The organism is Janthinobacterium sp. 1L-D-8-B-C4 (assembly GCF_057291295.1).
Map to the genome: position 1 here is coordinate 113283 of NZ_JBXAVX010000007.1, position 55709 is coordinate 168991.

The window sequence follows — 55709 nt, forward strand, 5'->3', positions numbered from 1 at the left end:
CTGAACCGGAAAACTCAATGCGATACCGAAGATGGCGCTTGCGGCAAGGTTAAGCAGTTTCATTCGTGTACTCCTTTGTGTGAGGTTGTACCGGCGGGCGCAGTGAGTCCTGCCAGAACAGTATAGCGAGGTTCTGAATTTCCAAATCATCAAGTTCTGGTGATCGATGCGCCGCCATCGACCAGCATGGCGGTACCCGTCGTGAAGGACGAGTCATCCGAGGCCAGGTACAGTACCGAGCGGGCCAATTCGTCCGGCAGCGCCGCGCGTTTCAGGGCATGCAAAGCACGGATGAAGCTTTGCGACTCTTCCGAGTTGTTCATTTCACGGTACATCTCGGTATCGACAGCGCCAGGCAGGATCGAATTGACGCGGATACCGGCGGGGCCGTATTCAGCGGCGAGGGCTTGTGTCAGGCCAATGAGTCCCGATTTGCTTGCCGCATACGCTGCCACTCCCGGGAATGAGAAGCTGTGGCCGACGAATGTCGATGTGAAAATGATAGAGCCGCCACCGGACTTGAGCATTGCCGGAATCTGATGTTTGGCGCCAAGGAAGGCGCTGGTCAGGTTGGTCGCCAGGGTATCGGTCCAGCCAGCTTCGCTGACCGACGTGGTATCGCCCATTTCACCAAGCGTGCCTGCATTATTGAAGGCAATATCGAGACGGCCGAAATTTGTCAGCGCCGCATTCACTACAGACTCGGCGAATGCTTCGTCGCGCACGTCGCCGGCGATGGCGTAGGCAATCCCGCCCTGCTCGGCGATTTCCTTTACCAGTGAATCGAGTTCTTGTTGCCGGCGAGCCGCAACTATTACCTTTGCGCCTTCGTAAGCAAACAGTTTGGCAGTAGCGCGGCCAATTCCGGAGCTGGCGCCGGTGACGATGGCAACTTTCGAGGTGAGACGATTCATGGTATTTCTCCTTTGGGTGGCGACCTGGTCCGTGATTGGCTGGTCGATGGCTTACTTTAAGGTTTATAAAGATAAACATCAAAGCCCGGGATATGCATAGTCCATTCATAAAAACTGAATTATGCGAAAATGATCGGCACGCACATTCAACCTCGCGAAAGGCAATATGGACAGGCTCCGGGCAATGGAAGTATTTGTCGAAGTGGTGCGGAGAAATGGTTTTGCGCGCGCCGCCGATGCGCTCGATACGTCGCCGGCGAACGTGACGCGTATCATTGCCGACCTCGAGACGCACCTAGGAACGCGCTTGCTTAACCGTAGTTCGCGCAAAATGTCGCTAACCGAAAGCGGCGAGACCCTGTACGAGCGCGCCAGGACGATTGTTGCCGACATGGCAGAAGTTGAGGCGATCGCGTCGACGGCGCGAATGAAACCGCGAGGGGTGCTGCGCCTGAATGCGCCTGTAAGTTTCGGCGTACTGCACCTTGCGCCGCTATGGCCAAAGTTTATGGAGCTCTATCCCGAGGTTGAACTTGAGGTAACGCTGATAGACCGGGTCGTCGATATAGTGGACGAGGGCTACGACATGGCAGTACGGATTTCCCGTAGCGGGTCCACTACCCACGCGGCGCGCAAGCTGGCCACCTCGCACAACATCTGCTGCGCAGCGCCCGCTTACCTGGAACGGCATGGCATTCCTGCGTCGCTTGCCGAACTGCAGGACCTTCCTTGCATTATCTACACCGGCGCGGCGATGAGCGAAGAGTGGCTCTTTACGGACGAGAACGGCATCGGCCATGTCGTGAAGGTCGGCCGGCGGATGCGCACCAATAATGGCGATACTGCAAAGGCGGCGACGCTGGCAGGGCTGGGGGTAAGCTGGCAGCCAACGTTCCTGATCAGCGAGGACCTGCGCGCAGGTCGGTTGGTCCGGCTTTTGCCCGCCTATAGTTTGCCGGACATTGATGTGCTTGCCGTCTATCCAAGCCGGCGCCAGCTCAGCGTCAAGGTAAGGGTGATGATCGACTTCCTGGCCGCGCAGTTCAGCGATACGCCATGGGATGCCAGTTGAGATGAACCGTGTTCATGCAACAGGCTCAATCCCGCTTTGGAAGAGTTCCCTGATGCGTAGCCAGCATCAAATTTCATACAATATTATTGTAAGTATTTGATTAAAAGGGAATTTTCATCACATCAAAATAACGTCGTACTGTTCCTGATGATAAGCATTCTCCACCTGCAATGAAATCTTCTTGCCGATAAAGTCACCCAGCATTGCCAGGTGCTGCGATTCTTCTTCCAGGAACAAATCCACCACTTCCTGCGACGCCAGGATGCGGAATTCGCGCGGGTTGAATTGCTTGGCTTCGCGCAGCAGTTCGCGCAGGATTTCGTAGCAGATGGTGCGCGAGGTTTTTACCTGGCCCTTGCCGGCGCAGGCCGGGCAGGGTTCGCACAGGATATGGGCCAGCGATTCGCGGGTGCGCTTGCGGGTCATTTCGACCAGGCCCAGCGGCGAGAAATTGCTGACCGAGACTTTGGTGCGGTCGCGCGACAGGGTGCGTTTGAGTTCGGCCAGCACGGCGTTGCGGTGCTCGGCGTTGTCCATGTCGATGAAGTCGAGGATGATGATGCCGCCCAGGTTGCGCAAGCGCAGTTGGCGCGCGATGGCGTGGGCCGCTTCCAGGTTGGTCTTGAAGATGGTGTCGGCAAAGTTCCTGCCGCCGACAAAGCCGCCCGTATTGACGTCGATGGTGGTCATCGCTTCGGTCTGGTCGACGATCAGGTAGCCGCCCGATTTCAGGTCGACCCGGCGGCCCAGCGCGCGCAGGATTTCTTCTTCCACGCCGTACAGGTCGAACAGCGGGCGCTCGCCCGTGTAGTGCTGCAAGCGCGTCAGCTCACTCGGGGTATAGACTTCGGCAAATTCGCGCAGCTTCACATAGTTCTCGCGCGAATCGACCTGGATGGTGGCCGTTTCGTCGCCGACGAAGTCGCGCAGCACGCGCTGGGCCAAATTCAAATCCTGGTGCAGCAGGCTGGTGGCGGGACGCGTGCGGGCGCCGTGGACGATGGTGCTCCAGGTTTTGCGCAAATAATCGACGTCCGCTTTCAAATCGGCGTCGGAGGCGTCTTCGGCCATGGTGCGCACGATGTAGCCGCCTTTTTCGTCGGGCGGCAGCAGACTTTGCAGGCGCGTGCGCAGCAGTTCGCGCTCGGATTCCTTTTCGATTTTTTGCGAGATGCCGATATGCTTGTCTTGCGGCAGGTAGACCAGCATGCGCCCGGCAATCGAGATCTGCGTTGACAGGCGTGCGCCCTTGGTGCCGATCGGGTCCTTGATCACTTGCACCGTCAGCACCTGGCCGTCGAACAGGATTTTTTCAATCGGGGCAGGGGTGGTGTTCTGGCCGTCGTGGCCGCGCGCTTCCCAGATATCGGCCACGTGCAGGAATGCTGCGCGTTCCAGGCCAATGTCGATAAAGGCAGACTGCATGCCCGGCAATACCCTGACCACTTTGCCGGAATACACATTGCCGGCCAGACCGCGCGTGAGCGTGCGCTCGATGTGCAGTTCCTGCACCGCGCCCTGGAGAATGAGGGCGACGCGGGTTTCTTGCGGCGTGATATTGATCAGGATGTCTTCGTTCATGGAGGCGCAAAGGTAGAGGCAACGAATGACATCATACCCCCTATCAGGGCAGGGGCAAACCCGCTTGCCGCAGCAATTGCGCCGTCTCGTACAGGGGCAGGCCCATGATGCCGGAATGGCTGCCTTCGATATGCTCGACGAACAGCGCGGCGCTGCCCTGGATGCCGTAGCCGCCGGCTTTGTCGTAGGGCTCGGGCGTCGCGCAATAGGCGGCGATCGAGGCGGCGGACAATACGCCAAAGCGCACTTGCGAGATCTGCGTGCGCTGCTCGGCGATGCCGTTGCCATGCACCGCAATCGAGGTCAGTACCTGGTGCGTGCGGCCCGACAATTGCTCCAGCATCGCGACGGCTTCCGCGCGGTCCGCCGGTTTGCCGAGGATGGCGCCGTCGATGGTGACGGTGGTGTCGGCCGCCAGCACCGGGCGCGGCGTCAGGTGGCGGCGGCGCACCATGTTCCAGGCAAAGGCCGCCTTTTCATTGGCCACGCGCGCCACGTAGTCGAGCGCCGATTCGCCGGGCAGCACTTCTTCGGTCACGTCGGCGCCGCGCGGGCCGTCGCTGCGCAGCAGCAGCAGTTCGAATTCGATGCCGATCTGGCGCAGCAGTTCGCGCCTGCGCGGGCTTTTGGACGCCAGGTAGATCTTGTTGTCAGCCGGTTTCATGGGGAAGAGAAAAATCAGACGCGGTGATAGGGATGGTTTTGCGTGATCGACCAGGCGCGGTACAACTGCTCGGCCAGGATCACGCGCACCACGCCGTGCGGCAGGGTCATGCTGGAGATGCGCAGCATGCCTTCGGCCCGCGCTTTCAGCGCAGGGTCGAGGCCATCGGCGCCACCGATCAGGAAAGCCGTGTCGCGGCCATCCTGCTGCCACGCCATCAACTGCTGCGACAGGCCGACACTGGTCAGGTCCTTGCCGCGTTCGTCGAGGGCAATGATGCGCACGCCCTTGGGCAGGGCGGCTTCGATGCGTTCGCGTTCCAGCGCCATCGCGGTGGCGGCGGTCTTGCTGCCGGAACGCTCGACGGGCTTGATTTCCTTGAGCACGATGCGCAATTCCGGCGGCATGCGCTTCGCGTATTCGGCGAAGCCCGTCTCGATCCAGGCCGGCATTTTATGGCCGACCGCAGCGATGATAAGCTGCATCGACGCTTACTCTTCGACTTTTTTGATACGCTTGATGACGGTTTTCGCCGGTGCCGCATCGGCCGCAGGCTTGGCCGCGCGTGGTGCACGGACTCTTTTCTCCGGCAGCGCTTTCAGGGCTTTGACGGCGGCCGTCTCGGTCTTGGTTGGCGCGATTTTCACGGTCTTGCCCACGGCTTTGGAAGCGACGGCTTTTTTGGCCGGGGCTTTCTTGGCTGCGGTAGTGGCGGCTTTTTTCGCCGGCGTTTTCTTTTCGATCACTGGCGACGCTTCCACGTTGGCCTTGCTCGCTGCCAGGTGGCCGCTGACTTTCTTTGGCTCGTCGTCACCGGCTTTTTTCGGTGCGCGTTTGGCGGCGCCCAGCTTGACCGGCTTGTCGCCCCAGATTTCTTCCAGGCGGTAGTAGGCGCGGATCGGCGCTTGCATGATGTGGACGATCATGTCGCCCAAGTCGACCAGTACCCATTCGCCGGTGTCTTCACCTTCCATGCCGATGATCTCGCCGCCGGCTTCCTTGACCTTGTCGCGCACCGAGGCGGCCAGCGCCTTGGTCTGGCGGTTCGAGGTACCGGAGACGATCGCGATGCGGTCGAACAGGCTGGTCAGGTGGACCGTGTCGAATACGGCGATGTCTTGGCCTTTGACGTCTTCAAGGGCGTCAACGACGAGGGTTTGCAGTTTTTTGATGTCCATTTAGCTTTTGTATAAATTATGTTGTTCAATATAGTCTAGCACTAGCGGGGAAACAAGCTCGTTTGCCGGAAACCCCCGTTGTAATGCCGCACGTATTTCGGTGGCGGAGATATCCACCGCGAAGTCCTGTGCCAGATAAGTCAGACCGTGCGGCGTGTTGCGGATGCTGTCAAGCGTACCCAGGCGGCGCGTGAATTCCTGCGCCACTGCCTGCGGCATCGCCGTGCCATTCAGCGCGAAGCCGGGGCGGGCCGCGACGCAGATATGGGCGTATTCAAATAATTGCTGCCATGCGCGCCAGGTGTCGAGCCGCTGCAGTTGGTCGGCGCCCATCAGGAACACGATGGAGGCCTGCGGGCCCAGTTCGGCGCGCACCTGGCGCAGGGTATCGATGGTGTAGCTGGGCTGGCCCTGCTCGCTGCGTTCGATTTCCTGCAGGTCGATCATCACCGGCAGCGGCAGGCTTGAGAATGCCAGCCGGGTCATCTCGGCGCGCTGTTCGCAGCTGGCGCCCAGGCGGCCTTTTTGCCACGGTGCGCCGGCCGGTATCACGCGCAGCGCATCGGCTTGCAGCAAACGGGAAAAGTACGATCCCAGTGCGACATGGCCGGTATGCACCGGATCGTAGCTGCCGCCCAGCAGAGCCACGCATGCAGTACCGGTTCCCGTCACGCTTGCAGCCAGTCGCGATGCACGAGGAAGTCAAGGTACAGCGCCGCTTCAGCGCTGTTTTCTTCCGGATGCCAGTCGTAGCGCCATTTGACGATCGGCGGCATCGACATCAGGATCGCCTCGGTGCGGCCACCCGACTGCAGGCCGAAGTGCGTGCCGCGGTCGAACACCAGGTTGAACTCGACATAGCGGCCGCGCCGGTAGGCCTGGAAATCGCGTTCGCGCTCGCCGTACGGCGTATCCTTGCGGCGTGCGAGGATCGGCACATAGGCGTCGATAAAAGCGTCGCCCACGCTGCGCATCATGGCGAAGCTGTCGTCAAAGTCCAGCGCGTTGAAGTCATCGAAAAAGATGCCGCCCACGCCGCGCGGCTCCTTGCGGTGCTTCAGGTAAAAATACTCGTCGCACCATGCCTTGAACTTCGGATGCAGCTCGCTGCCAAAGGGTGCGAGCGCATCGTGGCACACCTGGTGGAAGTGTTTGACGTCTTCCACGTTGCCGTAATACGGCGTCAGGTCCATGCCGCCGCCAAACCACCATACCGGCTCATTGTCGGCGTTCACCGTGCTGAAAAAACGCACGTTCATGTGCACCGTCGGCGCGTAGGGATTGCGCGGATGGAGCACCAGCGACACGCCCATCGCTTCCCACGGCTTGCCGCCCAGTTCAGGGCGCGCGGCAGCCGCTGACGGTGGCAGTTGTGCGCCGGTGACGTGCGAAAAATTCACGCCGCCGCGCTCGAACACATGGCCTTCCTCGATCAGGCGCGAAATGCCGCCGCCGCCTTCCGGGCGCTGCCAGCTGTCGGTCAGGAAGGGCTTGCCATCCTGCGCTTCGAGCGCCTGCACGATACGGCTTTGCAAATCGAGCAAATAGGCTTTGACAGCCGAAGGGGATGGAGTGGACGACATCGCGTGGGCCGACGAGGCCGAAATAAAGTGAGGACGGATTGTACCCTGTAACGGATTTTTGTGATAGCAAAACCGGCAATGCTGTTGCCGGCCATGCTTTAGCGGGGCGGCTCGTCCTTGACTTTTTCCTGCACCGCCTGGACCTCATATTGCACGCCGTCGGCACCGGGTTGGCGCGCGCTGTCCACCGCTGACTGGGCGCGCTGCCGCAGGTCGCTGCGTTCGAACGTTTTCACCGGCGGCGCTGGCACAGGTGCCGGTTTGCTCAACCATCCAGGCGCCTCAAGGGCCAGGAATACCAGCACTATCACCACGATCATCCAGGTGGACGGGCGCCAGCCGCGCCAGCCATGCTGCGGCTGCGGCTTGCCGGCGGCGTCGACGATGATGCGCGCCAGGTCCGAGCCCTGCGTACGCGTGCGTGTTTTCAATGCCTGGTAATCCTGCGCAGACATGCTGCCCTGTGCCAGCATCAGGCGCATGGCGGCCACCGGAGACGCGATCAAATGATCGGGCGGCAGGCGCTCGATGGCGGCGTCGCGCTGGAACTGGTTGATCAGATTTTCGCCATGCAGCGTCTCGACCGCCTGGCAATTGACCTGCCGCAGCGCGGCGCTGGCCAGTGGATGTCGTTCGTCCTGCGCCCGCAGCATGGCGAGGAAGCGGTCCGGGTCCACCAGTTCTTCGCTGAGCAGCCAGGCCAGCGCCTGCAGCGGATCGGCATCCATCGCCAGTTCAGGCACATCGATGCCTTCGGCGGCATTGTGGGCGCGCTGCAGTTCGACGATTTCCAGTTCGCCCAATGCATCGTCGTGTTCGTCAAGTGTGATCAGGCCGAGGCGCAGCAGCTCGGCCAGCGGCAGCAGGCGCGGATCGGTGTTCATGCGCCCTTGAAGCCCGTCACGGCCCCGTAAAGTACGGACATTGCCAGGATCATGCCCAGCACGATCAAGGCGCCTTTCCAGGCCGGTGGCCGCTTGTATGGGATGCGGTCATGGCCATGGCGCAGCCTGGCTGCGGCCATGATCTCGCGCGCCAGTTCGCTGCCGTGTGCGCGCACGCGTTCTTCCAGCGCCTCGAATTGCGCCGTCGGTAATACGCCACTCACCACCAGCCAGCGCATGGCGATCCAGGGTGAATACAGGATGCGGTCGCCCGGTACCGCCGCGTGTGCGGCGTCACGCTGGAACTGGTTGAGCAAATCGAGCTGGTACAAATCGTCGACTTCGCGGCGGTTGTAGTGCCGCACGCCGTCGGCGAGCAGCACCTGCTGCCCGGGCGGCAGGCTGGCCATGCGCTTGTCCAGGTCATTTTTCGGCAGCAGATCGGTCAGCAGCAGCCAGCCCAGGGTACTTGCCAGGTCGGCGTCCTGCGCCAGTTCCGGCATGTCGACCGGGTCCTCGGGCGGGTGCAGGCGCTCGTACCCGGCGACGTCGCGTTCCGCGTTGGCGTCTTCCAGTTCCTGCGCGGTGATCAGGCCAAGCTGGTGCAGCCGGTTCAGCGATGCGTGCGGCGGTTCGGTATGCATGGCTTTACTCTTTCATTTTTGCCTGGCGCAGCTCGACGGCAAATTGTGGCGTCACCGACCAGCCATTGCCTGCAGCGTCGCGCTGGAACGTGAAATCGCCTTCCTGCATTACCGCCGAGCCGCCGTTGAGCATGCCCAGCAGGGCGTCATTGCGTTCGATCAGCAGGCGGCAGGAATAAACCCCGGGCGATATTTCCTTGCACGGCGCCAGCGGTTCGATTTCAGCGATTTCACGCGTACGTTCCATCGATTGCGTCAGCGAAAACGCCTGCCTTGGCTGCGGCAGGATGCGCGCACCATCCATGCCGGCGCGAAATGCTGTTTCCAGCGCCTCGCGCCCCAGCGGTTTGGCCTGCTGGGCAAACTCGCCATCCGTGATGCTGCCGAAGCGCGTTTTCACCAGCAGCGGCTGCGCACCCACATAGCTGATGCGGCGCTTGCTGCCGCTGTCGTCGCGGGCGACCGTATAGGCATAGTCGATCTTTTCGCCATCGAGTGTGATCGTGGCCAGGCAGCCACGGATGTTGTGCGACGAGGCGTAGCCCGCTTCTTTCACGTCGTGCAGGCTGGCTTTGCCCACGCCTTCCGGCGCCGCCTTGTTGAGCATGCGGGTCACGGTATCGACAGTATTGGTGGCGTCGCACCCGGGCACCGAATTGCCGCTCATCAGATACCAGACCATGCCGGCCAGCGCCAGCGGCGCGACGATCAGCCAGGTCAGGCGCGAACCGGGAAACAGGCCATCGAGGATTACGCCGCGCACCGCTTGTTTATGCTCATCCTGGCGCGCTTGCGCATGTTTGACAACGCGTTTTGCATCCTCGCTGCCGCCGGCCTCGATGCGCTGCGCCATGGATTTGAAATCTGCGCGCGGCAGCAAGCCCACATGCAGCATCCAGTTCAGCGTCTCGCCCGGCGTGGGCAGCAGCACGTCGCCTGGCAGGTGCTGCAGAGCCTGCTGGTACAGCGCCGGCTCGATCAGCGTTTCGTCATGCAGAGTATCGAGCGATTCGCGATTGAGCACTGCCACCAGCTGCTGCAATATCGACAAGCGCAGTGCCAGCTCGTCGCCGCTGAAGTTGCGCGCCACGCTCAGCGACAGGCTCGCCACATCCTCGGATGTGACGATCTGGCGCCGGTACAGCCACAGCAAGGTATCGGGCAGCGGTGTGCCAATGGCCAGTTGTGGCAAGTCGGGATGGGCAAGCGCCTGCTCGCGCTGGCGGCGCGTGAGCAGCGTGAGCACATGCAGCGCCTCGATGGAAGTATGCGTGGAGCCGAGTGGTTCGTTAGTCATCTGGATTAGTTTTAGCAGGATGGCAAACTTTACAATACAAGCTCGTTTCCTCAGCGCACTATTGAAGCTGCGCCAGATCCAGTTCTTCCTTGAAACGCGGCGTGACCGACCAGTTCTTGCCATCCTTGCCGCGCTGGAAGGTAAAGTCGCCTTGCTGCAGCACCGACCTGGCCAGCACCGTCGTGCCGGCAGGGGACGCCAGGTCATTACGGGTGAGCAGCAGGCGGCAGGAAGCCACGCCAGGCGCGACCTCCTTGCACGGTGCCAGCGGTTCGATATCGCCAATTTCACGGTAGTGTTGCGGCGACAGTAGCGCATCGAGTCCGATGTGGTAGATCGGCTTGCCACGTAGTACATCCATGCCGGCCAGCATTGCGGTCAGCAAGGCCTCGCGCCCGACGGGCTGGCCCTGCGGCGCAAAGCCGCCATGCCAGGCGATATGGCCAAAACGCGCTTGCACGATGCCAGCGTGCGCATGGTCGTATTCCAGGCGGCTTTTGCGCCTGCCTTCCACGCGCGAGATGGTCCAGGCATATTGCAGCGGTTTGCCCTCCACGCTGGCAGTGGCCAGGCAGCCACGGGTTTTTTGCGACCAGGAATAGCCGGCCTGCTTGATGTTGTCCAGGCTGAATTTGCCGTCGGTGACCGAGGCCACGGTTTCCCTGGCGTCACAGCGCGGCACGGCATAGCTGCTGAACCAGTACCAGGCCAGGCCGGCAAGCAGCACGGCGGCCAGGGTCAGCCAGCTCCAGGGACTGATCGGAGCATCGTTGTCGGGCGTGGCAAGGCCGGTGGGAATGGTCATGGCGGAAGGGGAGCGTGACAGTCAAAATGAAAACGGGCCGGGGCGGATGAATCCGCGCCGGCCCGCCGTATGATCGTTAATCGACGATCAATGCTTCAAGCCGCGCCAGCCGATATCGCGGCGGTATTGCGCGCCGTCGAAATGGATTTTTTCCACGGTTTCATAGGCCTGCTTCTGCGCCATTTTGACGCTGTCGCCCAGGCCGACCACGCACAGCACGCGGCCACCGTTGGTCACCAGGCGCTCGCCTTCGATGCGGGTGCCCGCATGGAAGGTCACCGACTCAATCGTCTCAAGCGGGATATCGCCAATCGGCGTGCCCTTGACCGGGTCGTCCGGGTAGCCGGCGGCGGCCATCACCACGCCAACGGCGGTGCGGCGGTCCCATTCCAGCTCCACCGTGTCGAGCGTGCCGTTGACGGCGTGTTCCATCACGGTGACCAGATCCGTCTTCAGGCGCGCCATGATGGGCTGGGTTTCCGGGTCGCCCATGCGGCAGTTGAATTCCAGTGTTTTTGGCGTGCCCTTGTCGTCGATCATCAGGCCGGCGTACAAAAAGCCCGTGAACGTGATGCCATCTTTTGCCATGCCTTGAATTGTTGGCACAATGATTTCGCGCATCACGCGCGCATGCATGGCCGGCGTGACGATCGGCGCTGGCGAATAGGCGCCCATGCCGCCCGTGTTCGGACCCTGGTCGTGGTCTTTCAAACGCTTGTGATCCTGGCTGGTGGCCAGCGGCAGGATGTTCTTGCCGTCGCACATGACGATAAAGCTTGCCTCTTCGCCGGCCAGGAATTCTTCGATGACGATGCGCGCGCCAGCGTCGCCGAACTGGTTATCAGCCAGCATATTGTCGACCGCCTGGTGCGCTTCTTCCAGGCTCATTGCCACTACCACGCCCTTGCCGGCGGCCAGGCCGTCGGCCTTGATGACGATCGGCGCGCCCATGCTGTCGATATAGGCGTGCGCCGGTGCTACCTCGGAAAACGTCTGGTAGGCGGCCGTCGGAATGCCGTGGCGCTGCATGAAGGCCTTGGCGAAGTCTTTCGATGACTCCAGCTGCGCCGCTTCCTTGGTCGGGCCGAAGATCTTCAGGCCGCGCGAACGGAACAGGTTGACGATGCCGGCCGCCAGTGGCACTTCCGGGCCAACCACGGTCAGGCTGATGTGTTCCTGCTGAACGAAATCGGCCAGCAATTGCGGGTCGCTGATGTCGAGGTTGACCAGGCGCGCATCGCGCGCGGTGCCGCCGTTGCCCGGAGCGACATACACCATCTGTATGCGTTCGGACTGGGCCAGTTTCCAGGCCAGGGCGTGTTCGCGGCCGCCAGAGCCGACTACCAGAATTTTCATAGGGACCGTTCGTTCAGTGTGGGGTTGCAGGGCGGGGATGCCGCCCTTGAGTGCGTGTGTTTAATTCTCGATCAAGGCGTTGGTGAAGACTTCCTGCACGTCGTCCAGCAGTTCCAGCGCATCGATCAGCTTTTGCATCTTGATCGCATCGTCGCCGGAATAGACCGTTTCGGTCGCCGGTTTCATGATCACTTCGGCCACTTCGGCCTTGAAGCCGGCCGCTTCCAGCGCTTCCTTGACGGTGGCGAAATCGTGCACCGGCGTGACCACTTCGAAGCCGCCTTCTTCGTCGGCGATGACGTCGTCGGCGCCCGCTTCGAGCGCCGCTTCCATCAGCTTGTCTTCGTCGGTGCCGGGCGCAAACAGCAGCTGGCCGCAGTGCTGGAACATGAAGGCGACCGAGCCTTCGTTGCCCATGTTGCCGCCGTTCTTGTTGAAGGCGTTGCGTACTTCGGCTACCGTGCGTACTTTATTGTCGGTCATGCATTCGACGATGACGGCCGCGCCGCCCACGCCGTAGCCTTCGTAGCGCACTTCTTCGTAGTTGGCGCCGTCGACGCCGCCACTGCCGCGGTTGATCGCGCGCTGCACGTTGTCTTTCGGCATATTGGCGTCGGCCGCCTTGTCGACCGCCAGGCGCAGGCGCGGATTGGTGATGGCGTCGGCGCCACCCATGCGGGCCGCTACCGTGATCTCCTTGATCAGGCGCGTCCAGATTTTGCCGCGCTTGGCATCCGTGGCAGCCTTTTTATGCTTGATGTTGGCCCATTTGCTATGTCCTGCCATGTCGAATCTTCCTTAGACGGGGGTTCAATTGTGGCCGACATTTTAGCATAGTGGCACCCCCGGCGACCGGCTGCCCCGGTCATGAAGCCGACATATTCTGTTGCTAAAGTGACGCGCTTTCGGGTTACTTTGGGGTAAGAAAATCATGGCAAGTCAGATCAACAGGCGTCAATTCCTGAAATTGGGCGGCTTTATCACCGTTTCGGTGGCCACCGCCGGCCTCGCCGCTTGCGGCGGCAGCAGCGATGGCAACGGCGGCGACGCCGGCGTGCCGCTGGCCTCGGGCAGCGACTGGAAGTTCCCGCAAAGCGTGGCCTCCGGCGATCCGCGCCCGGACAGCGCCATGCTCTGGACCCGCGTGGTGCCCGCCAGCCTGGACGCCGTGGCGCCGGCGCCAGCTTCGGCCACCGAAGTGGCGGTGCGCCTGATCGTCAGCGCCAGCGACAATTCCGCTTCCCTGGGCAGCAACAAGGCCTTGACGGGCACCAATATCGTCGACGCCAAACTGCCATTGAAATCCGATTTCGACAACACCCTGCGCCACAAGGTCACCGGCCTGCAGCCGGGCCAGGTGTATTTTTACCAGTTCATCGCCGGCGACGTGCGCTCGAACGTGGGCCGCTTCAAGACGGCGCCGGCCGCCACCGCCGATGTGGCGCAATTGCAGTTTGCCTACCTGACGTGCCAGGACTGGAGCATCAACCACTGGGGCGCGCTGGGCCATATCGCCGCCAATGAAAGCCTGGACTTTATCGTCCATCTGGGCGACTACATCTACGAAACAGTCGGCGAAGCATTCCAGAGCGGCGCCGTGGAAAGCCATCACGACCAGTTGAAGCTTCCAGACGGCACCTTCAAGAGTGGCAGCAGCGGCGCCAAATACGCCACCACCACCGCCGACTACCGCTACCTGTACAAGAAATACCGCACCGATACGCGCCTGCAGGCGGTGCACGAGCGCTTTGCCTTTATCGCCGTGTGGGACGACCACGAATTCACCGACGACGCCTGGCAGGACGCGTCCACCTACGAAGGCATCGTGGCGCAAGACGGCAGCGACTTGCACCAGCCGACGCGCCGGCGCAGCGCCAACCAGGCGTGGTTCGAATATATGCCGGCCGACGTCACGTTCGATGCAGCGGCGACCACGTTCCAGAATATCCAGATCTACCGCGACTTCCAGTTCGGCAAACTGATGCAACTGGTCATGACCGACGAGCGCCTGTACCGCGCCGACCATGCGATCCCCGAAGCGTCGCTCAACCCCGCCACCGGCAAGGCGCTGGGCAGCATCGGCAGCCGCTACCTGGTGCCGCAGCAGCTGTTCGACAGCGTGGAAGCGCAAAAGATGGCGGCCGCCACCAAGGCCGGCGCAGACCCGCTGGCCGCAGTCGGCATGCTGGGCGCCACCCAGCGCGAATGGTGGAAGAGCAAGATGAAGGCCGCCACCTCGACCTGGAAGCTGTGGGGCAATGAAGTGTCATTGCTGCGCATGGGCCTGAACGGCGTCGACGCGATCGCCACGCTGATCGCGCTGAGTGCCATGAGCAATGTGGGCGCGGCGATTGCGTCCACATTGCCGCTGGTCGGCGGCAGCGTGCCGCTGGCAAACGCCATCGTGGCGGCGTCGACTGCCGGTGCCACCACGCAAGTCGCGCAGGCGGCGGCGATGGCAATTGCCGGCGCTGGCGCCAACACCACGGCGCAGGGCGCGGCGGCAGTCGGCGCGGGCCTGTCCGCCGCGCAGGCCGGCATCACGGTGGCGGCGTTCAACAGCAGCACGCCCGCCGCTGGCGCGCAAGTGATCGCCTTTGGCTGGATCAAGCCCGACGTGCAGGCGAAACAGGCTACGTCAACCTTTGTCACCGGTTCCGGCAAGGCGGCCTCGCTGGCGCCGTTCTTTACCCGCTTCCTGCTCAATTGCGACCAGTGGGACGGCTATAACAGCGAGCGCAAGGCGCTGATGGCGCATCTGAAAACCAACGCCATCGGCAACGTGGTGGCGCTGACGGGCGACATCCATTCCTTCTTTGCCGGCACCGTCAACGACGATTTCGACGCGACGGGTGGTGGCACGCCGGTGATGGTCGACCTGGTATCGGCCGGCGTCAGTTCGGACTCTTTCTTCAGCTATCTGAAGTCCGCTGCGGCGGCGCTCGGCGATATTGGTACTTTGGTCAGCTACCCGCTGGCGATCCCCGTGCCAGGTGTCGGCACCGTCAACCTCGACATCAACCTGCTCGACTACACCATGGGCAAGGCTGCGCCAACCATCGACAGCCTGCTGGAACAATTGCGCGTGCAGCTGCGCGGCGCGCTGGCCGCCAAGGGCCTGCCCGAAGCGCAGCTGGACGCCACCGTCACGGCGGTACAGGCAGGTTTGAAAGCCAGCGCCGACTTCAGTACCACCTTGCTGGGACTGGCGCAGCAATTGTCGGGCCTGGGCAACAACCCGTGGATCAAGCATCTGAATACCGATGCACAGGGTTATACCGTGGTGACCCTGACGCCGGGCAAGCTGGTGGCGCAGTTCAAGCAGGTCAACAAACTGGTTGGCACGGCGGCGCCGGCGACTGTGATTGCGCGGGTGACGACGGCGACCGTGACGGCGGGAACGGCAGCGGTGGTGGTGGCGTAGGTCGGGTAGGTCGGGTTAGGCCGTCGGCCGTAACCCGACACCACCACCGGCCTCGGCCAACAATGTTGTCGGGTTACGCGCGTAGCGCTAACCCGACCTACGGATAAGGTTTTGCCATTACAATCTGGTCATGAGCACCAGCCCCGCACCGTCTACCATTCCCCGCTCCGTCTACCTCGGTGGCCTGGCCATCGCCGTTGGCGGGGCGGTGCTGTTTTCCACCAAGGCGATCGTTGCCAAGCTGCTGTACCGCTATCAGATCGATGCGGTCACGGTGATCGCCTTCCGCATGATCTTCTCGCTCCCCGTGTTTGCCGTCATCGCCTGGTGGCAGATGCGCACCGAGCCGCCGCTGGCGTGGCGCGACCGCTGGCAGCTGGTGGGGCTGGGCCTGGTCGGCTACTACCTGTCCAGCTATTTCGACTTTCTTGGCCTGCAATATATTTCCGTTGGCCTCGAGCGGCTGATTCTGTTCCTGACGCCCACCTTTGTGCTGCTGATCAGCACCGTGTATTTCAAGCATGCCATCAGCCGCCTGCAGTGGCTGGCGCTGCTGACCTCCTATTGCGGCATCGTGCTGGTGTTCGTGCACGACCTGCAATCGGGCGCCAGCAATATCGTGCTCGGTTCGACCCTGGTGCTCGGTTCGGCCTGCTCGTACGCCGTGTATCTGCTCGGTTCCGGCGAACTGGTGAAACGCATCGGCGCCATGCGATTGGTCAGCTATGCGATGTGCGTGGCCAGCTTTGCCTGCATCGCCCAGTTCTTCATCCTGCGCCCGGTCGGCATGCTGATACAGCCCACGCCGGTGTATGGCTGGTCGCTGGTCAATGGCATTTTTTGCACCGTGCTGCCGGTGTTCATGACCATGATCGCCGTCGAGCGCATCGGCGCGCCCGTCGCTTCGCAGGCCGGCATGATCGGCCCCGTCTCGACCTTGTTTTTGGGCGCCATGATCCTCGACGAACCGATCACCGGCTGGCAGCTGGCCGGTACCGGCCTGGTATTGGCCGGCATCTACCTGCTTTCCAAGAAAAAATAATCCTTTCAACCCAAGAGACTGCACCACCATGAAAACACGCATCGCCCTGATTGCCCACGACAAGAAAAAAGATGACATGATCACCCTGGCGGGCGAATACCGGGACTTTCTTGCCACCTGCGAGCTGACGGCCACCGGCACCACGGGCGGGCGATTGATCAACGAACTGGGCCTTGTCGTCGAGCGCAAGCATTCGGGCCCGTTCGGCGGCGACTTGCAGATCGGCGCGCTGCTGGTCGAAGGCCTGATCGACTGCGTGATCTTCCTGCGCGACCCGATGACGCCGCAGCCGCACGAACCGGACATCAACGCCCTGGTGCGCGCCTGTGACGTGCACAATGTGGCGTGCGCCACCAATCTGTCGACGGCCCATCTGGTGCTGTCGCAACTGCAAGCTCTCGCCAACGCGGCTTGATTCATCATCTCAGGAGACGACAATGAGCGAAACAATGACAGGAACAATTACCACCAAAGCGATCCGCATGCAGCGCACGGGCGGCCCGGAAGTGATGGAGTATGTCGACGTTGAACTGGCGCCGCCCGGCCCCGGCGAAGCGCGCGTCCGGCACGAGGCGATCGGCCTCAATTTCATCGATGTGTATTTCCGCACCGGCCTGTATCCGCAACTGCTGCCGGCCGGCCTGGGCGTGGAGGGCGCCGGCATCGTCGAGGCGGTGGGCGAGGGCGTGACCGATGTGAAGGTGGGCGACCGGGTGGCGTATGCGGCGCGCATCAACGGCGCCTATGCCGAGCAGCGCAATATCCCGGCGGCCCTGCTGCTGGCGCTGCCCGACCGTATCGGCTTCGACACGGCCGCCGCCATGATGCTGCAAGGCCTGACGGTGCAATACCTGTTCCACCGCACGGTGGCGCTGAAAGCGGGCGACACCATCCTGTTTCACGCGGCCGCCGGCGGCGTAGGCCTGATCGCCTGCCAGTGGGCGAAAGTGCTGGGCGTGAACCTGATCGGCACGGTTGGCTCGGACGACAAGGCCCAGCTGGCGCTGGCCCATGGCGCGGCCCACGTGATCAACTACAACACCGAAAACTTCGTCGAGCGCGTGCGCGAGATCACCGGCGGCAAGGGCGTCTCGGTGGTGTATGACTCGATCGGCAAGGATACCTTTATCGGCTCGCTCGACTGCCTGGCGCCGCTGGGCATGATGGTCAGCTTCGGTAATGCCTCCGGCCCGGTGCCGCCATTTACCCTGTCGGAACTGGCCTCGCGCGGCTCGCTGTTCATCACGCGCCCGGCGCTGTTCAGCTATGCCTCTGACCGGGCCAAGCTCGAAGAAATGTCGGCTTCGCTGTTCGGCGTCGTCGGCAGCGGCGAAGTACAGATCGAAGTGCGCCAGCGCTACAAGCTGGCCGATATCGCCCAGGCCCACCGCGACCTGGAAGGACGTAAAACGTCCGGCTCCACCATTATCGTGCCATGAGCGGCAGCGGCGACGGCAGTCCGAAATTCGGCCGGCTATTGATCGTGCTGGTGCTGGCGGTGGCGCTGATCGGCGTGATCACGTTTGCGGCCGAAGCGTACTACACATGAAAAAACCGGCTGGCCGCTTGCGCGCACCAGCCGGTTTTTTTGATGGGCCGATCAGTTTATTCGACCTTGACTTCCACCTTGCGCGGCACGCCGCTGCGGCCCGGGAAATCGGCAAACGCACTGGCGACCATGGCCGGCATCACCTGCGGCGTGGCGCGCTTGCCGCTGGTCGAATGCACGCTCACGTCGTACAGTTTCTTGCCGGTGTTTTCATTGATCGTCACGCGCAGTTCGCGTTCGAATTTGTGGCGCACGGTTTCTTCCAATTCCATCGGGCCGCCCCAGAATGGGCTGTAGCCAAAGCGGCCATAGCCGGGCCAGGCGCCGTAGCGGTAGCCGTAACGGCCAGGCCAGTAGCCGGGGCCATACCAGAACGGGTCGGTGGCCTGCAGCACGCGTTCAGGCACATCCATGGTGCCAAAGCGCATGGAGACGCGCAGCTTGGCGCTATCCGGCCCCGACGCTTCGCCAAAGCCGTGCTTGGCCAGTTCGGCGCGCACCAGGTTCTGGTAGCTGCGGTATTCCAGGGTGTCTTCCTCGGCCGGCGGCGCCACGAAAACATACGATTTGTCATTCTGCTGGGCCGGCCAGTCGTGGAAAGCCGTGACATCGCTGCGGATGGTGGTGGCGCAGCCGGTCAGCAGCACCGTCAGCGCAGTCATTAATATGGCCAGGTATTTCATTGCCGAATCTCCTCAGAGCGATCAGATATTTCGCAAGCGTAATTTATCGCCTTATAGTGTAAGACTACGTTATTCCACTGCTGATTATTATTACAGATTGTTACCCTGTGTGTTCGCTGCCTCGCAATTGACGATATTCATTTGCGCAAACGGCGCAAATCGGCTTCAAATCAGGCCAGGCCGCTGCCGGTATTGGTAAAATAGGCTTTTGCCTCCGCTCCCAATCCATCCCTATGCGCACAGACAGCCCTCAGACGATTTACCGCCAGGACTACACGCCGCCCAGCTTTCTGGTCGACACCGTGGAACTGGGTTTCGATCTCGATCCCGCCCGCACCATAGTGGCGAGCCGGATCCGCATGCATCACAATCCCGACAGCACCAGCCGCAGCATCGAATTGCACGGTGAACATATCGAGCTGGTGCAGGTACGCCTGAACGGCAAGGTGCTGAAACCGTCGCAATACAAGCTGACGGCCAGCATGCTGACGATACCGAAAGCGCCCGACGACGTCGAGCTCGATATCGAAACCACCCTGGCGCCACAGGACAATACGTCGCTGTCCGGCCTGTATGTATCGAACCATAACTTCTTCACCCAGTGCGAAGCCGAGGGTTTTCGCCGCATTACCTTCTTCCCGGACCGCCCGGACGTAATGGCCAAATACACCGTCATGCTGCGTGCCGACAAGGAGCAATACCCGGTGCTGCTGTCGAATGGCAACCTGATCGAAGAGGGCGACCTGGGCGACGGCCGCCATTACGCCAAGTGGGAAGACCCGTTCAAGAAGCCTTCCTACCTGTTCGCGCTGGTTGCCGCGCGCCTGGTCTGCCAGGAAGAGCGCTACACCCTGCAATCGGGCCGCGAAGTGCTGCTGCAGGTGTGGGTCGAAGACGGCAATCTCGATAAAACCGACTACGCCATGCAGTCACTGAAAAACTCGATCCGCTGGGACGAAGAGCGCTTCGGCCTGGAGCTGGACCTGGACCGCTTCATGATCGTCGCCGTCGGCGACTTCAATATGGGCGCGATGGAAAACAAGGGCCTGAACATCTTCAACACCAAATACGTGCTGGCCAATGCGCGCGTTGCCACCGATGTCGACTACGCCGGCATCGAAGCGGTAGTGGGCCATGAATATTTCCACAACTGGACCGGCAACCGCGTGACCTGTCGCGACTGGTTCCAGCTGTCGCTGAAAGAAGGCCTGACGGTATTCCGCGACCAGGAATTTTCGGCCGACATGATCGGCACCGACACCGGCCGCGCCGTGACCCGTATCGACCAGGTGCGCACCTTGCGCCAGGCGCAGTTCCCCGAGGACGCCGGCCCGATGGCGCACCCGGTGCGCCCCGACTCCTTTGTCGAGATCAACAACTTCTACACCGTCACCATCTACGAAAAAGGCGCCGAAGTGGTGCGCATGTACCAGACCCTGGTGGGGCGCGAGGGTTTTCGCAAGGGCATGGACCTGTATTTCGAACGCCACGACGGCCAGGCCGTGCAGTGCGACGACTTCCGCGCCGCCATGGCCGACGCCAACGGTCGCGATTTCACGCAGTTCGAACGCTGGTACAGCCAGGCCGGCACGCCCATCGTGCATGTCGAAACCCGTTACGACGCCGCCAGCAAAACATTTGAGCTGACCCTGCGCCAAAGCTGCCCGGCCACGCCCGGCCAGTCGCACAAGCTGCCGTTCCATATTCCGGTCACCGTGGGTCTGTTGGGCGCCGATGGCCGCGACCTGCCGTTGCAGCTCGAAGGTGGCGACGTGATTGCCGCCACCAGCGCCGTGCTGGAACTGACCGAAGGCTGGCAGACTTTCCGCTTCATCAATGTGGCAGAGGCGCCCGTGCCGTCGCTGCTGCGCGACTTTTCCGCGCCGGTGGTGCTGGAATATGCGTACACCGACGCCGAACTGCTGCACCTGTTCCGCCACGACAGCGACCCGGTCAACCGCTGGGAAGCGGGCCAGCGCCTGGCCATGGCGCGCCTGTTGACACTGACGGCCGCCGTCGCCGCAGGCGAAGCGCTGGCGCTGGACGACACCTTTATCGAAGCGCAGCGCGTCTTGCTGGCCGATGAAACACTGGACCCGGCCTTCCGCGAGCTGGCCCTGATTTTGCCATCGGAGACCATCATCGCCGAGCGCATGGCGCAGGTCGACCCGCAGGCGATCCACACGGCGCGCCAGTTCATGCGCCGCACGATCGCCGCCGCCCTGAAACCGGAACTGCTGGCGCAATACCACGCCAACGTGACGCCAGGCGACTACAGCCCCGACGCCCTGTCGGCCGGCAAGCGCGCGCTGAAAAACCTGGCACTCGCTTACCTCCTGATCGCACCGGAAGCGGACGACCTGGCGCTGGCGCAGCAGCAGTTCGACAGCGCCGGCAACATGACCGACCGCGCGGCAGCACTGGGCGCCCTGATCCACTCGGGTGCACAGCAAGCATCGCAAGCGGCGCTGGCCAGTTTCTACAGCGACTTCCAGGGCGAAGCGCTGGTGGTCGACAAATGGTTCGCCATGCAGGCGGCCGCCCCCACCACCGACCTGGCCGCCGTGCGCGCGCTGATGACGCATCCGGCGTTTACCCTGAAAAACCCGAACCGCGCGCGCAGCCTGATTTTCAATTTCACCAACGGCAACCCGTCGCAGTTCCACGCGCCGGACGGCAGCGGCTACGCCTTCTGGGCCGAGCAGGTAATCGCGCTCGACGCCCTGAACCCGCAAGTGGCGGCCCGCCTGGCGCGCTCGATGGACCGCTGGCGCCGCTACCTGCCGGCCCTGCAAACGCCGATGCGCGCCGCGCTGGAACAAGTCGCCGGCCAGGCCAGCCTGTCGAACGATGTGATGGAAGTGGTCAGCAAGGCTTTGGCCAATTGACGGTGTGTCGGATTACGCCCTGCGGGCTAATCCGACCTACGCGCCTGCATGATTCGTAGGTCGGCTTAGCGCCAAAGGCGCGTAAGCCGACAACACACGAGACATATTTAAAATAACGAGATAACCATCCAAAGGGAAGTCATGAAACGCATCAGTCTTACGCAATACCTGGTTGAAGAACAGCGCTCGAACAACAGCATCCCGGCCGAACTGCGCCTCTTGATCGAAGTCGTCGCGCGCGCCTGCAAGACCATCAGCCACGCCGTGGGCAAGGGCGCGCTGGGCGAAGTGCTGGGCACGGCCGACACGGAAAACGTGCAGGGCGAAGTACAGAAAAAACTCGACATCATCTCCAACGAGATCCTGCTCGAAGCAAACGAATGGGGCGGCCACCTGGCGGCGATGGCGTCGGAAGAAATGGAATCGATCCACCCGATCCCGAACCGCTATCCGAAGGGCGAATACATGCTGTTGTTCGACCCGTTGGACGGCTCGTCGAACATCGACGTCAACGTCTCGATCGGCACCATCTTCTCGGTACTGAAAGCGCCGGAAGGCATGGCCCAGCCAACCGAGCAGGACTTCATGCAGGCCGGCACCAAACAGGTCGCCGCCGGCTACGCCGTGTACGGCCCGCAAACCATGCTGGTGCTGACGTTCGGCAATGGCGTGAACTGCTTCACGCTGGACCGCGAAATGGGTTCGTGGGTCCTTACGCAAAGCAATATCCAGATTCCGGCCACCACAAAAGAATTCGCCATCAACATGTCGAACGCGCGCCACTGGCACCCGCCGGTGCAGCGCTACGTGAACGAGCTGCTGGCCGGCGAAACCGGCCCGCGCGGCACCAACTTCAACATGCGCTGGATCGCCTCGATGGTCGCCGACGTGCACCGCATCCTGAACCGCGGCGGCATCTTCATGTACCCGGCCGACCTGCGCGACACCTCGATGCCCGGCAAGCTGCGCCTGATGTACGAAGCGAACCCGATGGCCTTTATCGTCGAACAGGCCGGCGGCGCCGCCACCGACGGCCAGCAGCGCATCATGGACATCGCCCCGCACAAGCTGCACCAGCGCGTGCCGGTCTACCTGGGCTCGAAAGACGAAGTGGCCCGCGTGACCGCCTACCATCAGGAGTAAGCAGGGCGCATTCCCCCACACTGTGCAAAAAAGTTCGTGTTGACACTAGCAAAATTTGTGCTTTGTTTGTAGAATGTGGGTCTTCGCCGCTTTAGCTCAGTTGGTAGAGCAGTTCATTCGTAATGAAAAGGTCGCCAGTTCGATTCCGGCAAGCGGCACCAGAGATTCATCAGAAAAGCCCGTTTATCTGCAAAGGTAAGCGGGTTTTTTGTTGTCTGTTCAAATACGGCAGCCCGGCCTGATGGTGGCGCGGGCTGCTTTCAAGGAGCGTGAGATGGGTAGAATTGCTGTCCTGGCAGGCGTTGCCCACGATATCGCGCACCACGCCGCCAGCGGCCTCGCTTATCTGTCGCCGCATCTCGCCCTGGCACTGCGCGCGGCAAACCAGCCAACAACGCAGATGGATCTGCTCGATGCCACGCCCTATCCCGAGTCTGTCGCCGAACTGGCGCCCTTGCGCCTGGCACTGGCGGCATTGCATGTCACGGCGCTACGCATACTGGAAACGCACGACCTGCAGGCAGCCGATCTGTCGTCCATGGTATTTCATGCCACGCCGGCACCGTGGGATCAGCAAGGGTATGGCTTGCATACGCGCATGGTTATCGTTGCGTGTAATAACAAGGTGTTTGATTCGGGTTGGTTGTCGTAGGGGATGCTGTCTGTCGAAGATCTCGATGAAAAATCCGGTTCAAACAGTTAAGTGGAGGGTTTGGTAACTTGGTGGCATTTGGAATGTAAGTGATGGTTTAAAAAGTTCTCGGCTAAGCATGCTTCTAAGGTACCTAATGCATCAGTTCGTGTCTAAATGGCGGACCTGCCCTCGCGCCGGTGGAGGTCGTGCGGCGGCTGCAGGGGCAGCAAGGTTTCGCTGTTCAGCCAAGGCGCTCGGTGGTCGAGCGAACGTTTGCATGGCTGATATGTTACCGGCGCTCGGAGCGAGACTATGAACAGCGCCTTGACATGTGGGAAAACATGATTTACCTGGCCAGGGAGCGCCGCTGCTGCATCGTCTAAATTTCCGCTAATTTATTAAGCCGTCTCTGAGTATCTGTAGTGCAACTAAATGCACATCTACAGTCCACATAAATGTGAAAAGTTACTGATTTGCTTGTACAATGTTTTCGGAATTTAAACATCTTCCGGAAAGAATTTATATGGCAATGCAAATCTTTCAACTTAAAAAACATATCCAATCATTTTTTGATAGCTATGAGAAATTCCAGCCTTTTATAATATCGGTTGCAGATTTTTCGCGCTCGGCATCTGAAATGGAAGTAGTTCTTCAAGGGATAGCAAATCTATCGACTTTGCGTGATGCCGCAAACCAAGCGCACGCTCATCTCAATGCTGTACCCGGTACGCTAAGGACTATTACTCAGCGGCAGTTCTTCAAAGCATTGGAGGATTTCAAACGAGCCCTTCATGATCTTCAACCTTACCTCACGGCCAGAGAAACTTTCATAGCTAAAATAGACTCGGAGGTCGAAGATTTTTCTGCACTCTATGACACCTTTATCTCGAACCATAGTGTAGAAAGCGCGCTACCCCTGCTGATAGCGGCAAAGGCGCTCGACATCAGGCTGGCAACATTTCTAGGCATCCTTCAATACGTTGAACAATTAATCGACGAAAATGATGTCGCAAGCAGCGCTGAAGCCCCTCTTTCTCTATACATGCCCGCACCTTTAAGTCTGTCAGAGTTCGCTCATAAATTATTAGCGATTCAAGAACTGTATTCAGAGCTATGCATGCTCTTGTCGGTGTCCGAGGCTACCTACCCGCTCCGCGTTTCTAAAATTGAGTCTGGAAGCATGTGGGTAAAATTATTTGGTGATATGAGAGTGGTTGGGATGTTGGCATCATTCATAGAAAACACCGCGTCTTGGCTCTTTAGAAGCTATACCACTGAAGGAAAACTAGCTGCCATCCCTCGAAAAGTTGAAGCGATTGATGCAATTCTCGGTCTGAGCAAACGGCTGACCGAAGCCGGTCTGGATGCCACGGCAATGAAGGATCACATCGAGAAATCAGCGATTATGATTTCACAGTCCTTAACCCAACTTCTTGATGGGGAGTCTAGCATTACAATCAATGACCACATAGTATCAGTGAATCAAGAAAGACGAAGCGAGCTACTTCCGGGTTCAGCGAACTTGCAGCTAACTGGAACAACCGACAAGTCTGTTACGAGCAAAATTGATCCACCATTGTTGAACTAAGGGCGTACACAGAATTCGGGGAAAATCGTACGCTAAGGGGCATTTGCTTAACTGTCAAGACCCGCCTGGTTATAAACACGTTTAACGAATAATTCTGGCTTTTTTGCCTGCCATTTCTTCATTGCCTGAATCGGCGTTTCGTTGTTGAGAGCACGCTGTGGGATATTGTGGTTATAGATTTTCAGGTAATTGCGCAGTGTTGATTCGAGCTCGGCCCTGGACGCGAAGCGAGTCTGGTTGACGACCTCGCTGATGCGGCCGTTGAAGCGTTCAACCATGCCGTTGGTCTGCGGATGACGTGGCGGGATCAGGCGATGTTTGATCGCCAGTTGCTTGCATTGCACGTCAAACGCGTGCTTACCGCTGGGAATCCGCTCGCCCGTTTCCGGGTCTTTTTTCCTGCTGCTAAAGCGGTCGGTTAACTTGCTGCTAAAGCGGTCGGTTAACTTGCTGCCATTGTCGGTGAGCAGCTTGACGATGGCGATCCGACAGGCTTTGTTGAGCTTGATCAGGAGGTCGGTGCTACTACTGTCGGACTGGTCGGCATAGATCTCCATGAAGACCCAGCGCGTGACGCGGTCGATGGCGACGAATAGGTAACGGCGTTCGGTTTCGTCAGGCATCTGCGGCAAATACTTGATATCCATATGTAAAAAGCCGGGCTCGTAATCCTTGAACGACTTTTTGGTGATGGGCTTGTCGGTTTCCCGTAAAGCCAGTTCAAGCAGGCTGGAGACACCATGGCGACGCAGGCAACGCCCCAGGGCGGCGCGCGAAAGCGCTGGATTGACGAACTCGCGGGCCACTGTCAGCAGATCGTCGGTGGGCAGCAGCAGCGTGGTGCCCACCGACGATCAATTCCTGCGCAGGCGTGAGCGTGGTGTGCATGATAAGTGGCCGGTGCGAAAGATCCTCGGCGCTGTCGCGGTTCTGCCACTTGCGGATCGTCAGACGACTGACATTGTAGCGCTCAGCCAGTTCTCGTTTGAGAGAGCGTCGATTTACGGATTTCGTCACGGATCAGATGAGTGGTGCGGGCTTGGCTGTGAAGGGCTTGACTCATGGCGCTGGTAGTTGGGTGACAGGATTCAACAGTGTACTCAAAAGCGCCCTGGCCCTGAAAAATGGCAGGCTGCGAGTTGGAATATGATCAGCCATATCTAAACAGTTATCCTATCTCCTGATACATGACTAGCAAACGCTCTCGAAAAAGGTCAGCGTCAAAGTCGCCAGTTTCTTCTCTTTACCTATCAAGAGTATCGAGTCTTGATAAATGCGCTGCGACACGTAAATAATTGCACCCTCGACCCACAGCGAGGCGAGCAGCGAAAAATCGGTCCTGACACTGAAATGACCTACATCGAAGCAAGCTAGTGTATTAAGAGGTTCGAAGTGAGATCTGAGTAAAATGGATTTTTGGAGCCGGAATGGATGCTGCGTAATTATGCGCGAAGTATTTCGGACCGGCCGCAAGCAATGCTGTAGCTATGTAATCTACGGGTGTGTAGTCATTTAGCTCTACATTGGGCTTGAAAGAAATAAAAAATATGAATTTGTTTGAATACTATGTAGCGCTACGTTGTGACATCCTACGAATTGTCACGGGTGTCGAGAATTCTGTTCATAGCCTTTTCTGGGATAACACAACTCCAAATAGCATCACGAAAGATCGTTTGGAGAAATTGCATGAAAAATACTTAGTTGCAGCGAGAGAGTTTGGTCTGCTCATGGTTACAAGGCATAGTGATTGCCCTAATTCGAATCATGCTGCCTATCCAACAAGCAATATATACGGAGTCGATATTAGTTATCGAAGCAGCGGCTACATTTGGGGCGGGGGACAGTTCTTTCAGGGGGCGAGGTCGTGCATCTGCCCATGCTCAAATAAAAATAAAGTAACAGAGCATCACGTTATCGATGACATCATCTACGATGAAAACGCTGATGTGGGTGTGTGCAAAGGGCTGGAAAAAATTCTTGGAGACATTTTTTATTCAATTGAATGTGCAGGGGATAAAAAGCCCCGTGCCGCTATTCGTGAGTATTTGCTAAGAGCGGTTTTGCGAATAAATGATGAGCTGCTTCCTGAGCCGATGGACGCATACATTGAGACTCATCGCCCTTAGTGAGACGGTTTGGTAATCTGGTGACATTTGGGATGTACGTGATGGTTTAAGTTCAGCAGCCTCAATGGCGTCGGCACGTGCATATCTCGGCGGTGCGAAGCGGGCGCCGTGTTGGTGGAGCATCATTACGAAGTTGCCCGCATCGACAGGATCCTCACCGTTTGCCTAGTTGCGCAGCATGACCGTCAAATCATCGATGCTGCACTGCTCAGGATTGTCCCAATCACTGCTGTCTTTTAATCGAGAAAGGGCCAATTTTACCTTCATTGCGGCAGCGAATCGATCGACAGCGTCATTATCGGGGTGCTGGTCGACCGCCAATGGGATCGGCGCCGCGGCCAGCGTGGCCCAATATGCCGGCTTATCGTGACCAACATGCCTGAGACCGCGTCGACCGTCGTGCCCGGCATTAAATTCCATCTGCATCAGTACGATCGGTGCCGCGAGACGTGCCAGCGCGATGTTGGCAGGGCTAATGGTCGGCTAGGTCGCCAAAGCGGCGTTGGCGCTAGTTTCATGTGTTGGCTCAACCTGCATGAGTTTATAGTCCTCGGGCACGGTCAACTAAGCATCAGCCATAAAGAAGCGTTGGCTTAGATATGTTTTGGGGAATTCGCGCCTAGCGTGCGCAGGTCGCGCAGGCGGAAAAATTCGCGGTATGTCGTCATATCGTTTTCTTCCAATTGATGTTAAATTAACGGTTGGTTTTTTAATGTTGAATGTAAGAATTAAAATTGAAAGATTTTTCATTTTTTCGAAGCCCTTCGAATTTTATAGTTGTGGTAGTTTTTTCAAATTTTTACTTGAAATTAATATTTTTATTCCGGTAATTAATAATTTTTATAACTGAAAATGGAGCGTGATCGATGCTTTGGGTAATGAGATGTGCGAGGCTTTTAGCCGTTGTAGTTGTTTTTTTAGTTGCACGTTATTTCTTACTTGAATTTTTAGCGCCCTTTCCTCTTGATCTCAATATTCAGCCAATGCTGCTTTGGATGGAGGCTCATCCCGACCTATCAGGTTGGGCGCAATTTGTCGGTGCCATGGCGGCCATATTTCTTGCAATCGCAATACCTGCATGGCAACGTCATGGACAGAATTTGGACCGGCGTCGCAGTACTGAAGACTTGAATGCGGCCTTGGCACTACATTCGTACTTTCTGCTAAATGAAGTGCATAATTATTTAAATGGTTACCTAAGTACCAGCAATATGCCTAGACAACTTGCACGGAAAGACTTGGAAACTAATGACCTCCTTCAGAGGATTCATGCACTTGAAATTCGGGAAAATGATGCTGGCCGTATAACCCGATTATTTCATGCAAGGAGCTTTATCCACTTGACGACAATGGCAATGACTTCTCCATTCTTGCAAAAGGCACTATTGTCTGTTGATGAAAAAGAAATGATTCGTAACCGCTTAGATGCTTTAGATAAAAATATTAAAGAGGCCGAAGCAGCAAACAACAAAGCAGCAGATGCCCGGGCTCAGGCTAATCTCTGGCTGTTAGCTCGCTTGTTTTACTCGATCATCAGGTTTATTCATCGAGGGAAATTGTTGCCGAGCTAAGTTAATCGTCGCTCGTGCCATCACCCGCACGCGCACTTCTTCCGCCTGGTTCGCTTCCGATACCGGCGACGGCTCCTTCACCAGCAGCGGCCGCATGCTGCCGGTGCGCAGGTTGACAAAGGCTCTGTGCCAGGTCAGACGTCCGTGCCGGAAAAACTCCTACAGGATCGACAGCGCCGGCGCGACGATGGCCTGGTTGACGAATAATTCCTGGCGCTCGAGCGGCTGCGCCAGGCTGCAGCTGGGCGCATCGTCCTCGATTGCCGTGGTGTCGACTAGCTCGGGCAGTACGCGATATGGATCTGGCAAACCCGCGCTGCCGGACGGCACCACCATGTACGTGTTGTAGCCGTCGGGCTCGCCGAACAGCACTTGGCCGTCGGCCGCCGGTTACCCATGTCCATGATGTAGGCGGCGCAGGTTTCACCGTAGCAAGCACCTCGCAACGCTTGTAGCACCATGCCAAATGACCCTATAATAATGAGAATTATTCTCAACTATGGTGACCACGCATGGCGGCATCTACTTCCGGGCAGCCACACTTGCACACGCTGTACGCCGAGCACCATGACTGGTTGCAGGCTTGGCTGCGCAACAAGCTCGGATGCCTGTTCACCGCGCAGGATCTGGCGCAGGATACGTTCTTGCGCCTGGTGGTGCGTCCGCGCGAGCTCGATGCCGGGCAAAATCCGCGCGCCTATCTGACCACCATCGCCAAGGGGCTGGTGGTGGATCACTGGCGCCGGGCGGAGATCGAACGGGTGTGGGTGGCCGCCATGCTGGAGCGCCCGGAGGCGACCCAGCCGTCGGCCGAGCACCAGGCCATCGTGCTTGAAACGCTGGTCGAGGTCGATCGCATTCTGGCCACCTTGGCCGATAAGCCGCGCCAGGCCTTTTTGCTGGCGCAGCTGCACGAGCTGACCTATGCCGAGATCGGAATGCGGCTGGGCGTGTCCGAGCGGATGGTCAAGAAATATATGGCGCAGGCCATGTTGCACTGCTTGGCGGCCGGCGCCGACTTTCGTGCCGCGCTGGCCTGATGTCGATGCAGCGCCGCCAAGAACAGGAGATACCCTACGCCACTTTGGTACAGGCCGCCGAATGGTTTGCCGTCTTCCGCTCGGGCCGGGTCGAGGACGAGGAACGGCGCCGCTGGCAGGACTGGCTGGCGGCCGACGCCGGCCATCGCCAGGCCTGGGCCAGGGTGGAGGCGATCAGCGACGGCGTGGCCATCGCGCGCGAGGCGCCGCAGGCCGCCAGCGCGGCCCTGCACGCGGCCAGCCAACTCAGTTACGTAGCCCAGCGGCGCAAGCTGCTCAAGGCGATGGCGCTGGCGGCGGTCACCGTGGGCGCGGGCTGGCAGCTGGCGCGCCAGGACAGCGTGCAGGCGCTGGTGGCGGGGCTGGGCGCTTCGCACCGCACCGGCGTGGGCGAGAGCCGTCAGGCGCTGCTGGCCGACGGCACCCGGCTCTGGCTCGATACCGATACCGTGCTCGATGCCCGCTACGACGACAGGCAGCGGCTGCTGGTGCTGCACCAGGGCGTAATTCTGGTGGAAACGCATGCCGATACTGTCTACCCGCCGCGCCCCTTGATCGTGCGCAGCCGCCAGGGCGCCATGCGTGCGCTCGGCACGCGCTTCGCAGTGCGCCAGTTCGACGGCCATACCCGGCTGGACGTGAGCGAGGGCAGGGTGGAAATCACGCCACTTGAAGCGCCGGCGCCGGCGCGGGTAGTGGCCGCCGGCGAACAGACCAGTTTTACCCGCCACGCCATCGCCGCCAGCGGCGCGCTGGACCCGGCGCGCCAGGCCTGGACCCAGGGCATGCTGATCGCCCAAGACATGCCGCTGGCGCAGTTCCTGGCGGAGTTGTCGCGTTACCGGCCGGGCTACCTCGGTTGCGATCCGGCGATTGCCGGCCTGCGCGTGGTGGGCGCCTTCCCCCTGCGCGATACCGGCCAGGCGCTGGCCATGCTGGCGGCGGCGCTGCCGGTGCGGGTGAGATTCACCCTGCCATGGTGGGTGTCGGTGGCGCCGAAATAAATATTTATAAAAAACGGTTCCCTTTTTGCCGCCTGCTTCGGAAAGCTCTGTGAAGACCGACTTCCTCCTTTTCCGAAAGCCCGTTTGAATCCTATGAATCATTTCGCTTCCCGCACCCTGATCGGCCTGCTGGCCGCCACCGCCAGCCTGGCCTGCGCCGCCGACGCCGTGCCGCGCACCTATGACATTCCCGCCGGCCCGCTGAACGCGGTGATCGCCCGCTTCTCGGTGGAGTCCGGCGTGTACGTGGCCGCCGACGGCGCCCTCACCGGCAACAAGAGCAGCACCGGCGTGCAGGCGACCCTGTCGCCGCAGGACGCCCTGGCGCGCCTCTTGGCCGGCAGCGGACTGGAAGCGGTGCCGCAGGGCGCCGGGCGCTTCATCCTGCGCCAGGGCGCGGCGCCACAGGCGGCAGTGCGTCCCGGTGCGGCAGTGGCGGCCGCCGCGTTGCCCACCTTGCCGGCGGTGAGCATAAGCGGCATGCGCGAAACCGCGCTTGGCCATGTGGACGGCTATGTGGCCCGCCGCAGCGCCACCGCCACCAAGACCGACAGCCGCCTGATCGACAATCCGCAATCGGTTTCGGTGGTGACATCCGACGAACTGGCCGACCGCAAGGTGGAAACCCTGGACGAGGCGCTGCGCTACACGGCCGGCGTCACGCCCAACATGAAACCGTGGGCGGTCGATGAATTTTCGATGCTGCGTGGCTTCGAACTAGGCACGGCCGGCATCTTTCGCGACGGCCTGCTGACCTCGGGCCGGGCCTATGCCTCGCCGATCGAACCGTATGGCCTGGAGCGGCTGGAAGTGCTGCGTGGTCCGGCCTCGGTGTTGTACGGTCAGTCGCCGCCGGGCGGCATGATCAACGCGGTGTCGAAGCGGCCATCGGCCAGCGCGATGCGCGAGATGGGCGTCGAGTACGGCACCTACGACCGCAAGCAGATCAAGGCCGACCTGGGCGGCGTCATGGACGATCAGGGCGTCTGGACCTGGCGCGTAACGATGCTGGCGCGCGAATCGGGCACCCGGCTCGATCTCGACCGCGACGACCGCGTGTTCTTCGCCCCGGCCCTGACCTGGCAACCTGACGACAATACCCGCCTGACTCTGCTGGCCCACTACCAGCAGGACAACCAGGCCTACGCCTGGCCGAACCAGCTGCAAAACCCGGGCCTGCGCGGCCAGCCTGCGCCCAGTCTGAACATGGGCGGGCGCGACAACCGCTGGAAGCGCGAGAACTACGCCATCGGCTACGAGTTCGAGCACCGCTTCAACGACACCTGGAGCGTGCAGCAGAACGTGCGTTATACCAAACTCGATCGCGACGAGACCAACGTGTTCCCGCGCGTGCTGCAGCCCGATGGCACCATCACGCGCCTGTTCTACCCGCGCAGCTCGCACTGGCGCGGGCTGCAGGCCGACACCCGCGTGCAGGCGGCGTTTCGCACCGGCGCGCTGGCGCACAATGTGCTCGCCGGCGTGGACTACGCCGACAACAAGACCACCGACCGCTTCCCGTACGCGATCTCGCCCATGCCCAACCTGGACGTGTACCACCCGGTCTATGGCGAGCGCCAGGCGCCGGTAGCGTCGACCAATCCGCGCAACGAGCGCTACCCGCTCAAGCAGCTTGGCCTGTACCTGCAGGACCAGGTCAAGTGGGACCAGTTCGTGGTGACGGCAGGCCTGCGCCGCGACCGCGCCGAAAACTCGAACACCCAGGAGCTGCCGCTGGCCGGCACCTCGAAACAGACCTACGACCAGAGCGCCAGCAAGACCACCGGCCGCGTCGGCGCGGTGTACCTGATGCCCTCGGGCTGGGCGCCGTACGTAAGCTGGTCGACCTCGTTCTCGCCGGAGATCGGCCGCGACATCAACAACAATATGCTCAAGCCGTCGAGCGGCCGCCAGCTCGAAGCGGGCCTGCGCTACCAGCCCGACCAGGGCAATGTCAGCTACACGGCGTCGGTGTTCAACCTGCTGCGCAAGAACGTCACCACCGCCGCTTCGCAAGACCCGGACTCTCTGGTGCAGAGCGGCGAAGTGCGCTCGCGCGGACTGGAACTGGAGGCGCGCGCCGAGCTGGCGCGCAACCTGAGCGTGGTGGCGCAGTACACCTACCTCGATACCGAGATCACCGAGAGCAACAACGGCGACCGCGGCCTGCCGCAGCAGAGCGCGGTCAAGCACAGCGCCTCGGTCTGGACCCGGTACCAGCACAAACTGAACGAGCGCTGGCTGGCCAACGCCGGCCTGGGCCTGCGCTATTACGGCAAGGCGCGCTCGTCGCTCGACTACGGCAACGTCAATCTCTCGAATCCCTCGTTCGGCATGATGGACCTGGCGTTCGGGCTGGAACAAGCCTCGTGGCGCTATTCGCTCAACTTCAACAATGTGCTCGACAAGCAGGTGCTGCTCGATTGTGACGGCAAGTTTTGCTACCGTAACGCCGAGCGCACCGTCAACGTGAGCGCCAGCTACCGCTTCTGATGGAGAGCAAGGCGCCCGGCCTGCGCCAGCGCATGGCCGGCCTGCACGTGTGGGCCGGCGTGCTGGCCGGCTGGCTGCTGTACGCGATCTTCATCACCGGCGGCATCAGCTACTTTCGCGAAGAGCTGACCCAGTGGCTGCGCCCGGAACTGCCGGCGCGCCCGGCCGTGCTCGACCAGGCGGCGGCAGCGCAGCAGGCGCTGGCCACCCTGGCGCGCGAGGCGGCCGGCGCCGACCGCTGGCAGTTCGACCTGCCGGGGCCGCGCAACAACGTGATCGAGGCGTCGTGGGAGCACGGTGCTGACGGCGACCGCGAACGGGTCTTGCTGTCGCCCGTTGACGGCGCCGTGCTGCACCCGCGCGCCACCCATGGCGGCGAATTCTTCTATTACTTTCATTTTTCACTGCACTACCTGCCCGGCACGCTGGGGCGCTGGATCGTCGGGCTGTGCGCGATGATGGCGCTGGTGGTGCTGGTCAGCGGCGTGATCGTCCACCGGCGCATTTTCAGCGACTTTTTCACCTTCCGGCCCGGCAAAGGGCAGCGTTCGTGGCTCGACGCCCATAACGTCAGCTCGGTGCTGGGACTGCCGTTCTACCTGATGATTGTGTACACCGGGCTGGTCACGCTGATGCTGACCTACCTGCCGTGGGGCGCGCTGGCCGTCTTCGGCCAGCAGCAGGCCAGGCCCGCGATGGCGCAGGCGATGCAGGCGCGCTTCGACACGCCGGCGCGCAGCGGCGTGGCGGCGCCGCCGGCTGCCCTGGTGCCCTTGATGGCGCAGGCCGGCGCGCGCTGGGGCACGGGCAATATCGGCCGCGTGATCGTCACCCATCCTGGCGACGCGGCGTCGCGCGTGGCGATCGTGCGGGGCGATGGCGGACGCATCTCGGTCGCGCCGGCCTACCTGCTGTTCGATGGCGCGAACGGCTCGCTGCTGGCCGAGCGCGCGCACAGCAGCCCGGCCCTGACCACCTGGGGCACGGCTTACGGCCTGCACCTCGGGCGCTATGCCGATCCGGCCTTGCGCTGGCTGTATTTCTTCAGCAGCATGCTGGGCGCGGCCATGGTGGCCACCGGGCTGGTGCTGTGGACGGTCAAGCGCCGCACCCGGCCCGACGCGTCGCTGGCCTGGCTGCGTTTCACGCAGGCCGGCAATGCGGCCTGCGTGGCGGGACTCATCACGGCGGTGGCCGGCTTCCTGCTGGCCAACCGGCTGCTGCCGCCGGGGCTGGCCGAACGGGCGCAGTGGGAGGTGCACGGTTTCTTCCTGTGCTGGGCCGCCACCGCCGTGTACGCGGCCTGGCGCGGCGGCGCGGCGGCCTGGCGCGCGCTGTGGTGGCTGGCGGCGGCGCTGTGGTGCGCGCTGCCGGTGCTTGACGCCTGCCTGGCCGGCCTGCCGCAGCGCGCGCTGTTTATCGGTTTCGACAGCGCGTTCGCCGCCACCGGCCTGCTGTGCCTTTACCTGGGCTGTCGCATGCCGGTGGCCACACGCCAGTAGCGACTTGTCGCGTGCGTACGCTAGCGCCCACAGCCCGCAGCGCTTTTCACGTTACGATACGTGCACGCACCACCCCGGTGACGATGATCAAGCGACCCTGCCATGCCAACGACCACTGTTGCACCCGACGCTCCGTTTTTCATCGCCCTCAATGCCGGCTCCGGCCATGACGAGACCGAGGAGCGGCGTTCGACCATCGAGTCGGTGCTGGGCGCTGCCGGCCGGCAGTTTCACCTGACGATGATCGACCAGCCCGACACCATCGACGAAGTCGCCGCCACGCTCGCGCGTCAGGCACTGGACGCGGGCGGGGTGCTGGTGGCGGCCGGTGGCGATGGCACCATCAATGCCGTGGCGCGCCAGGCGATCAATCATGGCTGTGCCTTCGGCGTGCTGCCGCAGGGCACCTTCAATTATTTTGGCCGCACCCATGGCATCCCCGAAGACCTGAACGAGGCGGTGCACGCGCTGCTTGTGGCGCGTTTGCATCCGGTGCAGGTCGGCATAGTCAACGAGCGCGTGTTCCTGGTCAATGCCAGCATCGGCCTGTACCCGAAGATGCTGGAAGAGCGCGAAGTGGACAAGAAACAGTTTGGCCGCAGCCGTTTTGTCGCGGCGCTGTCGGCCCTGAAAACCATCCTCAGCCCGCATCGCCGCCTGCGCCTGGTATTGAATCTGGACGGCAAATTGCAGCGCATGCGTACCGCCACTTTTTTTGTCGGCAACAACCGCCTGCAGATGGAGCAGGTCGGTATTCCACCGCTCAGCGCCGCGCTGGAAGATGGTCACCTGGCCGCCGTGGCGCCGCGCACCAAAGGCAAGCTGGGCATGCTGTGGCTGATGCTGCATGGCGCGCTGGGCCAGTTGGGGCGGCTGGATCATGTCGACCAGCTGGCCACTTTCAGCTTCAAGCAGATGGAGGTGAAGGTGCGGACCCTGTCGCGGCGGCGCAAGATCAAGGTGGCGACCGATGGCGAGGTGAGCTACATGAGCAATCCGCTGGCGTTTCGCGTGATGGAAGAGCCGTTGCTGTTGTTGAAGCCCGATCCGGCGCCGGTGCCAGCGCCAGAGTCTGGTCCGCTGCCTGCCTACGGACCGGGGCTGGTCGATATTCGCTAGCGGCTCAAACACACTTCAATAATGGTGCCCATGTGCAATGCTGCTTGTACCATTCACCATAAAAGATCATCGCATACTGTTTCTCAGGCAATGGCGGCAAGTTCGCTATCCGAGCGTCCAGCAGCTTTCCCGTTTCAAGCTCGATCATTGCCATATCGAAAGCTGGCAAGCCGGGATCATGCGGAACTATTCTGTCGCGTTGCCAGTAGATGGCAAGATGGCGGCCATCGGGACTTTGCCCCATGACCGAGTAGTTGATGCCGCGAATTTCGGGCAGCATGAAAACATCGGCTGTTTTCGTATCGACTACGACATCCGCGTCGTAATACAGCCGGTCATCCGACAGACGCCGTTGGGCACCACGAACCTCGCCCACAAAACGCGATATCCACGCCGAACTGTCGCCACTGACGATAAACCAGCCGACATGGTTGTCCTTGAGGTCCGCCGTGACCAGCCACCCGGCGTTTTTGCCGAGCAAATCGAGCGCCTGGAATTCGTCGATATAGCCGGGCGTTTCCTGATTCCGATATTTCTTCTCGTACCGCAAGGCCACCGGCTTGTTCTGGTGTTTCAGGGTCTGGTAGGTCATCTTGTCCGTGCCGCCATCTTCCAAGCGATAGCGGCTGTATGTCGTGGTGCTGCGCCGGATGCCGCTCGCCATGCCTGCCCGCAAGGGAGGCAAGGCGACCGCCTGTGCGCAGGAGAGCTTGCTGCGGTCCTGTCGGGCGCGGGCCAGCTCTTCGCTGTCCGTGCCTGGTCGTATATCGCCGATCAGGCTGGCGCAGATAAAGTGGTCAGGGCGAAAATAGATTTCAACAATTTTACCGTCGGCCTGTTCCACTTTCACCGGCAAGGTCACGCGGTACCATGTGGCGCGGCCTTCGCCCGCGATCCATTCGAGCGTGATGGAACGTTCTTTTTTGAATGAACCCACGCTGCCAAAGACCCCTATTTTCTGATCCGCGATGCGATCCCTGGATACGGCATGATTGCCGCTGTTGCCCAGCGCGGTAGCCGAGATGACCGGCTTGCCTGAATAGTTGTAGATGGCGTAGGAGCCCTTTTCGTCCGGTGTGCAGGCGCTCAAACAGGCCACGGCGCACAGCAGCAGGCCTGCGGATCGCCGGCGAACCAGGTGCTTCTTGCCTGTGACAAGGCGGCGTAAAATCAGGTTCACTACACGGCCCTTTCAGATGGTCGGCTCAGGTGTTGGCAAGCGCATCGTGGCCTGTGTGCGAAAGTCCAGGGCCAACCCTAACACAACTTTTTACCATGCTGATTTTCAAATCCACTGGTCGTTTTCCACCGTGCGCTCATCCGCCGCGCCATCGCCCGTATTGACCACGCCGCGCGGCTCGATCAGCAGCATCCTGGTTTCGGCAACGGCGCCGGGCTTGTGTTCGACGCCTTTGGGCACCACCGCCATCTGGCCGGCTCCGAGCACAATGGCGTGATTGTCGGCGTAGCCGGGGCCGCGCAGGGCGATGCGCAGTTCTCCGTCGAGCACGATAAAGGTTTCATCGGTATCGGCATGGCGGTGCCACTGGAATTCGCCTTGCACTTTCACGACCTTGAACTGGTAGTCATTCATTTCGGCGACCACGCGCGGCTGCCAGTGGCCGTCGATCAGGTCGATCCTGGATGACAGATCGATGGACTGGCCCTGGCCGCGCGTGGTGGTGGTGATGGACATGCTGTGCTCCTTTCAGGTGGTGAAGCGCTCAGAGTACGCATGCGCCGGTTCGCCGTATTGAACGATCGTGGGCGTATTTACAGCTTTCTCGCGAAGCGCAGCCAACGCCCTGGCGTCAGCCCATACGCTTTCAGGAAGTGCCGGTTCATGTGGCTCTGGTCGGCAAAGCCGGCGGCTGTGGCGGCGTGGGCCAGCGTGCTGCCGGCCAGCAGCAGGCGGCGCACGGTATCGAGGCGGCGCATGGTCAGGTAGCGATAGGGACTGGTGCCATAAAACACGCGAAAGTCATGCGACAGGCTCCAGCGATCGCGCCCGGTGGCCGCTTCCAGTTCGGCCAAGGTGACGGCGCGCGTGCAGTGCGCCTGCAGATAGTCGCGTGTGCGCCGCGCCGCCAGGTAGTCGCCTTTCAGGCGCTGTGCTGGCGTGCCGGAAACTAGTGCCAGCGCATGCGCCAGTTCGGCCAGCGCTTCGCTCTGTTCCAGCGGGTCGAGCAACACGCCTTCCTGCGGCAGCAACGCGGCGGTCGCCGTTGCCAGGCGCGGATCGGTCGAGATGCCGCCTTCAAGAAAGGGCAGGGAGCGGCCGCCGAGCACGTCCTGGAACAGCGCCGGCTCGATATACACCATGCGGTAGCGAAAGCCTTCGCCGGTGCCAGCCTGGCCATCGTGCGCCTCGTCCGGGTGCAGCACCATGGTGTTGCCCGGCAGGCTGTTGCGCAAGCTGCGGCGGTAGCTGAAGCGCTGCACGCCAGCCATCGTGCGGCCGATGGCGTAGGTGTCGTGGCGGTGCATGGCGTATGCCGTGCCGCTGAACCACGCTTCGATGCGTGTCATGCCTTCGATTGGTTCGGTGCACCTGACCCAGTCGTTTGGCATTTGCGGTGATGCTTGTTTCATGTGGATTGTCCAGGGTTGTCGTACAGGGCGGTCAATGCCATTTTTCGTTGACTGCACGGGCATAGGGGAGGTGCCTTGATCCGAGACGAAGACTGTACTCCTGGCGTGCGGGACTGTCCATGAAAGGCAGGCGTCTTGTAGCGGTGGGCAGGATGTCTGATGCGGACTTTTTTATGGGAACTTGCCGCGCCAGTTGCGCACAGGTCAGCAATATTACTTCAGGCAAGTCTTAGTTGCGCCCAAGTCGGTCGTGGTAACGGCGCGAAGGGCGCAAGGTATTGATAACGATAGGAGTCGACTCATTGCAGCTTTGAAAAGCGCGGCAGGTACTCTGGAGGAGATGCATTACATGTTATTTATTTGATGGAAATAACAAGTAAATAGCTGATTTTAAGATGCGGTTTTTGGGTCGGGAAAAGTCAAAAAAAATCGGTGGAAAAATAGAGTGCCAATAATTCGTTTATTTTCAATGGGTTATAATTGGTGTGTTCCCCGCGGATGCGGGGATGAACCGCGCACCAGCTGGAAATGGTCAAGCAACCTCAGGTGTTCCCCGCGGATGCGGGGATGAACCGCGGAAATGCGACGAGGGCGTACCGTTCGCAATGTGTTCCCCGCGGATGCGGGGATGAACCGGAATTCGAGCTGCGAGAAATGACCACGGCCGAGTGTTCCCCGCGGATGCGGGGATGAACCGCCTCGACACACGGCATGGAAACCAAGGGCTACGTGTTCCCCGCGGATGCGGGGATGAACCGCGCAAAGCGGCGTTCCGCATGGTGACGCCCTAGTGTTCCCCGCGGATGCGGGGATGAACCGACCTCCGGGTATCGCATATATGTGAAGGATGCGTGTTCCCCGCGAATGCGGGGATGAACCGACCAGATCAACCTCGCCGGGCGTCATGCCTCGGTGTTCCCCGCGGATGCGGGGATGAACCGCGGGTATTTTTTTGCCTGCGCTGAATGCTGCCGTGTTCCCCGCGTATGCGGGGATGAACCGCATCTTGACCCTATCCAGCTGTTCGAAGTAACGGTTACCCCGCGCATTTGGGGGCGAACCGATCCAGCGCCAGCGTGACGGCGTGTTTCATCGTATTCCCCGCGCATGCGGGGAGGAGCCGGTCTAATTCGAGCCACATTTATACTGGTCTTGGCTCCCTGCACACGCATGGAGAATATGCCTAACCGGCCGTCACGCCTGTCTATCTTCACTCCACATGCTTCAAAGTCGAATACGAGACTTTGAAACCGCAGCGACAAACCAGGCTAAGCATCTCCTGGGTGCGTGCGCCCACATACGCATGCCTCATCGCGGGTTAAGGTAAGCCCTCACGGCATGCCACTTCGCGCATGCCCCACCAGCAAAGGAGCTCACCATGGCAGCAAACCTACCAGACACCCCCCTCGACGCCAAACGCATCGCGGTATTGATGACGGACGGTTTTGAGCAGGTCGAATTCACGGGGCCGCGCGATTTCCTGCAGGAGCATGGCGCGGTGATCACGATTGTTTCACCGAAGGCCAAGGGCAAGCAGGTCGTCGGCATGCATCACAAGGATGAGGGCGATTCGTTTGATATCGATCTCACCGTAGCCGAAGCGCAGGCGCGCGATTATGATGCGCTGCTGCTGCCGGGCGGCGTGGCCAATCCGGATGAACTGCGGATCGACCCGGCGTCGGTGGCGTTCGTCAAGGAATTTGCCGATGCGGGCAAGCCGATTGCGGCGATCTGCCATGGTCCCTGGACGCTGATTGACGCGCAAGCCGTCAGCGGCAAGCAGATGACCAGCTGGCCAAGCTTGCAGGCGGATCTGCGCAACGCGGGTGCCGTGTGGCGCGACGAGGAAGTCGTGGTTGATGGTAATCTGGTCACCAGCCGCAAGCCGGACGATATCCCGGCTTTCAATGAGGCCTTCCTGACCGTGCTGACGCAAGCCAGGGCGTCATGACCAACTAGTTTCCGACTTTATCCAGGCAAGCGATTCCATGAGCATTTCTCCCGACATTGAGCGCCCGCGCATCGCAGCATCCCGCAGACTGTGGCCGGTGCTGGCCATTGCGGCGGGCGCCGTGCTGGCGTGTGCCATGGGCGCGCGGGCCTGGAGCCATTGGCTGGCACAGCCGCTGATGGTAAAAGCCTGCAGCACCGCGCGCGGCGAGCAGTCCGAGGTGCAGCTGGACGATGGCAGCCGGCTGTGGCTCGATGGCGCCACCCGGCTCGAAGTGCGCTATTACCCGACTCGCCGTGAAGTCACGCTGTTCGATGGGCAGGTCCTGTTTGCTGTTCAGGAGGACGACGATCGTCCTTTCCAGGTGCGGGCCGGGCCACTGCGCGCCACCGTGACTGGCGCGCGCTTTGCCGTGCGCCATGCGCCGGATGACGCGCGCCATGAACAGGTGCATGTCGCCGTCGAGCAGGGCAGGGTGCGGGTGGACAATGTGACGGCCAAGTCCGCCGACCATGCGGTGCAGCTGACGGCCGGCCAGCAGGTGTGGGGCACGGTGCACGGTGTGTCGGCCGTATCGCAGCTGGCTGGCGCTGACGTGGCGCCGTGGCGCTGGTGATACCCAATTGATGGCGCACTGCCTGGCCATGCGCCATCAGTTCCGGGGAGCCTGCCATGTCGATCCCTTGGGCTTGGCTGGCTCATACACAGTCCTCTACTGCGTAATGGTGCACGGCTTTTTCAGGGCCACCGTGGTACACCGGATCGCCCTGTTCGTCGCCTTGCAGGCCATTCGCCGACAGCCATACAGGTCCACTTTGTGCCGTCTTGACGATGCCGCTTGGCACGGGCGGATAACCGTCGCGCGCCAGCGGTAGCGCGTGGCCGGTGAATACTTTGCCGATCACGTTCATGGTGCCAGATCCTTGAGCCAGTCGCGCAGCATGGCCTGTCCCGCTTGCACCAGCTTCGGCCCATGCTGGCGCGTATCGGCGCGCAGCTGCGTCAGGTTCACGCCGGCCTGCCGCAGTTCCACCGTGTGGCCGACCAGCCATTCTTCCAGCATGGCCGGATCGAATTCCGCATGAAATTGCAGGGCCAGCGCATGACAGTCGATGCGAAACGCCTGGCAGGGCGTGTCCGGCGTCGACGCTTCGGCCACCAAGGCGGTGGCGGGCACGATATTGTCGCCATGCCAGTGCAGCACCGGCACGCCGTGCAGGTGTACCAAAGGCCCGGCATCGTGGGCGATGGACAATTGTGACCAGCCGATTTCCATGCCGCCGCCGGCCACCACCTGGCCGCCAGCGGCGACGGCCATCAGTTGCGCACCCAGGCAGATGCCCAGGGTAGGGCGTTTAGCCGCCAGGCGTAGCGCGATGCCGTCGATTTCGGCGGCCAGCCACGGATAGCTGGCCATGTCACCCACGCCGATCGGGCCGCCGACGATCACGATCAGGTCCGTGTCGCGCCATTCCTCGATGGTCAAGGGTATGGCGCCCGCATGGCGGTACGTGATGTCATAGCCGGCGCTGGCCAGCGGCTGGGCAAAGGCGCCCAGGTCTTCGAAGCGCACGTGGTACAGGGCGATGCATTTCATGCCGATTCCTTTGTAATAAGGCAGGCGCCATCGTCGCAGCCTGGCGTGATTGAACTTACCGGTGTTTCGGCCGCCAGCCGGGCGACCAGGGCGCCGGCCTGCATGTCGTCGACCATGCCGAACAGGCTGTGGCGCAGCACGCCGCTGCGGTCGAACAGCAGCAACGTTGGCGTGCCGCGCAACTGGTAGTTTGCCATGGTCAGCGGCACCGGTCCGGTTGGCGAGGGCTGGTCCACGCCGACCGGAAAATCGATCCGGTATTCATGCAGGAAGACCTGCAGCGCCGCCGGCGTCATCACCGCATGGTGCTCGAATACCGAGTGCAGGCCCAGTACTTCCACTTCGTCATGGCCAAAGGTCTGGCGCAAGCGCTTGGCCTGCGGCAGGCCGTGCGATACGCAGCCGGGGCACAGCATCTGGAAGGCGTACACCGCCACCACCTTGCCGCGCAGGGCGGCAAGGCTGACGGGACCCTTGGCGTTGAGCCAGGCCGCGACCTCGAATTCGGGCGCGGCGCTCATGTTGCTCAAGGTCCCGGCGCTCATTTGGCGCGCAGCTTGACTTGCGGGAAATCGAGCGGCACGTCGAACGCCACGTTCACATAATTGGTGAACAGGTTCAGCGCCACATGGGCCATGATTTCCATGATCTCGCCATCGCCAAAGCCGGCTTCGCGCAGCGCGTCGACATCGGCCGCCGTGATTTTGGCGCGCTGGCGCACCACCGTGACGGCAAAGTGCAATGCCGCCGCCGTCTTCGGATCATGCGACTGGCCGGACTGGGCGGCGCTCATCTCTTCGCTGGAAGCGCCGGCCTTGCGGCCCAGCGCCGTATGGGCCGCAAGGCAGTAGTGGCAGTCGTTCTGGTCGGCGATGGCCACGGCTATCTGTTCGCCCAGCTTGGCGCCCAAGGTGCCAGCGCCCAGGGCGCCGAACGCGCCCCACATGCTGGCCAGCGCGGCCGGCGAATTGGCGACGGCGCGGAACATGTTCGGCGTGGCGCCAAAGGCGGCGTGCACTTGCGCCAGCAAAGGTTGTGCGACAGCGGTGGCACTGTCTTGCGTGACGAGGTCGATACGGGACATGGTATTTCCTTTCAATGGGCCGTGAGAAAAATGAAAAGACTGGCCACTGGCCTTTTCAATAGGAGTCCTAAATATTATGCTTAAAAAAATTCAGGCGAATACTTCCCAGTTGCGTTGTTCGGTGGCCGCATCGGCCGGCTGGTGTTCGGCGCAATCGATGCGTAAAAAAGTGATCGGCAGCGGCGCCTTGACCAGTGCACAGTGATGCGGCGTGGTCTGGCCGGGAAACTTGTTCGCTTCAAAATAACGGCACGACAAACAGGCGCGCAGGGCGGGGAAACGCTCGCTCTTTTGCAATTGCGCGATCAGCTTGAACAGGCCCACCAGCAACTGGCCCTGCACCTGGGTTTCCAGCGCTGCGGCGGCGTCATCGGCAAAGCCCAGTGCCGACGCCATGCGCGTCACCAGCGCCTTGCCGTCGTCGGTCAGCCACAGGGCGCTGGCGCGGCCATCATCCGGCGCGCGCGCCTTGCGCACCAGGCCTTTATTGACCAGCGCGGTGACCGAATCGCTGGCGCTGGCGGCCGACACGGAAAGCTGCGCCGCCAGCCACGACAGGCGCACGCCTTCGGTACGGTCGCTGAGCAACTGCAATATCTCGGCCTGGGTGGGATTGAGATGCTCGGCCGTGGCAAACTCCCACATGCCGGCCCGCAACACGCTCGAGACGCGGCTGATCGCGGCGATAATGCGTGCCGAAATATCCGGGGTGCTGTCCCAAGGGGTTTCAGGTGTGATGTCCATGGACGAATAATAGCATGGTTTGAAAATAAGTAAAGAGTCCTAACTAAATTATGGTGTGCGGGCACAAAACGCCTGCGCGCTACAATATTGCCTTGTCATTCACCCTGACCGGAGCCGCACCCATGCCCGAAAAACTGCATCAGTACCTGACCTCGCTGCCTGACGACGATGGCGATACGCCGCCGGTGGTCGATCTCGATCTCTACTTTACCGGCAATGCCGACGAAGAATCGATCGCGCCCAACCAGTGGGGCTATGGCCGCCCGCCGATCGCCCAGCTGTATGCGATGTTTCGCGAGATCGCCGCCAGGCCGGAGGTGGAAAAAGTGCTGGTCGGCCTGCACCAGGACTGCTGCGACTACGACGCGGCGGAGGTGGCAGCAAAACGCTTTCCGCCGGCGGAAAATGTGCACATCTTTACTTCCGCCAGCCAAGAGGAAGTGGAAGGCTGGATAGCCGGCATGGAAGCCGATGGCGTGATTCCCGGCTGGCCGTATGGCAAACCGGGCAATGCACCGGAGCCATCAAATGGCTACACGGTGCTGTCCGTCTGCTGGGATTGAAGCCGGTTCAGAAGTTGTGCCGCATCCCCAACACCACGCCCGACAGGGTGGCCCCTGGCGTATCGGCTTCGCGCCCCAGGCTGTTGATGGCAAAGTCGGCCACGCCGTTGCGGCCGTTGTCCAGCCGCGTGTAGTACGCAAACAGGCTACTGCGTTTCGACAGCAGGTAGTCGTAGCCGACGGTGGCGTGGGTGGCGCCCGTGCCCGGCCCCGCACGCACGGTGCCAATGGTTTCCACCGCGCTGCCGCTGGCGCTTTGCGCGCGCGCCAGGCCGAAGCGCAGGCCGTGGCGGCCGAACTGGCGCGTGGCCGAGACATACACCGTGCGCCGGCGCAGGTCGCCCGTCGCCGTTTCATAGCGCAGGCTTTCCACCACCGCCGCCAGCTGGGTGGCGCTGTCGACGCGCCAGGCCAGGGCCAGCTTGCTGCCACGGTCGCTCAGGCCGCGCCCTTGGTAGTCGTGATGCTCTTCATGCGCCAGGGTGGCATAGACCGCGCCCAGGTCGTAGATCAGCGCGGCGGACGTCAGGGCCGGGCGCGCGCCGCTGGCAAGGCGTTCTTCGCCCATGCCGCGTGCCACGCGCAGCGACCAGCCATTCCAGTTCGGCGTCCAGTAATGCACGCTGTTCTGCTGGCGCCGGTCGAACGAATACGTGTTGCTGGTATTGCTTTCGGTCGGCGCCGAGCCGTTGCCCATCAGGCTCATGTAGCCGGCCGTGGTGGGATAGAACGGATCGAGCGCGGAGGTGGCGCTGTTGTACGGCAGGGTCCAGTTGCCGCCAAACAGGGTGCCCCAGGGCCCCTGGATGCCGACGCGGGTGTCGCGCGCGGCGATTGAGCCGGCGCCGGTGTCGGGCGACAGCGTGCCTTCGACCTGGAACAGCGCCTGCCAGCCGCCGCCCAGGTCTTCGGTGCCGCGAAAGCCCAGCACCGAGCGGTTGTTGGACAGCCGCTGCAGATTGTCGCCGGTGCCGGACGAGTGCAGCGCCTCGATGCCGAGGTTCAGGCGTCCATATAGCTGTACATTCGACTGCACGTTCTGCTGGGCGGCAACCGGGAAAGCCGCCGCCATCGCGCCGGCAGCAAACAAGGACATGCGCATCATGCGGCCGGCCTCAGAACGCAAAGCAGCTGCACCCCAGGGCGCCCCAGAAGCCGGAATGGCTGGACACCGGCACCGAACTCTTGCGTGCCACGTCGTGCGCATGCGCGTGCACGCCGCAGGCGCCCTGGCACTGGTGCTGCTGCAGCACGCTGGTCTTTTGCGGCGGCGCGTTGCGGTAGTGGCCGGCCACGTTTTTCACGGGCGACCAGTCCGGCAGCACGGGAATCGCGGGCGGCGCCAGGGTAGTGAATTCGGACTGGCCGTAGACGATCTTGCCGCCGACGATGGTCAGCACCGATTCGATCGACTTGATCGCTTCTTCGTCGATGCTGAAAAAATCCGCGCTCAACACGGCCAGGTCGGCCAGCATGCCTTCCTGGATGCGGCCTTTTTTGTCTTTTTCGTTCGAGAACCAGGCGCTGCCGGTGGTCCACAGTTCCAGCGCGGTGTCGCGCGACAAACGCGACCCCGCATCGTACAGGCGCAAGCCGCCGACGGTACGGCCCGACACCAGCCAGTACAGCGCCGTCCACGGGTTGTAGCTGGCCACGCGGGTGGCGTCGGTGCCGGCGCCGACCGGCACGCCCGACTGCAACATGCGTTGAATCGGTGGCGTCAGCTTGGCCGCTTCCGCGCCGTAGCGGTCGACGAAATATTCGCCCTGGAAGGCCATGCGGTGCTGGATGGCGATGCCGCCGCCCAGCGCCTTGACCCGGTCGATATTGCGCGGCGTGATAGTTTCGCAGTGGTCGAACATCCAGGTCAGGCCGTCGAACGGTATGTCGCGGTTGACCTTTTCAAACACCGTCAGCATGCGGTCGATCGACTCGTCGTAGGTGGCGTGCAGGCGGAACGGCCAGCGTTTGCTGACCAGGTGGCGCACGACTTTTTCCAGCTCGTCGTCCATGCCGGGCGCGAGGTCCGGGCGCGGCTCCAGGAAGTCTTCGAAGTCGGCCGCCGAAAACACCAGCATTTCGCCGGCGCCGTTGTGGCGGTAATAATCATCGCCCTGGCCCGGCGTGACCATCTCGGTCCACTTCTGGAAGTCTTCCAGTTCGCGGCCCTTGTTCTGCGTAAACAGGTTGTAGGCGATGCGGATGGTCAGCTGGTTATCCTTTGCCAGCTGGTCGACCACCGCGTAATCTTCGGGGTAGTTCTGGAAGCCGCCGCCGGCGTCGATCGCGCTGGTCAGGCCCAGGCGGTTCAGTTCGCGCATGAACTGGCGCGTGGAGTTCACCTGCAGTTCGCGCGGCAGGGTCGGGCCCTTGGCCAGGGTGGCGTACAGAATCATCGCGTTCGGGCGGGCGATCAGCATGCCGGTCGGGTTGCCGGAAGCGTCGCGTACAATCTCGCCGCCTGGCGGATTCGGCGTGTTCTTGTCGTAGCCGACCACGCGCAAGGCGGCGCGGTTGAGCAGGGCGCGGTCGTACAGGTGCAAAATAAAGACCGGGGTGTCGGGCGCGGCGGCGTTGATTTCTTCCAGGGTCGGCATGCGTTTTTCGGCGAACTGGAATTCGTTCCAGCCGCCCACCACGCGCACCCATTGCGGGTTCGGCGTGCGCAGTGCCTGTTCTTTCAGCATGCGCAGCGCATCGGCCAGCGACGGCACGCCTTCCCAGCGCAGTTCCAGGTTGTAGTTCAAGCCGCCGCGGATCAGGTGCAGGTGCGAGTCGTTCAGGCCGGGAATCACGGTGCGCCCGTTCAGGTCGATCACCCGGCTGTCAGCGGTGCGATGGCGCATGACTTCATCGACGTCGCCAACGGCCAGGAACTTGCCGTCGGCAATCGCCACGGCACTCGCTTGCGGGCAGCTCTTGTCGACCGTGTGGAAGCAGCCGTTGAACAGGATCAGCGGTGCTTCTTTCGATGGCGCGCTGGATGAAGAAGGGGTGTTTTGTGCGGTCATGGTGCAGCTCCATGGTGTGTAGGGTGAAGAAGGCCGGTGCGGCGCGAGGCTGGTGCGATGTTCTGGTTATTCAGTGTAGCCGCGCAGGGCCGGTTCGGCACGGGCCAAAAGATCAGTTGGGCCAAACTGGACTAATGGGTGGTGCGGCGGCGCGCGTCTGGTCTTACCATGCGAACATGCGGCGCCAGTGCAGGTTTGCGTGAGTTGATTGATGCTGGCGCGTTTTCAAGGTATGTCAGTCTGGAGTAAATCATATGGAACAAGCACCACACAGCCGCCTGTACGGCATCAACCTGGGTTTTTTGGCCGGGTATGTCGATACGCTGGGCTTTATCGCCCTGTTCGGCCTGTTTACGGCCCACGTCACGGGCAACTTCGTGATGATCGGCGTGGCGCTGGCCGATCCTGCGCACGTTTCCGTGCTGCTCAAATTTCTCGCCTTTCCCGCCTTTATCGCCGGCGTGGCCGTCACGCGCCTGATGGTGCTGTCGAGTGAACGCCGTGGCGGACCGTCGCTGACGCTGGCCTTCGTGCTGCAATGGGTGCTGCTGGCCGGCTTCATGCTGTTCGGCTGCCTGGCCGAGCCGGTTGGCAAGACCGCCAGCGACATGGCCATGACGGCCGGTTTGCTGGGCACGGCCGCGATGGGTGTGCACAGCGCCACCAGCCGTTTGCTGCTGGCGCACCTGGCGCCGACCTCGATGATGACCGGTAACGTCACGCAGATCGTGCTCGACACGGTTGACGTGCTGCGCGGCGCGGCCGACGGCGCCACCAGCGCGCGCTGCAAGAAAACCTTCCTGCCGCTGCTGGCGTTTGCGCTGGGCGCCATCGCGGCCGCCTTTGCCTACCTGGCGTATGGCTTTGCCGCGCTGGCCTTGCCGCTGGTGTTGCTGGGCTGGCTGATCGTGGTGCAGCACCGTAGCGGCGTCAAGGCCGTCGCCGCCTGAACTGCGCATGCGCCTGCGTCCGCTGATACTGTGGCTGATATTGATGCTGGCCAGTCCGTTCGGGCTGGCGATCGACGCCGCGCGCGGCATCCATCAATTGCAGCACAGCAGCTGGACCGCCAGGGACGGCGCACCGGACGATATTGCCGTCATGACGCAGGGCCATGACGGATTTTTATGGCTGGGCACGCATGGCGGCCTGATACGCTTCGATGGCCTGCGTTTTGAGCCGCTGCTGGCGCGCCAGGGCCGCTATCCCGATACCGTGGCGCTGGCACTCCAACGCGCGCGCGATGGCGGCATGTGGGTCGGCTGGCAGGTGGGCGGCATCAGCCATGTGAAACACGGCGTGGTGCGCAATTTCGGCGAAACGCAGGGGGTGCGCATCGGCACCGTCTGGGGCTTTGCCATCGATGGCGCAGGGGCGGTCTGGGCCGCCGGCGCGGGTGGCGTGGCGCGTTACGACGGCGTGCAGTGGCAGACGATGGGGCCGGCGCAAGGTTTTACGGCCAGCAAGGGCTCGGCCGTGTTTGCCGACCGCGAAGGCCGGCTGGGCGTGTTCAGCGAACAGGGCCTGTTCCTGTGGCAGCCTGAACAAAACCGCTTTGCGCCGCCGATCGGCAAGCTCGATCTGCGCGCGCCGCCGCAGCAGGCGCCGGACGGCCGCCTGTATTTGCTGGAGTTGCGCGGCATCCGCATCATCGACTCGCTGGCGCAATATGAACAATTGAGTCATCCGTGGATCTACCGCGACACCAGCGGCACCAGCGGCAGCATGCTGGTCGACGCCCAGGGCACCCTGTGGTTCGACAGCCAGCATGGCTTGCACCGCACGCGCAGCAGCGGCGCGCTGGCGCCGGGGGCACTGGGCATCAGTAGCGACACCGAATCGTTCCTGCCGAAAGATGGCCTCGGCAACGCGCTGATCGGCGCCCTGTGCGACGACAATGAAGGCAATCTGTGGGTCGCCACCGATGCGGGCCTGGAGCGCTTTCGCCAGGCCGCGCCGGTGGTACTGCGCGGGCAGATCGGGCCGGACCAGCCCGAGGCCTTCCGTGCGCAGCAATTGCTGCCCGGCGCCGGCGGCACCATGTGGGTGGGCAAGGAGAAAATGGGTACATCGCTGATGTTGCTGCAGCCCGATGGCGAGGTGCTGCATTCGTTCACGCTGCCGCACCTGTCGGCGATGATGGCCACGCCGCACGCCATGTGGATAGCCATGTCGACCGGCTTGCAGCAGATCGATCCCGACAACGGGCATGTGCTGCGCAGCATTGCGTATCCCCCCGAAGCGCAAGCCATCGGCCGCACGCGCCAGCTCGCCAGCGCGCCGGACGGCGGCATCTGGGGCAATTTCAGCGGCGGCGGCCTGTTTCATTACCGCGATGGCGCATGGCGGCGGGAACCAGCGTTGCTTGAAGGCAAACTGAACTGGCCGCTGGCGCTGCTGGTGGATACGGCCAATCGCGTGTGGCTGTCGTATGCCGACGGCAGTCTGGCGATGCTGGAAAATGGCCGGCTGCGGCGCTATGGCGCGGCGCAAGGACTTGCAATTGGCAAAATCGCCGCACTGTTCGAGCACGCGGGCCAGCTGTGGGCCGGCGGCGAGCATGGCGTGGCGCTCTGGCGCGATGGCCGCTTTACCGCCTTGCGCAGCCAGGACACTGCCGCTTTCGACGGCGTGGTGGGCCTTCTGCGCGCGACGGATGGCAGCCTGTGGCTCAATGCCGCCAGCGGCGCCGTGCACGTGGCGCCAGCCGAGGTGGCGCAGGCGCTGCGCGAGCCGTCTTATGCCATGCGCGCGCGCATCCATGACGCCGTCGATGGCGTGACCGGCAAGATCGGCATGTTGCACAACCAGTCGGTTGCCGAAGCCGCTGACGGCAAGCTCTGGTTTTCGCGCCAGAGCGTGACCTTCTGGATCGATCCGCGGCGGATGCCGGCCACCTTGCCGGCGGCGCGGGTAGAGATCGGCGCCGTGCAGGAACGCCTGCCGGCCGGCACGCGCGATTTGCAACTGACGTATAACGCCAGCAGCTTGGGTACGCCGGCGCGGCTGCAATTTCATTATCTGCTCGAAGGCTATGAACGGCACTGGCACAGCGCCGGCAGCTTGCGCCAGGCGCAGTACACGGGGCTGGGGCCCGGCAGTTATCGTTTCAAGGTGATGGCTTTCAACGGCGACGGCGTGGCCAGCCCGGTGGCGGAACTGCCGTTCCGGGTGCTGCCCGCGTTCTACCAGACCTGGTGGTGGCGCACCTTGTGCGCGCTGGCCTTGCTGGCGGCGCTGTACGCGGCATTTCGCTGGCGCGTGCGCCGCCATGGCGCGCTGCTGCGCGCGCGGCTCGAAGCGCAGCAGGCCGAGCGCGAACGCATCGCGCGCGAGCTGCACGACACTTTATTGCAGGGCACGCAGGCGGTGATCCTGCATTTTCATAATGCCAGCATGGCCTTGCCGGCCGGTGAGCCGGCCAGGGACGGCATGCTGCGCGCGCTCGACGTGGCCGACCGCATGCTGGCCGAAGGGCGCGACCATGTGCAGGAATTGCGCGTCCGTGACGATCGCGCCGGCGCTGAAGACTGGCTCGCCGTGCTGCGGCGCGAAGGCGAGCAGCTGGCGGCGCTGCATGGCATCGGTTTTCGCTATCTGGCAGGCGGCAAGCCGCGCGCGCTGCCGGCCGCCGCCAGCCACGAGATCGGCCGCATTGCAGGCGAAGCGCTGCGCAACGCCTTCGCGCATGCGCGCGCCGGGCTGGTCGAACTGGAAGTGCAGAATGCGCAAGGCATGCTGCAGGTCGATGTGCGCGACGATGGAATCGGCCTGCCGCCGGCGCTGGCATCTGGCGGGAAGGTGGCGGGCCACTGGGGCTTGCCCGGCATGCGCGAACGCGCTGCCGCCCTGGGCGCCGAATTGGGGCTGATTGCGCGCGAGAGTGGCGGCACGCACTGGCGCTTGCGCGTGCGGCTTGGTTGGCAGCAGCGCTGGCTGCAGTGGTGGCGGCAGCGGTGGAATTCAGGTATCGAGGATGCCGCGCCGTAGCGCGATGGTCACCGCATGCGTGCGGTCCTTGGCGCCCAGCTTGGCCAGGATGGTGCTCATGTGCGCTTTCACGGTTTCTTCCTTGATGGTCAACAGGGCGCCAGTCTCGCGGTTGGAATTGCCTTGCGCTACCAGCCGCAGCACTTCCAGTTCGCGGTTCGACAGCACGTCGGCGCTGGCATAGCGCGCCATCTCGGCTTCGGCTTCGGCGGCGATATAGCGCCGGCCCGCATGCACCGCCTGTATCGCCGCCAGCAGCTCATGGCGCAGCGAACTTTTCAGCAGGTAGCCGCAGGCGCCGGCCTGCACGGCGCGTCCGACCAGGGTATCGCCCTTGTAGGTGGTCAGCACGATGATGCGCGCCCTGGCATGCTGCGCGCGGATGGCGGCGATGGCGTCGATGCCATTCATCACCGGCATCTGCAGGTCCATCAGGGTCACGTCCGGCTGCAGCGCAATGAATTGCTGCAGCGCCTGCTGGCCATTGCTGGCCTGGCCCACCAGCTCGACCCCGGGAAAGGACTGCAGCAGGGTGGCGATGCCGTCGAGCAGCAATTGATGGTCGTCAGCGATCAGCACGCGTATCGGCTGGCTGTCGCTATGCATCGTGCTGGCCGTCATGAAGGATGAATCGATCAAGAGTCGTTGGAAAATAGTGAGTGAAAGGCATTTTACCTCAGCGCTTGCCGCCGTGCAGCAGCCAGTCCGGGACAGCGGAAAAATCGCCCGCCTATAACTTTAGATAGTGGTGCGGAAAGCGCTGCGCGCATACGATGGTCAGCAGTAACCCACCCAACATTTTTATTATGGATGCCATCATGACCAACCCGAAACTCGAAGTCCTCACCCCCGACAACTGCCAGATCATCTTTATCGACCAGCAGCCACAAATGGCCTTCGGTGTGCAGTCGATGGACCGCCAGGCGCTGAAGAACAATACCGTGGGCCTGGCCAAAGCCGCCAAGGTATTCAATATCCCGACTATTATCACCACCGTGGAAACCGAGAGCTTCTCGGGCCATACCTACCCTGAGCTGCTGGACGTGTTTCCGGGCAAGGATATCCTGGAACGCACCTCGATGAATTCGTGGGACGACCAGAAAGTGCGCGACGCGCTGGCCGCCAACGGCAAGAAGAAAGTCGTCGTCTCGGGCCTGTGGACGGAAGTGTGCAACAACAGCTTCGCCCTGTGCGCGATGCTCGAAGGCGACTATGAAATCTACATGGTGGCCGATGCGTCGGGCGGCACCTCGAAAGAAGCGCACGACTACGCCATGCAGCGCATGATCCAGGCTGGCGTGGTGCCGGTCACCTGGCAGCAGGTGCTGCTGGAATGGCAGCGCGACTGGGCCCACAAGGAAACCTATGACGCCGTCATGAAGATCGTCAAGGAGCACTCGGGCGCCTACGGCATGGGCGTCGACTATGCCTACACCATGGTGCACAAGGCAGCACAGCGCACCACCACCGAGCACACCACGCTGGCGCCGGTCGCGGCCAACAAATAAGCAATATCCCCCCGCTGTCTTTGCCGCCGCGCCCGATCCCGTGCGCGGCGGTTTTTTTTATCAAGAGGATTCAATCATGAAACTGTATGTGATCTCGCTGGCCGTCGGCCTGCTGGTCGGTATTATCTATGCCGTGTTGCAAGTACGCTCGCCGGCGCCGCCGGCGATTGCCCTGATCGGCCTGTTGGGCATGCTGATCGGCGAACAGATCGTGCCGAGCGTCAAGCGTTTGATGGAAGGCGAGAAGATCACCGTGTCGTGGCTGCGCAGCGAATGCGTGCCGAAGATCAGTGGCGTGGAGGCGAAGCCGAAGTCTGAAGACAAGATTGTGTGAATTAACCCCTAACGGCGAAAGGCCGGGGTCGGTCGCTTCGCGATCGTAATACGTTCCATTGGGACGTATTACCTCGTAGGGTCCGACCCCAGTTTTTGCCTCTGGGTTTGAAGCTCAAAAAGCCCCCAGCAACCCCCGCTGGGAAGCCACCGTCGCCGCCTCGGTGCGGCTCGAAACATTCAGTTTCGACAAAATATTATTGACGTGGAATTTCACCGTGCCCACCTCGATGCCGGCGCTGCGCGCGATCATCTTGTTGCTTTTTCCCGCTGACAGGTGCTGCAGGATGTCGAGTTCGCGCTTGGACAGGCGGTTCGCGTCGATGCGTTCGGCCAGCTGGGCCGCCAGGTCGGCCGGCAGGTATTGCTTGCCGGCCGCCACGCTGGTGATGCAGTCGGTCAGCTGGTTGAAGCCCGACGCCTTGAGCAGGTAGCCGCGCGCGCCGGCGCGCAGGCCGCGATGCACGTTTTCCTCGCCCTGGTAGGTGGTCAGGATGACGATGCGGGCGTTGGCGTCAAACGCGCAGATATGTTCGATCGCCTGCACGCCATTCATTTCCGGCATGTTCAGGTCCATCAGCACAACATCGGGGCGCAGGCGCTGGTACAGCTCGAACGCCTGCTGGCCGGTGGACGCCTGGCCCAGCAGGCGAAAGCCGGACATGGAATTGATCAGCGAGGCCAGGCCCGCCAGGATCAGGGGATGGTCGTCGGCGATCAGGATGGAAATCGGCGCGCCGGTGTACGCTTCTGTGTCGTGGTTGTCTTGCATGGTCGTGCTTTCTTCAGGAGGCGCCATTGCGGGCGCTGTGCGGCGCGGATTCAGGGCGACGGCACGGTAAAGTGGAAGATGGTGCCGCGCGCTCTGGCCGCCTCGTGCCACAGGCGCCCGCCATGCGCTTCGACGATGGCGCGGCAGATGGCCAGGCCCAGGCCCATGCCGTCAGGCCGGGTCGAGTACAGGGCCTCGTAGATGCGCTGGCCCGTCCCGGCTGCAACGCCGGCGCCGCTGTCGGCCACGCTGAACTGCAGCATGGCGCCGTCGCGCCGCGAGGCCAGCACCAGGGTGCGCGGGTGCTCGCGATTGCCGCGCATGGCATCGACGGCGTTCATGACCAGGTTCATGATCACCTGCTGCAACTGCACGCGGTCGGCGCGCACGGTGTGCTGGCCCAGGGTCAGGTCAGTGTCGATGGCGATACCCTGCTGTTGCAGCTCGGTGTGCAGCAACAGCAGCACTTCCCTGGCGGGGTCGTCCGCCGGAAAGGTGGCTTGTGTGCCGGTATTCTTGCAAGCCAGGCAGCGCAGGCTGCGTATCATCGCGCTGGCGTGGTTGCCGGCGCTGGCGATGACGGCCAGCGCGTCGCGCACATGGTCCAGCCGTGGCGGGTCCTGGTCGAGCCAGCGCAGCGCGGCGCTGGCGTTCAGGGCGATGGCGGCCAGCGGCTGGTTCACCTCATGCGCGATCGAGGCGGCAAACTGGCCCATGGCATTGATGCTGGCCGTGCGCGACAGGTCGGCCTGGGCGGCGTTGGCAGGGCGGGGCGCTGCCTGGTACAGGATGCTGGCCATGGTGTCAGGCAGGGCGGTGGGCGGTGGTGCTGCGGCGGCAGACTGAATGGGCGTTCATCGTGAAGGTCCTGTCGGTCGTTGCGGCCGATGCCGCGATAACACCGAGTATGCATGGACTTGCCGGCATCGCTGTTATACGAATGGGGGAACGCGGAGTTTTTTTGCGGCGCAGCGGCCGCCGGGAAACATCGCCGGCGGCCGCCGGCGATGCCGTCAAACGGGGATCAGGACTTGATGAAGGCCAGCAGGTCTTCGTTCAAACGATCCTTGTGGGTAGTTGGCAGGCCGTGCGGCGCGCCTTCGTAGATGATCAGCTTGGCGTTCTTGATGATCTTGGCCGAGGCCTTGCCGGCGGCGTCGATCGGCACGATCTGGTCGTCGCTGCCGTGTACCACCAGGGTCGGCACGGTGATTTTCTTCAGGTCGGCGGTGTAATCGACTTCCGAGAACTCCTTGATGCAGTCATAGGCATTCTTGATGCCGCACTGCATGCCTTGCAGCCAGAAGGTGTCGCGCTGGCCCTGCGTGACTTTCGAACCGGGGCGGTTGGCGCCATAGAACGGGCCCGCCAGATCCTTGAAGAACTGCGAACGGTCGGCCAGCACGCCGGCGCGGATGCCGTCGAAGACCGACATCGGCAGGCCACCCGGATTGGTTGGCGACTGCACCATTTGCGGTGGCACGGCGCCCACCAGCACCGCCTTGGCCACGCGTTTTTCGCCATGGCGGCCGATGTAGTGGGCCACTTCGCCACCACCGGTCGAGTGGCCGACCAGGGTCGCGCCCTTGATGTCGAGCGCGTCGAGCAGGGTCGCCAGGTCGTCTGCATAGGTGTCCATGTCGTTGCCCTGCCAAGGCTGGCTCGACAGGCCATGGCCGCGGCGGTCATGCGCGATCACGCGGTAGCCGTGGCTGGCCAGGAACATCATCTGGTCTTCCCATGCATCGCCTTGCAGCGGCCAGCCGTGGCTGAAGACCAC

At 62.0% G+C, this 55709-nt stretch carries 54 protein-coding genes, 1 tRNA gene, 1 pseudogene and 1 CRISPR repeat array (2 of these 57 cut by a window edge); of the genes and pseudogenes, 24 read left to right on the forward strand and 32 right to left on the reverse strand.

The features are described from left to right. Both AC0Z42_RS14120 and AC0Z42_RS14125 read right to left on the reverse strand, forming a co-directional pair. Window positions 1-57, reverse strand: the 5' end (the start) of a protein-coding gene (locus tag AC0Z42_RS14120; protein ID WP_485469026.1) for an alpha/beta fold hydrolase. Its footprint begins 858 nt before the window's first position; 57 of the gene's 915 nt are visible here — the first part of the coding sequence; it begins with the start codon at window positions 55-57; its stop codon lies off the left edge, out of view. 92 nt (window positions 58-149) lie between these two features. Beyond that, window positions 150-914 (reverse strand): SDR family oxidoreductase, encoded by a 765-nt coding sequence (locus AC0Z42_RS14125; protein ID WP_485468844.1) that lies wholly within the window; start codon window positions 912-914, stop codon window positions 150-152. 166 nt (window positions 915-1080) lie between these two features. Here AC0Z42_RS14125 and AC0Z42_RS14130 point away from each other — a divergent pair, with 166 nt between their 5' ends. Next, complete coding sequence (locus AC0Z42_RS14130) at window positions 1081-1986, forward strand: LysR family transcriptional regulator (RefSeq protein WP_485468845.1); 906 nt, start codon at window positions 1081-1083, stop codon at window positions 1984-1986. Between the two features lie 117 nt (window positions 1987-2103). On the opposite strand, the gene rng is transcribed toward AC0Z42_RS14130, so the two are convergent. The 12 genes from rng to AC0Z42_RS14190 form a co-directional block, all read right to left on the reverse strand. Beyond that, a complete protein-coding gene (gene rng / locus AC0Z42_RS14135) occupies window positions 2104-3567 on the reverse strand; it encodes a ribonuclease G (protein WP_485468846.1) in 1464 nt (487 codons plus the stop codon). A 43-nt stretch (window positions 3568-3610) separates the two neighbouring features. After that, window positions 3611-4231: a Maf family protein gene (locus AC0Z42_RS14140; protein WP_485468847.1), complete on the reverse strand. Its 621-nt coding sequence runs from the start codon at window positions 4229-4231 to the stop codon at window positions 3611-3613. A gap of 14 nt (window positions 4232-4245) precedes the next feature. Beyond that, window positions 4246-4716: a 23S rRNA (pseudouridine(1915)-N(3))-methyltransferase RlmH gene (gene rlmH / locus AC0Z42_RS14145; RefSeq protein ID WP_312439828.1), complete on the reverse strand. Its 471-nt coding sequence runs from the start codon at window positions 4714-4716 to the stop codon at window positions 4246-4248. Window positions 4717-4722: 6 nt separating this feature from the next. Continuing rightward, the gene (gene rsfS, locus AC0Z42_RS14150) at window positions 4723-5409 is read right to left on the reverse strand and encodes a ribosome silencing factor (RefSeq protein WP_485468848.1); all 687 of its coding nucleotides are present in this window, start codon (window positions 5407-5409) and stop codon (window positions 4723-4725) included. After that, the gene (locus AC0Z42_RS14155) at window positions 5410-6057 is read right to left on the reverse strand and encodes a nicotinate-nucleotide adenylyltransferase (protein ID WP_485468849.1); all 648 of its coding nucleotides are present in this window, start codon (window positions 6055-6057) and stop codon (window positions 5410-5412) included. Window positions 6058-6077: 20 nt separating this feature from the next. After that, window positions 6078-6992: an oxygen-dependent coproporphyrinogen oxidase gene (gene hemF, locus AC0Z42_RS14160; RefSeq protein WP_485468850.1), complete on the reverse strand. Its 915-nt coding sequence runs from the start codon at window positions 6990-6992 to the stop codon at window positions 6078-6080. 98 nt (window positions 6993-7090) lie between these two features. Then, a complete protein-coding gene (locus AC0Z42_RS14165) occupies window positions 7091-7876 on the reverse strand; it encodes a hypothetical protein (protein ID WP_485468851.1) in 786 nt (261 codons plus the stop codon). Continuing rightward, the gene (locus AC0Z42_RS14170) at window positions 7873-8520 is read right to left on the reverse strand and encodes a hypothetical protein (protein WP_485468852.1); all 648 of its coding nucleotides are present in this window, start codon (window positions 8518-8520) and stop codon (window positions 7873-7875) included. Before AC0Z42_RS14170 ends, AC0Z42_RS14165 begins: the two co-directional genes overlap by 4 nt. Before the next feature lie 4 nt (window positions 8521-8524). Continuing rightward, window positions 8525-9817, reverse strand: coding sequence for a hypothetical protein (locus tag AC0Z42_RS14175; protein ID WP_485468853.1), 1293 nt, complete (start codon window positions 9815-9817; stop codon window positions 8525-8527). A 58-nt stretch (window positions 9818-9875) separates the two neighbouring features. Beyond that, window positions 9876-10622 carry a hypothetical protein gene (locus AC0Z42_RS14180; protein ID WP_485468854.1) on the reverse strand — a complete coding sequence of 249 codons (747 nt, stop codon included), beginning with the start codon at window positions 10620-10622 and terminating at the stop codon, window positions 9876-9878. Between the two features lie 87 nt (window positions 10623-10709). Then, window positions 10710-11978, reverse strand: a complete 1269-nt coding sequence (purD, locus tag AC0Z42_RS14185; protein WP_485468855.1) for a phosphoribosylamine--glycine ligase — start codon at window positions 11976-11978, stop codon at window positions 10710-10712. 60 nt (window positions 11979-12038) lie between these two features. After that, window positions 12039-12764, reverse strand: coding sequence for a YebC/PmpR family DNA-binding transcriptional regulator (locus AC0Z42_RS14190; RefSeq protein ID WP_034747129.1), 726 nt, complete (start codon window positions 12762-12764; stop codon window positions 12039-12041). Window positions 12765-12909: 145 nt separating this feature from the next. Here AC0Z42_RS14190 and AC0Z42_RS14195 point away from each other — a divergent pair, with 145 nt between their 5' ends. The 4 genes from AC0Z42_RS14195 to AC0Z42_RS14210 all read left to right on the forward strand — a co-directional run bounded on the left by AC0Z42_RS14195 (window position 12910) and on the right by AC0Z42_RS14210 (window position 17883). Next, window positions 12910-15402 (forward strand): alkaline phosphatase D family protein, encoded by a 2493-nt coding sequence (locus AC0Z42_RS14195; RefSeq protein ID WP_485468856.1) that lies wholly within the window; start codon window positions 12910-12912, stop codon window positions 15400-15402. 130 nt (window positions 15403-15532) lie between these two features. Further along, entirely contained in the window at window positions 15533-16444 is a 912-nt protein-coding gene (locus AC0Z42_RS14200; RefSeq protein WP_485468857.1) for a DMT family transporter, read from the forward strand. Window positions 16445-16472: 28 nt separating this feature from the next. Continuing rightward, a complete protein-coding gene (locus tag AC0Z42_RS14205; protein ID WP_485468858.1) occupies window positions 16473-16859 on the forward strand; it encodes a methylglyoxal synthase in 387 nt (128 codons plus the stop codon). 22 nt (window positions 16860-16881) lie between these two features. Continuing rightward, complete coding sequence (locus AC0Z42_RS14210; RefSeq protein WP_485468859.1) at window positions 16882-17883, forward strand: quinone oxidoreductase family protein; 1002 nt, start codon at window positions 16882-16884, stop codon at window positions 17881-17883. 166 nt (window positions 17884-18049) lie between these two features. Here AC0Z42_RS14210 and AC0Z42_RS14215 read toward each other — a convergent pair whose 3' ends face one another. Continuing rightward, entirely contained in the window at window positions 18050-18676 is a 627-nt protein-coding gene (locus tag AC0Z42_RS14215; RefSeq protein WP_485468860.1) for a DUF4136 domain-containing protein, read from the reverse strand. A 233-nt stretch (window positions 18677-18909) separates the two neighbouring features. Between AC0Z42_RS14215 and pepN the strand changes: the two genes are divergently transcribed. The 5 genes from pepN (at window position 18910) to AC0Z42_RS14240 (ending at window position 24929) form a co-directional block, all read left to right on the forward strand. Continuing rightward, the gene (gene pepN / locus AC0Z42_RS14220) at window positions 18910-21564 is read left to right on the forward strand and encodes an aminopeptidase N (RefSeq protein WP_485468861.1); all 2655 of its coding nucleotides are present in this window, start codon (window positions 18910-18912) and stop codon (window positions 21562-21564) included. Window positions 21565-21705: 141 nt separating this feature from the next. Further along, window positions 21706-22707, forward strand: a complete 1002-nt coding sequence (locus AC0Z42_RS14225; RefSeq protein ID WP_485468862.1) for a class 1 fructose-bisphosphatase — start codon at window positions 21706-21708, stop codon at window positions 22705-22707. Between the two features lie 85 nt (window positions 22708-22792). After that, a tRNA-Thr gene (locus AC0Z42_RS14230) sits at window positions 22793-22868 on the forward strand. A 113-nt stretch (window positions 22869-22981) separates the two neighbouring features. Further along, the gene (locus AC0Z42_RS14235; RefSeq protein WP_485468863.1) at window positions 22982-23359 is read left to right on the forward strand and encodes a hypothetical protein; all 378 of its coding nucleotides are present in this window, start codon (window positions 22982-22984) and stop codon (window positions 23357-23359) included. Window positions 23360-23864: 505 nt separating this feature from the next. After that, on the forward strand, window positions 23865-24929 hold the full coding sequence (locus tag AC0Z42_RS14240) for a hypothetical protein (protein WP_485468864.1): 1065 nt from the start codon (window positions 23865-23867) through the stop codon (window positions 24927-24929). Between the two features lie 47 nt (window positions 24930-24976). On the opposite strand, the pseudogene AC0Z42_RS14245 reads toward AC0Z42_RS14240, so the two are convergent. Then, a pseudogene (locus tag AC0Z42_RS14245) lies at window positions 24977-25992 on the reverse strand (integrase core domain-containing protein). 484 nt (window positions 25993-26476) lie between these two features. On the opposite strand from AC0Z42_RS14245, the gene AC0Z42_RS14250 reads away from it, so the two are divergent. Next, a complete protein-coding gene (locus AC0Z42_RS14250; protein ID WP_485468865.1) occupies window positions 26477-27055 on the forward strand; it encodes a hypothetical protein in 579 nt (192 codons plus the stop codon). Window positions 27056-27220: 165 nt separating this feature from the next. On the opposite strand, the gene AC0Z42_RS14255 is transcribed toward AC0Z42_RS14250, so the two are convergent. Continuing rightward, the gene (locus AC0Z42_RS14255; RefSeq protein WP_485468866.1) at window positions 27221-27481 is read right to left on the reverse strand and encodes a hypothetical protein; all 261 of its coding nucleotides are present in this window, start codon (window positions 27479-27481) and stop codon (window positions 27221-27223) included. A 440-nt stretch (window positions 27482-27921) separates the two neighbouring features. On the opposite strand from AC0Z42_RS14255, the gene AC0Z42_RS14260 reads away from it, so the two are divergent. Beyond that, window positions 27922-28626: a hypothetical protein gene (locus tag AC0Z42_RS14260; protein ID WP_485468867.1), complete on the forward strand. Its 705-nt coding sequence runs from the start codon at window positions 27922-27924 to the stop codon at window positions 28624-28626. Window positions 28627-28785: 159 nt separating this feature from the next. On the opposite strand, the gene AC0Z42_RS14265 is transcribed toward AC0Z42_RS14260, so the two are convergent. Next, a complete protein-coding gene (locus tag AC0Z42_RS14265) occupies window positions 28786-28998 on the reverse strand; it encodes a hypothetical protein (RefSeq protein ID WP_485468868.1) in 213 nt (70 codons plus the stop codon). Window positions 28999-29138: 140 nt separating this feature from the next. Here AC0Z42_RS14265 and AC0Z42_RS14270 point away from each other — a divergent pair, with 140 nt between their 5' ends. The 5 genes from AC0Z42_RS14270 (at window position 29139) to AC0Z42_RS14290 (ending at window position 35784) form a co-directional block, all read left to right on the forward strand. Then, a complete protein-coding gene (locus tag AC0Z42_RS14270) occupies window positions 29139-29666 on the forward strand; it encodes a sigma-70 family RNA polymerase sigma factor (RefSeq protein WP_485468869.1) in 528 nt (175 codons plus the stop codon). A gap of 5 nt (window positions 29667-29671) precedes the next feature. Then, the gene (locus tag AC0Z42_RS14275; protein WP_485468870.1) at window positions 29672-30670 is read left to right on the forward strand and encodes a FecR domain-containing protein; all 999 of its coding nucleotides are present in this window, start codon (window positions 29672-29674) and stop codon (window positions 30668-30670) included. Window positions 30671-30763: 93 nt separating this feature from the next. After that, window positions 30764-33163, forward strand: a complete 2400-nt coding sequence (locus AC0Z42_RS14280) for a TonB-dependent siderophore receptor (RefSeq protein ID WP_485468871.1) — start codon at window positions 30764-30766, stop codon at window positions 33161-33163. Beyond that, window positions 33163-34665: a PepSY-associated TM helix domain-containing protein gene (locus tag AC0Z42_RS14285; RefSeq protein WP_485468872.1), complete on the forward strand. Its 1503-nt coding sequence runs from the start codon at window positions 33163-33165 to the stop codon at window positions 34663-34665. Before AC0Z42_RS14280 ends, AC0Z42_RS14285 begins: the two co-directional genes overlap by 1 nt. Window positions 34666-34767: 102 nt before the next feature. Further along, window positions 34768-35784, forward strand: a complete 1017-nt coding sequence (locus AC0Z42_RS14290; protein WP_485468873.1) for a diacylglycerol/lipid kinase family protein — start codon at window positions 34768-34770, stop codon at window positions 35782-35784. A gap of 4 nt (window positions 35785-35788) precedes the next feature. Here AC0Z42_RS14290 and AC0Z42_RS14295 read toward each other — a convergent pair whose 3' ends face one another. From AC0Z42_RS14295 to AC0Z42_RS14305, 3 genes are all read right to left on the reverse strand, one after another. Then, entirely contained in the window at window positions 35789-36964 is a 1176-nt protein-coding gene (locus AC0Z42_RS14295; RefSeq protein ID WP_485468874.1) for a hypothetical protein, read from the reverse strand. A gap of 105 nt (window positions 36965-37069) precedes the next feature. Beyond that, window positions 37070-37480 (reverse strand): cupin domain-containing protein, encoded by a 411-nt coding sequence (locus AC0Z42_RS14300; protein ID WP_485468875.1) that lies wholly within the window; start codon window positions 37478-37480, stop codon window positions 37070-37072. A gap of 77 nt (window positions 37481-37557) precedes the next feature. Beyond that, window positions 37558-38376 (reverse strand): AraC family transcriptional regulator, encoded by an 819-nt coding sequence (locus AC0Z42_RS14305; protein ID WP_485468876.1) that lies wholly within the window; start codon window positions 38374-38376, stop codon window positions 37558-37560. Between the two features lie 485 nt (window positions 38377-38861). Next, window positions 38862-39378: a CRISPR direct-repeat array (repeat unit 29 nt; unit sequence GTGTTCCCCGCGGATGCGGGGATGAACCG). 376 nt (window positions 39379-39754) lie between these two features. On the opposite strand from AC0Z42_RS14305, the gene AC0Z42_RS14310 reads away from it, so the two are divergent. Together AC0Z42_RS14310 and AC0Z42_RS14315 are read left to right on the forward strand one after the other, a co-directional pair. Then, the gene (locus AC0Z42_RS14310; RefSeq protein ID WP_485468877.1) at window positions 39755-40327 is read left to right on the forward strand and encodes a type 1 glutamine amidotransferase domain-containing protein; all 573 of its coding nucleotides are present in this window, start codon (window positions 39755-39757) and stop codon (window positions 40325-40327) included. Between the two features lie 37 nt (window positions 40328-40364). Next, window positions 40365-40943 (forward strand): FecR family protein, encoded by a 579-nt coding sequence (locus AC0Z42_RS14315; RefSeq protein WP_485468878.1) that lies wholly within the window; start codon window positions 40365-40367, stop codon window positions 40941-40943. A gap of 82 nt (window positions 40944-41025) precedes the next feature. Here the strand turns inward: AC0Z42_RS14315 and AC0Z42_RS14320 are convergent, their stop codons facing one another. The 5 genes from AC0Z42_RS14320 to AC0Z42_RS14340 form a co-directional block, all read right to left on the reverse strand. Beyond that, a complete protein-coding gene (locus tag AC0Z42_RS14320) occupies window positions 41026-41238 on the reverse strand; it encodes a hypothetical protein (protein ID WP_485468879.1) in 213 nt (70 codons plus the stop codon). After that, complete coding sequence (locus AC0Z42_RS14325; RefSeq protein WP_485468880.1) at window positions 41235-41924, reverse strand: glutamine amidotransferase-related protein; 690 nt, start codon at window positions 41922-41924, stop codon at window positions 41235-41237. Before AC0Z42_RS14325 ends, AC0Z42_RS14320 begins: the two co-directional genes overlap by 4 nt. Continuing rightward, window positions 41921-42445 carry a peroxiredoxin family protein gene (locus AC0Z42_RS14330; RefSeq protein WP_485469027.1) on the reverse strand — a complete coding sequence of 175 codons (525 nt, stop codon included), beginning with the start codon at window positions 42443-42445 and terminating at the stop codon, window positions 41921-41923. The genes AC0Z42_RS14325 and AC0Z42_RS14330 overlap by 4 nt, the downstream gene beginning before the upstream one ends. Window positions 42446-42465: 20 nt before the next feature. Continuing rightward, window positions 42466-43008, reverse strand: coding sequence for a carboxymuconolactone decarboxylase family protein (locus AC0Z42_RS14335; protein WP_485468881.1), 543 nt, complete (start codon window positions 43006-43008; stop codon window positions 42466-42468). 90 nt (window positions 43009-43098) lie between these two features. Then, complete coding sequence (locus AC0Z42_RS14340; protein ID WP_485468882.1) at window positions 43099-43752, reverse strand: MarR family winged helix-turn-helix transcriptional regulator; 654 nt, start codon at window positions 43750-43752, stop codon at window positions 43099-43101. 122 nt (window positions 43753-43874) lie between these two features. Between AC0Z42_RS14340 and AC0Z42_RS14345 the strand changes: the two genes are divergently transcribed. Further along, window positions 43875-44315, forward strand: coding sequence for a hypothetical protein (locus AC0Z42_RS14345; protein ID WP_485468883.1), 441 nt, complete (start codon window positions 43875-43877; stop codon window positions 44313-44315). A 7-nt stretch (window positions 44316-44322) separates the two neighbouring features. On the opposite strand, the gene AC0Z42_RS14350 is transcribed toward AC0Z42_RS14345, so the two are convergent. Further along, window positions 44323-45417, reverse strand: coding sequence for a porin (locus tag AC0Z42_RS14350; protein ID WP_485469028.1), 1095 nt, complete (start codon window positions 45415-45417; stop codon window positions 44323-44325). 13 nt (window positions 45418-45430) lie between these two features. After that, window positions 45431-47326, reverse strand: a complete 1896-nt coding sequence (locus AC0Z42_RS14355; RefSeq protein ID WP_485468884.1) for an amidohydrolase — start codon at window positions 47324-47326, stop codon at window positions 45431-45433. Between the two features lie 254 nt (window positions 47327-47580). On the opposite strand from AC0Z42_RS14355, the gene AC0Z42_RS14360 reads away from it, so the two are divergent. Both AC0Z42_RS14360 and AC0Z42_RS14365 read left to right on the forward strand, forming a co-directional pair. After that, window positions 47581-48276 carry a YoaK family protein gene (locus AC0Z42_RS14360; protein WP_485468885.1) on the forward strand — a complete coding sequence of 232 codons (696 nt, stop codon included), beginning with the start codon at window positions 47581-47583 and terminating at the stop codon, window positions 48274-48276. Window positions 48277-48283: 7 nt separating this feature from the next. Then, on the forward strand, window positions 48284-51316 hold the full coding sequence (locus AC0Z42_RS14365; RefSeq protein ID WP_485468886.1) for a sensor histidine kinase: 3033 nt from the start codon (window positions 48284-48286) through the stop codon (window positions 51314-51316). On the opposite strand, the gene AC0Z42_RS14370 is transcribed toward AC0Z42_RS14365, so the two are convergent. Then, entirely contained in the window at window positions 51290-51955 is a 666-nt protein-coding gene (locus AC0Z42_RS14370) for a response regulator transcription factor (protein WP_485468887.1), read from the reverse strand. The two genes, AC0Z42_RS14365 and AC0Z42_RS14370, sit on opposite strands and share 27 nt — an antisense overlap. 179 nt (window positions 51956-52134) lie before the next feature. Here AC0Z42_RS14370 and AC0Z42_RS14375 point away from each other — a divergent pair, with 179 nt between their 5' ends. Further along, window positions 52135-52824, forward strand: coding sequence for a hydrolase (locus tag AC0Z42_RS14375; protein ID WP_485468888.1), 690 nt, complete (start codon window positions 52135-52137; stop codon window positions 52822-52824). A 76-nt stretch (window positions 52825-52900) separates the two neighbouring features. Beyond that, the gene (locus tag AC0Z42_RS14380) at window positions 52901-53158 is read left to right on the forward strand and encodes a XapX domain-containing protein (RefSeq protein WP_308924695.1); all 258 of its coding nucleotides are present in this window, start codon (window positions 52901-52903) and stop codon (window positions 53156-53158) included. A gap of 114 nt (window positions 53159-53272) precedes the next feature. Here the strand turns inward: AC0Z42_RS14380 and AC0Z42_RS14385 are convergent, their stop codons facing one another. The 3 genes from AC0Z42_RS14385 to AC0Z42_RS14395 all read right to left on the reverse strand — a co-directional run. Then, window positions 53273-53929: a response regulator gene (locus tag AC0Z42_RS14385; protein WP_485468889.1), complete on the reverse strand. Its 657-nt coding sequence runs from the start codon at window positions 53927-53929 to the stop codon at window positions 53273-53275. Window positions 53930-53979: 50 nt separating this feature from the next. Then, complete coding sequence (locus AC0Z42_RS14390; RefSeq protein WP_485468890.1) at window positions 53980-54729, reverse strand: sensor histidine kinase; 750 nt, start codon at window positions 54727-54729, stop codon at window positions 53980-53982. A gap of 224 nt (window positions 54730-54953) precedes the next feature. Beyond that, window positions 54954-55709: the 3' portion of an alpha/beta fold hydrolase gene (locus AC0Z42_RS14395; RefSeq protein ID WP_485468891.1), read on the reverse strand. The gene runs 219 nt beyond the window's last position; 756 of the gene's 975 nt are visible here — the last part of the coding sequence; its start codon lies beyond the right edge, outside the window — the gene reads right to left on this strand; it ends in the stop codon at window positions 54954-54956.

Bases quoted from the DNA above. Each gene is read 5' to 3' on its own strand.
- AC0Z42_RS14125 (WP_485468844.1), bottom strand. From the start codon at position 914: ATGAATCGTCTCACCTCGAAAGTTGCCATCGTCACCGGCGCCAGCTCC.
- AC0Z42_RS14130 (WP_485468845.1), top strand. From the start codon at position 1,081: ATGGACAGGCTCCGGGCAATGGAAGTATTTGTCGAAGTGGTGCGGAGA.
- rng (WP_485468846.1), bottom strand. From the start codon at position 3,567: ATGAACGAAGACATCCTGATCAATATCACGCCGCAAGAAACCCGCGTC.
- AC0Z42_RS14140 (WP_485468847.1), bottom strand. From the start codon at position 4,231: ATGAAACCGGCTGACAACAAGATCTACCTGGCGTCCAAAAGCCCGCGC.
- rlmH (WP_312439828.1), bottom strand. From the start codon at position 4,716: ATGCAGCTTATCATCGCTGCGGTCGGCCATAAAATGCCGGCCTGGATC.
- rsfS (WP_485468848.1), bottom strand. From the start codon at position 5,409: ATGGACATCAAAAAACTGCAAACCCTCGTCGTTGACGCCCTTGAAGAC.
- hemF (WP_485468850.1), bottom strand. From the start codon at position 6,992: ATGTCGTCCACTCCATCCCCTTCGGCTGTCAAAGCCTATTTGCTCGAT.
- AC0Z42_RS14165 (WP_485468851.1), bottom strand. From the start codon at position 7,876: ATGAACACCGATCCGCGCCTGCTGCCGCTGGCCGAGCTGCTGCGCCTC.
- AC0Z42_RS14170 (WP_485468852.1), bottom strand. From the start codon at position 8,520: ATGCATACCGAACCGCCGCACGCATCGCTGAACCGGCTGCACCAGCTT.
- AC0Z42_RS14175 (WP_485468853.1), bottom strand. From the start codon at position 9,817: ATGACTAACGAACCACTCGGCTCCACGCATACTTCCATCGAGGCGCTG.
- AC0Z42_RS14180 (WP_485468854.1), bottom strand. From the start codon at position 10,622: ATGACCATTCCCACCGGCCTTGCCACGCCCGACAACGATGCTCCGATC.
- purD (WP_485468855.1), bottom strand. From the start codon at position 11,978: ATGAAAATTCTGGTAGTCGGCTCTGGCGGCCGCGAACACGCCCTGGCC.
- AC0Z42_RS14190 (WP_034747129.1), bottom strand. From the start codon at position 12,764: ATGGCAGGACATAGCAAATGGGCCAACATCAAGCATAAAAAGGCTGCC.
- AC0Z42_RS14195 (WP_485468856.1), top strand. From the start codon at position 12,910: ATGGCAAGTCAGATCAACAGGCGTCAATTCCTGAAATTGGGCGGCTTT.
- AC0Z42_RS14200 (WP_485468857.1), top strand. From the start codon at position 15,533: ATGAGCACCAGCCCCGCACCGTCTACCATTCCCCGCTCCGTCTACCTC.
- AC0Z42_RS14205 (WP_485468858.1), top strand. From the start codon at position 16,473: ATGAAAACACGCATCGCCCTGATTGCCCACGACAAGAAAAAAGATGAC.
- AC0Z42_RS14210 (WP_485468859.1), top strand. From the start codon at position 16,882: ATGAGCGAAACAATGACAGGAACAATTACCACCAAAGCGATCCGCATG.
- AC0Z42_RS14215 (WP_485468860.1), bottom strand. From the start codon at position 18,676: ATGAAATACCTGGCCATATTAATGACTGCGCTGACGGTGCTGCTGACC.
- pepN (WP_485468861.1), top strand. From the start codon at position 18,910: ATGCGCACAGACAGCCCTCAGACGATTTACCGCCAGGACTACACGCCG.
- AC0Z42_RS14225 (WP_485468862.1), top strand. From the start codon at position 21,706: ATGAAACGCATCAGTCTTACGCAATACCTGGTTGAAGAACAGCGCTCG.
- AC0Z42_RS14235 (WP_485468863.1), top strand. From the start codon at position 22,982: ATGGGTAGAATTGCTGTCCTGGCAGGCGTTGCCCACGATATCGCGCAC.
- AC0Z42_RS14240 (WP_485468864.1), top strand. From the start codon at position 23,865: ATGGCAATGCAAATCTTTCAACTTAAAAAACATATCCAATCATTTTTT.
- AC0Z42_RS14250 (WP_485468865.1), top strand. From the start codon at position 26,477: ATGAATTTGTTTGAATACTATGTAGCGCTACGTTGTGACATCCTACGA.
- AC0Z42_RS14255 (WP_485468866.1), bottom strand. From the start codon at position 27,481: ATGCAGATGGAATTTAATGCCGGGCACGACGGTCGACGCGGTCTCAGG.
- AC0Z42_RS14260 (WP_485468867.1), top strand. From the start codon at position 27,922: ATGCTTTGGGTAATGAGATGTGCGAGGCTTTTAGCCGTTGTAGTTGTT.
- AC0Z42_RS14270 (WP_485468869.1), top strand. From the start codon at position 29,139: ATGGCGGCATCTACTTCCGGGCAGCCACACTTGCACACGCTGTACGCC.
- AC0Z42_RS14275 (WP_485468870.1), top strand. From the start codon at position 29,672: ATGCAGCGCCGCCAAGAACAGGAGATACCCTACGCCACTTTGGTACAG.
- AC0Z42_RS14280 (WP_485468871.1), top strand. From the start codon at position 30,764: ATGAATCATTTCGCTTCCCGCACCCTGATCGGCCTGCTGGCCGCCACC.
- AC0Z42_RS14285 (WP_485468872.1), top strand. From the start codon at position 33,163: ATGGAGAGCAAGGCGCCCGGCCTGCGCCAGCGCATGGCCGGCCTGCAC.
- AC0Z42_RS14290 (WP_485468873.1), top strand. From the start codon at position 34,768: ATGCCAACGACCACTGTTGCACCCGACGCTCCGTTTTTCATCGCCCTC.
- AC0Z42_RS14300 (WP_485468875.1), bottom strand. From the start codon at position 37,480: ATGTCCATCACCACCACCACGCGCGGCCAGGGCCAGTCCATCGATCTG.
- AC0Z42_RS14305 (WP_485468876.1), bottom strand. From the start codon at position 38,376: ATGAAACAAGCATCACCGCAAATGCCAAACGACTGGGTCAGGTGCACC.
- AC0Z42_RS14310 (WP_485468877.1), top strand. From the start codon at position 39,755: ATGGCAGCAAACCTACCAGACACCCCCCTCGACGCCAAACGCATCGCG.
- AC0Z42_RS14315 (WP_485468878.1), top strand. From the start codon at position 40,365: ATGAGCATTTCTCCCGACATTGAGCGCCCGCGCATCGCAGCATCCCGC.
- AC0Z42_RS14320 (WP_485468879.1), bottom strand. From the start codon at position 41,238: ATGAACGTGATCGGCAAAGTATTCACCGGCCACGCGCTACCGCTGGCG.
- AC0Z42_RS14325 (WP_485468880.1), bottom strand. From the start codon at position 41,924: ATGAAATGCATCGCCCTGTACCACGTGCGCTTCGAAGACCTGGGCGCC.
- AC0Z42_RS14330 (WP_485469027.1), bottom strand. From the start codon at position 42,445: ATGAGCGCCGCGCCCGAATTCGAGGTCGCGGCCTGGCTCAACGCCAAG.
- AC0Z42_RS14335 (WP_485468881.1), bottom strand. From the start codon at position 43,008: ATGTCCCGTATCGACCTCGTCACGCAAGACAGTGCCACCGCTGTCGCA.
- AC0Z42_RS14340 (WP_485468882.1), bottom strand. From the start codon at position 43,752: ATGGACATCACACCTGAAACCCCTTGGGACAGCACCCCGGATATTTCG.
- AC0Z42_RS14345 (WP_485468883.1), top strand. From the start codon at position 43,875: ATGCCCGAAAAACTGCATCAGTACCTGACCTCGCTGCCTGACGACGAT.
- AC0Z42_RS14350 (WP_485469028.1), bottom strand. From the start codon at position 45,417: ATGCGCATGTCCTTGTTTGCTGCCGGCGCGATGGCGGCGGCTTTCCCG.
- AC0Z42_RS14355 (WP_485468884.1), bottom strand. From the start codon at position 47,326: ATGACCGCACAAAACACCCCTTCTTCATCCAGCGCGCCATCGAAAGAA.
- AC0Z42_RS14360 (WP_485468885.1), top strand. From the start codon at position 47,581: ATGGAACAAGCACCACACAGCCGCCTGTACGGCATCAACCTGGGTTTT.
- AC0Z42_RS14365 (WP_485468886.1), top strand. From the start codon at position 48,284: ATGCGCCTGCGTCCGCTGATACTGTGGCTGATATTGATGCTGGCCAGT.
- AC0Z42_RS14375 (WP_485468888.1), top strand. From the start codon at position 52,135: ATGACCAACCCGAAACTCGAAGTCCTCACCCCCGACAACTGCCAGATC.
- AC0Z42_RS14380 (WP_308924695.1), top strand. From the start codon at position 52,901: ATGAAACTGTATGTGATCTCGCTGGCCGTCGGCCTGCTGGTCGGTATT.
- AC0Z42_RS14385 (WP_485468889.1), bottom strand. From the start codon at position 53,929: ATGCAAGACAACCACGACACAGAAGCGTACACCGGCGCGCCGATTTCC.
- AC0Z42_RS14390 (WP_485468890.1), bottom strand. From the start codon at position 54,729: ATGGCCAGCATCCTGTACCAGGCAGCGCCCCGCCCTGCCAACGCCGCC.